This window comes from Roseomonas populi (assembly GCF_024594815.1).
Classification (GTDB): domain Bacteria; phylum Pseudomonadota; class Alphaproteobacteria; order Acetobacterales; family Acetobacteraceae; genus Roseomonas; species Roseomonas populi.
The window spans coordinates 443,647-498,111 of the sequence record NZ_JANJOU010000001.1; the positions used below are offsets into that span (position 1 = coordinate 443,647).

The 54,465-nt window shown below is 71.7% G+C and carries 54 protein-coding genes and 2 tRNA genes (2 of these 56 cut by a window edge); 26 read left to right on the forward strand and 30 right to left on the reverse strand.

The window, feature by feature from the left end; all coding sequences use genetic code 11:
- Positions 1–58 carry the final stretch of a ligase-associated DNA damage response exonuclease gene (locus NRP21_RS02215; RefSeq protein WP_257714522.1) on the forward strand. Its footprint begins 1,010 nt before the window's first position, so 58 of the gene's 1,068 nt are visible here — the last part of the coding sequence; the start codon falls outside the window, past its left edge; the stop codon is at positions 56–58.
- The gene (locus NRP21_RS02220; protein WP_257714523.1) at positions 55–1,665 is read left to right on the forward strand and encodes a cisplatin damage response ATP-dependent DNA ligase; all 1,611 of its coding nucleotides are present in this window, start codon (positions 55–57) and stop codon (positions 1,663–1,665) included. The genes NRP21_RS02215 and NRP21_RS02220 overlap by 4 nt, the downstream gene beginning before the upstream one ends.
- Before the next feature lie 3 nt (positions 1,666–1,668).
- Here the strand turns inward: NRP21_RS02220 and NRP21_RS02225 are convergent, their stop codons facing one another.
- From NRP21_RS02225 to NRP21_RS02240, 4 genes are all read right to left on the reverse strand, one after another.
- A complete protein-coding gene (locus tag NRP21_RS02225; RefSeq protein WP_257714524.1) occupies positions 1,669–2,292 on the reverse strand; it encodes a hypothetical protein in 624 nt (207 codons plus the stop codon).
- Positions 2,293–2,464: 172 nt separating this feature from the next.
- The gene (locus NRP21_RS02230; protein WP_257714525.1) at positions 2,465–2,860 is read right to left on the reverse strand and encodes a YciI family protein; all 396 of its coding nucleotides are present in this window, start codon (positions 2,858–2,860) and stop codon (positions 2,465–2,467) included.
- A gap of 4 nt (positions 2,861–2,864) precedes the next feature.
- Positions 2,865–3,341, reverse strand: a complete 477-nt coding sequence (locus tag NRP21_RS02235; protein ID WP_257714526.1) for a VOC family protein — start codon at positions 3,339–3,341, stop codon at positions 2,865–2,867.
- Positions 3,341–3,769: a VOC family protein gene (locus tag NRP21_RS02240; protein ID WP_257714527.1), complete on the reverse strand. Its 429-nt coding sequence runs from the start codon at positions 3,767–3,769 to the stop codon at positions 3,341–3,343. Before NRP21_RS02240 ends, NRP21_RS02235 begins: the two co-directional genes overlap by 1 nt.
- A 146-nt stretch (positions 3,770–3,915) precedes the next feature.
- Here NRP21_RS02240 and NRP21_RS02245 point away from each other — a divergent pair, with 146 nt between their 5' ends.
- A complete protein-coding gene (locus tag NRP21_RS02245; RefSeq protein ID WP_257714528.1) occupies positions 3,916–4,524 on the forward strand; it encodes a winged helix-turn-helix transcriptional regulator in 609 nt (202 codons plus the stop codon).
- Here the strand turns inward: NRP21_RS02245 and NRP21_RS02250 are convergent.
- Complete coding sequence (locus NRP21_RS02250) at positions 4,521–5,600, reverse strand: alpha-hydroxy acid oxidase (RefSeq protein ID WP_257714529.1); 1,080 nt, start codon at positions 5,598–5,600, stop codon at positions 4,521–4,523. The genes NRP21_RS02245 and NRP21_RS02250 overlap by 4 nt on opposite strands.
- 94 nt (positions 5,601–5,694) lie before the next feature.
- Between NRP21_RS02250 and NRP21_RS02255 the strand changes: the two genes are divergently transcribed.
- Complete coding sequence (locus tag NRP21_RS02255; protein WP_257714530.1) at positions 5,695–8,106, forward strand: heavy metal translocating P-type ATPase; 2,412 nt, start codon at positions 5,695–5,697, stop codon at positions 8,104–8,106.
- Entirely contained in the window at positions 8,103–8,498 is a 396-nt protein-coding gene (cueR, locus tag NRP21_RS02260) for a Cu(I)-responsive transcriptional regulator (protein ID WP_257714531.1), read from the forward strand. Before NRP21_RS02255 ends, cueR begins: the two co-directional genes overlap by 4 nt.
- Positions 8,499–8,519: 21 nt before the next feature.
- Here the strand turns inward: cueR and NRP21_RS02265 are convergent, their stop codons facing one another.
- Together NRP21_RS02265 and NRP21_RS02270 are read right to left on the reverse strand one after the other, a co-directional pair.
- The gene (locus NRP21_RS02265) at positions 8,520–10,187 is read right to left on the reverse strand and encodes an L-lactate permease (RefSeq protein WP_257714532.1); all 1,668 of its coding nucleotides are present in this window, start codon (positions 10,185–10,187) and stop codon (positions 8,520–8,522) included.
- Positions 10,188–10,377: 190 nt separating this feature from the next.
- The gene (locus NRP21_RS02270) at positions 10,378–11,283 is read right to left on the reverse strand and encodes a LysR family transcriptional regulator (protein ID WP_257714533.1); all 906 of its coding nucleotides are present in this window, start codon (positions 11,281–11,283) and stop codon (positions 10,378–10,380) included.
- A gap of 87 nt (positions 11,284–11,370) precedes the next feature.
- On the opposite strand from NRP21_RS02270, the gene NRP21_RS02275 reads away from it, so the two are divergent.
- Positions 11,371–12,531: a mandelate racemase/muconate lactonizing enzyme family protein gene (locus NRP21_RS02275; protein ID WP_257714534.1), complete on the forward strand. Its 1,161-nt coding sequence runs from the start codon at positions 11,371–11,373 to the stop codon at positions 12,529–12,531.
- Between the two features lie 42 nt (positions 12,532–12,573).
- On the opposite strand, the gene NRP21_RS02280 is transcribed toward NRP21_RS02275, so the two are convergent.
- Both NRP21_RS02280 and NRP21_RS02285 read right to left on the reverse strand, forming a co-directional pair.
- The gene (locus NRP21_RS02280) at positions 12,574–13,575 is read right to left on the reverse strand and encodes an EthD domain-containing protein (RefSeq protein WP_257714535.1); all 1,002 of its coding nucleotides are present in this window, start codon (positions 13,573–13,575) and stop codon (positions 12,574–12,576) included.
- Positions 13,576–13,591: 16 nt separating this feature from the next.
- Positions 13,592–14,665, reverse strand: coding sequence for an SDR family oxidoreductase (locus NRP21_RS02285; RefSeq protein ID WP_257714536.1), 1,074 nt, complete (start codon positions 14,663–14,665; stop codon positions 13,592–13,594).
- A gap of 101 nt (positions 14,666–14,766) precedes the next feature.
- On the opposite strand from NRP21_RS02285, the gene NRP21_RS02290 reads away from it, so the two are divergent.
- Positions 14,767–15,144, forward strand: a complete 378-nt coding sequence (locus NRP21_RS02290; RefSeq protein WP_257714537.1) for a winged helix-turn-helix transcriptional regulator — start codon at positions 14,767–14,769, stop codon at positions 15,142–15,144.
- 119 nt (positions 15,145–15,263) lie between these two features.
- Positions 15,264–16,502, forward strand: coding sequence for a CaiB/BaiF CoA transferase family protein (locus NRP21_RS02295; protein WP_257714538.1), 1,239 nt, complete (start codon positions 15,264–15,266; stop codon positions 16,500–16,502).
- A gap of 248 nt (positions 16,503–16,750) precedes the next feature.
- On the opposite strand, the gene NRP21_RS02300 is transcribed toward NRP21_RS02295, so the two are convergent.
- From NRP21_RS02300 to NRP21_RS02310, 3 genes are all read right to left on the reverse strand, one after another.
- Entirely contained in the window at positions 16,751–17,593 is an 843-nt protein-coding gene (locus tag NRP21_RS02300; RefSeq protein ID WP_257714539.1) for a CDP-alcohol phosphatidyltransferase family protein, read from the reverse strand.
- Positions 17,594–17,601: 8 nt separating this feature from the next.
- Positions 17,602–18,288 (reverse strand): phosphatidylserine decarboxylase, encoded by a 687-nt coding sequence (locus NRP21_RS02305; protein ID WP_257714540.1) that lies wholly within the window; start codon positions 18,286–18,288, stop codon positions 17,602–17,604.
- 72 nt (positions 18,289–18,360) lie between these two features.
- Positions 18,361–19,674 carry a LysM peptidoglycan-binding domain-containing protein gene (locus tag NRP21_RS02310; RefSeq protein WP_257714541.1) on the reverse strand — a complete coding sequence of 438 codons (1,314 nt, stop codon included), beginning with the start codon at positions 19,672–19,674 and terminating at the stop codon, positions 18,361–18,363.
- 210 nt (positions 19,675–19,884) lie between these two features.
- On the opposite strand from NRP21_RS02310, the gene NRP21_RS02315 reads away from it, so the two are divergent.
- Positions 19,885–19,961, forward strand: a tRNA-Pro gene (locus tag NRP21_RS02315).
- 218 nt (positions 19,962–20,179) lie between these two features.
- Positions 20,180–20,938 carry a TorF family putative porin gene (locus tag NRP21_RS02320; RefSeq protein WP_257714542.1) on the forward strand — a complete coding sequence of 253 codons (759 nt, stop codon included), beginning with the start codon at positions 20,180–20,182 and terminating at the stop codon, positions 20,936–20,938.
- Between the two features lie 28 nt (positions 20,939–20,966).
- Here NRP21_RS02320 and NRP21_RS02325 read toward each other — a convergent pair whose 3' ends face one another.
- A complete protein-coding gene (locus NRP21_RS02325; RefSeq protein WP_257714543.1) occupies positions 20,967–21,152 on the reverse strand; it encodes a DUF2842 domain-containing protein in 186 nt (61 codons plus the stop codon).
- Between the two features lie 120 nt (positions 21,153–21,272).
- On the opposite strand from NRP21_RS02325, the gene NRP21_RS02330 reads away from it, so the two are divergent.
- Together NRP21_RS02330 and NRP21_RS02335 are read left to right on the forward strand one after the other, a co-directional pair.
- The gene (locus NRP21_RS02330) at positions 21,273–21,830 is read left to right on the forward strand and encodes an adenine phosphoribosyltransferase (RefSeq protein WP_257714544.1); all 558 of its coding nucleotides are present in this window, start codon (positions 21,273–21,275) and stop codon (positions 21,828–21,830) included.
- A gap of 49 nt (positions 21,831–21,879) precedes the next feature.
- Positions 21,880–22,854, forward strand: coding sequence for a hypothetical protein (locus NRP21_RS02335; RefSeq protein WP_257714545.1), 975 nt, complete (start codon positions 21,880–21,882; stop codon positions 22,852–22,854).
- Between the two features lie 26 nt (positions 22,855–22,880).
- Here the strand turns inward: NRP21_RS02335 and NRP21_RS02340 are convergent, their stop codons facing one another.
- From NRP21_RS02340 to flgE, 7 genes are all read right to left on the reverse strand, one after another.
- Positions 22,881–23,675 (reverse strand): DUF1217 domain-containing protein, encoded by a 795-nt coding sequence (locus NRP21_RS02340; RefSeq protein WP_257714546.1) that lies wholly within the window; start codon positions 23,673–23,675, stop codon positions 22,881–22,883.
- 1 nt (position 23,676) lies between these two features.
- On the reverse strand, positions 23,677–24,042 hold the full coding sequence (locus NRP21_RS02345; protein ID WP_257714547.1) for a flagellar biosynthesis regulator FlaF: 366 nt from the start codon (positions 24,040–24,042) through the stop codon (positions 23,677–23,679).
- Complete coding sequence (locus tag NRP21_RS02350; RefSeq protein ID WP_257714548.1) at positions 24,039–24,476, reverse strand: flagellar biosynthesis repressor FlbT; 438 nt, start codon at positions 24,474–24,476, stop codon at positions 24,039–24,041. The genes NRP21_RS02345 and NRP21_RS02350 overlap by 4 nt, the downstream gene beginning before the upstream one ends.
- Before the next feature lie 143 nt (positions 24,477–24,619).
- Positions 24,620–25,450 carry a flagellin gene (locus NRP21_RS02355; protein ID WP_257714549.1) on the reverse strand — a complete coding sequence of 277 codons (831 nt, stop codon included), beginning with the start codon at positions 25,448–25,450 and terminating at the stop codon, positions 24,620–24,622.
- Between the two features lie 122 nt (positions 25,451–25,572).
- Positions 25,573–26,646: a flagellin gene (locus NRP21_RS02360; RefSeq protein WP_257714550.1), complete on the reverse strand. Its 1,074-nt coding sequence runs from the start codon at positions 26,644–26,646 to the stop codon at positions 25,573–25,575.
- On the reverse strand, positions 26,646–28,178 hold the full coding sequence (locus NRP21_RS02365) for a flagellar hook-associated protein FlgK (RefSeq protein WP_257714551.1): 1,533 nt from the start codon (positions 28,176–28,178) through the stop codon (positions 26,646–26,648). Before NRP21_RS02365 ends, NRP21_RS02360 begins: the two co-directional genes overlap by 1 nt.
- Before the next feature lie 91 nt (positions 28,179–28,269).
- The gene (gene flgE / locus NRP21_RS02370; RefSeq protein ID WP_257714552.1) at positions 28,270–29,568 is read right to left on the reverse strand and encodes a flagellar hook protein FlgE; all 1,299 of its coding nucleotides are present in this window, start codon (positions 29,566–29,568) and stop codon (positions 28,270–28,272) included.
- 237 nt (positions 29,569–29,805) lie between these two features.
- Here flgE and NRP21_RS02375 point away from each other — a divergent pair, with 237 nt between their 5' ends.
- The 10 genes from NRP21_RS02375 (at position 29,806) to NRP21_RS02420 (ending at position 40,802) form a co-directional block, all read left to right on the forward strand.
- Positions 29,806–31,293: a flagellar hook-length control protein FliK gene (locus NRP21_RS02375; protein ID WP_257714553.1), complete on the forward strand. Its 1,488-nt coding sequence runs from the start codon at positions 29,806–29,808 to the stop codon at positions 31,291–31,293.
- Between the two features lie 14 nt (positions 31,294–31,307).
- A complete protein-coding gene (locus tag NRP21_RS02380) occupies positions 31,308–31,973 on the forward strand; it encodes a flagellar hook assembly protein FlgD (RefSeq protein ID WP_257714554.1) in 666 nt (221 codons plus the stop codon).
- 133 nt (positions 31,974–32,106) lie between these two features.
- On the forward strand, positions 32,107–33,735 hold the full coding sequence (gene fliF, locus NRP21_RS02385) for a flagellar basal-body MS-ring/collar protein FliF (protein WP_257714555.1): 1,629 nt from the start codon (positions 32,107–32,109) through the stop codon (positions 33,733–33,735).
- Positions 33,732–34,724 (forward strand): flagellar motor switch protein FliG, encoded by a 993-nt coding sequence (gene fliG / locus NRP21_RS02390; protein WP_257714556.1) that lies wholly within the window; start codon positions 33,732–33,734, stop codon positions 34,722–34,724. The genes fliF and fliG overlap by 4 nt, the downstream gene beginning before the upstream one ends.
- Before the next feature lies 1 nt (position 34,725).
- Positions 34,726–35,352, forward strand: coding sequence for a FliH/SctL family protein (locus tag NRP21_RS02395; protein WP_257714557.1), 627 nt, complete (start codon positions 34,726–34,728; stop codon positions 35,350–35,352).
- Positions 35,349–35,663, forward strand: coding sequence for a flagellar motor switch protein FliN (fliN, locus tag NRP21_RS02400; RefSeq protein WP_257714558.1), 315 nt, complete (start codon positions 35,349–35,351; stop codon positions 35,661–35,663). Before NRP21_RS02395 ends, fliN begins: the two co-directional genes overlap by 4 nt.
- A complete protein-coding gene (locus tag NRP21_RS02405; RefSeq protein ID WP_257714559.1) occupies positions 35,660–37,042 on the forward strand; it encodes a sigma-54 interaction domain-containing protein in 1,383 nt (460 codons plus the stop codon). Before fliN ends, NRP21_RS02405 begins: the two co-directional genes overlap by 4 nt.
- Before the next feature lie 6 nt (positions 37,043–37,048).
- A complete protein-coding gene (gene flhA, locus NRP21_RS02410; protein ID WP_257714560.1) occupies positions 37,049–39,100 on the forward strand; it encodes a flagellar biosynthesis protein FlhA in 2,052 nt (683 codons plus the stop codon).
- 83 nt (positions 39,101–39,183) lie between these two features.
- Complete coding sequence (locus tag NRP21_RS02415) at positions 39,184–40,062, forward strand: flagellar biosynthesis protein FlhF (RefSeq protein WP_257714561.1); 879 nt, start codon at positions 39,184–39,186, stop codon at positions 40,060–40,062.
- Positions 40,059–40,802, forward strand: a complete 744-nt coding sequence (locus tag NRP21_RS02420; protein WP_257714562.1) for a nucleotide-binding protein — start codon at positions 40,059–40,061, stop codon at positions 40,800–40,802. Before NRP21_RS02415 ends, NRP21_RS02420 begins: the two co-directional genes overlap by 4 nt.
- 5 nt (positions 40,803–40,807) lie before the next feature.
- Here the strand turns inward: NRP21_RS02420 and NRP21_RS02425 are convergent, their stop codons facing one another.
- The gene (locus tag NRP21_RS02425) at positions 40,808–41,749 is read right to left on the reverse strand and encodes an alpha/beta hydrolase (protein ID WP_257714563.1); all 942 of its coding nucleotides are present in this window, start codon (positions 41,747–41,749) and stop codon (positions 40,808–40,810) included.
- 60 nt (positions 41,750–41,809) lie between these two features.
- Positions 41,810–42,991, reverse strand: coding sequence for a tetratricopeptide repeat protein (locus NRP21_RS02430; protein ID WP_257714564.1), 1,182 nt, complete (start codon positions 42,989–42,991; stop codon positions 41,810–41,812).
- 61 nt (positions 42,992–43,052) lie between these two features.
- On the opposite strand from NRP21_RS02430, the gene NRP21_RS02435 reads away from it, so the two are divergent.
- Together NRP21_RS02435 and NRP21_RS02440 are read left to right on the forward strand one after the other, a co-directional pair.
- Positions 43,053–44,213: an OpgC family protein gene (locus NRP21_RS02435; protein ID WP_257714565.1), complete on the forward strand. Its 1,161-nt coding sequence runs from the start codon at positions 43,053–43,055 to the stop codon at positions 44,211–44,213.
- A 5-nt stretch (positions 44,214–44,218) separates the two neighbouring features.
- Positions 44,219–44,959 carry a hypothetical protein gene (locus tag NRP21_RS02440; RefSeq protein ID WP_456300226.1) on the forward strand — a complete coding sequence of 247 codons (741 nt, stop codon included), beginning with the start codon at positions 44,219–44,221 and terminating at the stop codon, positions 44,957–44,959.
- Positions 44,960–44,968: 9 nt separating this feature from the next.
- Here the strand turns inward: NRP21_RS02440 and NRP21_RS02445 are convergent, their stop codons facing one another.
- From NRP21_RS02445 to rplU, 4 genes are all read right to left on the reverse strand, one after another.
- A complete protein-coding gene (locus tag NRP21_RS02445; RefSeq protein ID WP_257714567.1) occupies positions 44,969–45,430 on the reverse strand; it encodes a cupin domain-containing protein in 462 nt (153 codons plus the stop codon).
- Between the two features lie 25 nt (positions 45,431–45,455).
- On the reverse strand, positions 45,456–46,460 hold the full coding sequence (gene obgE / locus NRP21_RS02450; RefSeq protein WP_257714568.1) for a GTPase ObgE: 1,005 nt from the start codon (positions 46,458–46,460) through the stop codon (positions 45,456–45,458).
- A 71-nt stretch (positions 46,461–46,531) separates the two neighbouring features.
- The gene (rpmA, locus tag NRP21_RS02455) at positions 46,532–46,801 is read right to left on the reverse strand and encodes a 50S ribosomal protein L27 (protein WP_209375220.1); all 270 of its coding nucleotides are present in this window, start codon (positions 46,799–46,801) and stop codon (positions 46,532–46,534) included.
- Between the two features lie 29 nt (positions 46,802–46,830).
- The gene (gene rplU, locus NRP21_RS02460) at positions 46,831–47,145 is read right to left on the reverse strand and encodes a 50S ribosomal protein L21 (protein ID WP_257714691.1); all 315 of its coding nucleotides are present in this window, start codon (positions 47,143–47,145) and stop codon (positions 46,831–46,833) included.
- Between the two features lie 205 nt (positions 47,146–47,350).
- On the opposite strand from rplU, the gene NRP21_RS02465 reads away from it, so the two are divergent.
- Positions 47,351–47,440 (forward strand) — tRNA-Ser (locus NRP21_RS02465).
- Between the two features lie 32 nt (positions 47,441–47,472).
- Here the strand turns inward: NRP21_RS02465 and NRP21_RS02470 are convergent.
- Positions 47,473–49,026, reverse strand: coding sequence for an alkaline phosphatase D family protein (locus tag NRP21_RS02470; RefSeq protein WP_257714569.1), 1,554 nt, complete (start codon positions 49,024–49,026; stop codon positions 47,473–47,475).
- Between the two features lie 209 nt (positions 49,027–49,235).
- Between NRP21_RS02470 and NRP21_RS02475 the strand changes: the two genes are divergently transcribed.
- Positions 49,236–51,176 carry a sensor domain-containing diguanylate cyclase gene (locus NRP21_RS02475; protein WP_257714570.1) on the forward strand — a complete coding sequence of 647 codons (1,941 nt, stop codon included), beginning with the start codon at positions 49,236–49,238 and terminating at the stop codon, positions 51,174–51,176.
- Here NRP21_RS02475 and NRP21_RS02480 read toward each other — a convergent pair.
- The 3 genes in view from NRP21_RS02480 to NRP21_RS02490 are tightly spaced (at most 59 nt apart) and all read right to left on the reverse strand, a layout consistent with a single transcriptional unit that may run on beyond the window.
- Positions 51,136–52,059, reverse strand: coding sequence for a GNAT family N-acetyltransferase (locus tag NRP21_RS02480; RefSeq protein WP_257714571.1), 924 nt, complete (start codon positions 52,057–52,059; stop codon positions 51,136–51,138). The genes NRP21_RS02475 and NRP21_RS02480 overlap by 41 nt on opposite strands.
- A 6-nt stretch (positions 52,060–52,065) precedes the next feature.
- On the reverse strand, positions 52,066–53,235 hold the full coding sequence (locus NRP21_RS02485) for an aminotransferase class I/II-fold pyridoxal phosphate-dependent enzyme (protein WP_257714572.1): 1,170 nt from the start codon (positions 53,233–53,235) through the stop codon (positions 52,066–52,068).
- Positions 53,236–53,294: 59 nt separating this feature from the next.
- Positions 53,295–54,465 carry the 3' portion of a hypothetical protein gene (locus NRP21_RS02490; protein WP_257714573.1) on the reverse strand. Its footprint extends 14 nt past the window's final position, so only the last 1,171 of its 1,185 coding nucleotides appear in the window; its start codon lies off the right edge, out of view — the gene reads right to left on this strand; it ends in the stop codon at positions 53,295–53,297.

Sequence of the window (54,465 nt, forward strand, 5' to 3'; positions counted from 1 at the left end):
GGAGGCCCCGCCGACCGAGGAGGAAGCGGACGCGGCCCGGCGCGGGGCTCCCTCGTGAGCGTCCAGGCCTTCGCGGACCTGCTGGAACGGCTGGTCTTCACCCCCGGCCGCAACGCCAAGATCGCCCTGATCCGCCGCTGGTTCGCCGAGCAGCCGGACCCCGACCGCGGCGTCGGCCTGGCCGCGCTGACAGGAGAGCTGGCCTTCACCGCCGCCAAGCCGATGCTGGTGCGCAACCTCGTGGAGAGCCGGGTGGACCCGGTCCTGCTCGCCCTCTCCCATGATTATGTCGGCGATCTGGCGGAGACGGTGGCGCTGATCTGGCCGGAGCGGGAGGGGGTGAACGCACCGCCGCCCTCGCTGTCCGAGGTGGTGGAGGGGTTGGAACTCGCTTCCCGGGCCGAGGTGCCGGCCCTGCTCGAAGGCTGGCTGGACACGCTGGACGCCGGCGGGCGGCTGGCGCTGATCAAGCTCGTCACCGGCGGCCTTCGCGTCGGCGCCTCCGCGAGGCTGGCGAAGACGGCGCTGGCGGAGTGGGCCGGGCAGGAGGTGGGCGAGATCGAGGAGGTCTGGCACGGTGTCGCGCCGCCCTACATCCCGCTTTTCCGCTGGCTGGAGGGGAATGGTCCGCGTCCTGACGCCGCTGGCGCTCCCGTCTTCCGCCCGCTGATGCTCGCCCACCCGCTGGAGGCGCCGGCCGACATTGCCGCTGTCGAGGCGAACCCCGGCGACTGGCGGGCGGAGTGGAAGTGGGACGGAATCCGCGTGCAGCTCACCGCCGGGCCGGGTGGGCGGCGCATCTGGTCCCGTACGGGGGAGGACATCTCCAACGCCTTCCCCGAGATCGCGGAGGCGATGGAGTTCCACGCCGTGCTGGACGGGGAATTGCTGGTGATCCGGGACGGCGCGGTGGCGCCCTTCTCGGACCTTCAGCAGCGGCTGAACCGCAAGGTGATCGGGCCAAAGCTGATCCGTGACTACCCCGTGGCCGTGCGGCTCTACGATCTGCTGCTGGACGGGGAGGAGGACCTCAGGTCCCTGCCCTACGACGCGCGCCGCGCGCGGCTCGAGGCCTGGGTGGCGCGCCATGCGCCGGCGCGGATGGACCTGTCCGAGCAGATCCGCTTCGCGGGGCTGGATGAGCTCTCCGCCCTGCGCGACACGGCGCGGGAGGCCTCGATCGAGGGGCTGATGATCAAGCGCGCGGACAGCGCCTACGTCCCCGGCCGCGTGAAGGGGCTGTGGTGGAAGTGGAAGCGCGCGCCGCTGACGGTGGACGCCGTGCTGATGTACGCGCAGCGCGGCCACGGAAAGCGCAGCAGCTACTACAGCGACTACACCTTCGGCCTGTGGCGCACGAACGAGGATGGCACGCGGGAACTGGTGCCCGTGGGCAAGGCCTATTCCGGCTTCACCGATCAGGAACTGATCTTCCTGGACCGTTGGGTGCGCAATCACACCACCGGCCGCTTCGGGCCCGTGCGGGAGGTGGAGAAGAGCTTCGTGCTGGAGGTGATTTTCGACGCCGCCCAGCTCTCCACCCGGCATCGCTCCGGCGTGGCGATGCGGTTCCCCCGCATTGCCCGGCTGCGGCAGGACAAGCCGGCGGAGGAGGCGGACCGGCTGGAGACGTTGCTGGCGATGGTGGAGAACAAGTCAGCCTAACTATCAAAAGTTTTCCATTCTGACGTTCAGCAGGTCGTTCGCAAAAGACCTCACAATGAGAGCTTCAAGTTTCCCGATAAGCCCATCGGGCACTTGATACGCGCTCACGTAACTCGCGATGTCGTGAAGTGCTACCGCTTCGCGGACTATGCGCCTCCGCTTCTCCTCGGTACCTTGGAATTCGACACGATTGGATGGATGGTTGACGCGCTTTATATTCTGAACCTCACCACGGTCTCTATTGAAAGCGTTGTTCATTTCCGTCCAAAGTGAGAGACGTTGTGCCTTTCCGGCGTATATCGCTCGTCCCCGGCTATCGTGAAACACGTAGATCCCGTGTGAGCTGTCCAGCCGTTTCTTCAGCCCCGTATAATACGGATGCGGACGATCGTTCTCATCTTGACAAGAGAAGATTTGCCAACTTTTCCCCTTCCTTGTTTCTACTGCATCCAAGTAGAAGAATTCAACAATAGGTACAATCGTGTCCTCAATAAATCTTCTCTCCTTAGAGCGCGCATAGCTCTCCATCAGGTTGAAGATCTGCCTCGGCGTCAGTTGCCCTTTCCTGTAGTTGCCCAGGGCTGGTTGCGTCACACCAAGCTCTCTCGCCAAGGCTGCGTCCGTCATGGACGCCTGGCCCTTAGATATCGCGATGCGCTGCTTTATCTCCGCGAGAAGATGCTTTCCATGCATTTGCACCGCACTCCGATCCATAGCCAAGACAGGTCCAGTCAGCGTATTGCATCCTCATTCGGGGATACAGCGCGGAGACCTGTGCTCAGCGTTAGGATCGGGCAGGCTAGCTCGCCGGCTTCCCGGGTTCCGGCGTCATCGCCTCGCCGAAATCCGCCATCTCGTAGAGCGGGCGGATCTCGACCTCGCTGGGGCCGGGCATGGGGTTGGGACAGCGGCGCACCCAGTCCAACGCCTCCTCCATGCTCTTCACCTGCCAGAGCCAGAACCCGGCGACGAGTTCGCCCGTGGCGGCGAAGGGGCCGTCGATGACCGTGCGGCTCGCGCCGTCGAAGGCCACGCGCTTGCCCTGGGAGGAAGGCTTCAGCCCCTCCCCGGCCAGCAGGATACCGGCCGCGGCCAGCTCCTCGTTGTAGCGGCCCATCGCCTCCATCAGCTCGGTGGAGGGCATGGTGCCCGCCTCGCTGTCGGCCGTCGCCTTGACCAGGACCATCACGCGCATCGTCTCACTCCCCCGCAAAGGCCGCTTCCAGCGGCGCGATCTCGATCTTCACCATGTCCATCATCGCCTGCATCGCGCGGGCGGCAGCCTCGCGATCCGGGCTCATCAGCAGTTCCGGCAGCCGCTTCGGGAAGATCTGCCAGCAGACACCGAAGCGGTCCGTCAGCCAGCCGCAGGCCATGGGCGAGCCGCCCTCGCCCAGCGCGTCCCAGAAGGCGTCCACCTCGGCCTGGTTCTCGCAGGCGACGGATAGGGAGATGGCCGGAGTGAAGCGGTGCTCCGCGCCGCCGTTCAGGCCCTGCACCTCGTGCCCGTCCAGCCGGGCGGTGGCGAGGAGCACCCCGTCCGGCCCGGCGGGGCCGCCGCGCAGCACCGGGCCGGGCTCCGCCGGGCGCCCGGCGCGGCGGAAGGCGGCGACGTAGAAGGCGATTGCCTCCTCCGCCTGCCCGTCGAACCAGAGGCAGGTCGCGATGCCTGACATCAGGCGGCCGCCTTGCCGGTGGCGGCGAGGTAGCCCTGCATGTCCATGTACATCGGCTCCCAGATATGGCCGTCCGGGTCCTCGAAGCTGCGGCCGTACATGAAGCCGTAGTCCTGCTTCGCCGAAGGGTCGGCCACGCCGCCGGAGGCCGCGGCGGCGCCCACCATCTCGTCCACCGCCTCCCGGCTCTCGCAGGAGATGCAGAGGAGGACCTCGCTCGCGGCCCGGGCATCCGCGATGGGGCGTGGGGTGAAGCCGGCGAACTTCGGATGGGTCAGGAGCATCACGTAGATGGTCTCGGAGAAGACCATGCAGGCGGCGGTCTCGTCGGTGAAGTCCGGGTTCACCGTCGCGCCGATCGACTCGTAGAAGGCGATGGACCGCTTCAGGTCGGTCACGGGCAGGTTCACGAAGATCATGCGGGCCATGGACATCCCCCTTTTTTGGCGTTGCTTGAACAGGTTGCCGCGTTCAGTTATCTATTGCAACTATGGAGTCAGAAAAAATAACTTATCGGGCGGAACGGCGGCGCTGGTACGATGATGCCTGCGCGGCTGCCCACGCGCTGGACCTTGTGGGAGAGCGCTGGGCCCTGCTGGTGATGCGGGAGCTGATGTTCGGGCCCAGGCGCTTCTCCGAGTTGCGGGCGGACCTGCCGGGGATCAGCGCGAATGTCCTGACGCAAAGGCTGGAGGGGCTGGAGTCTGCGGGCGTCCTCACCCGCTTCCGGCTGCCGCCACCCGCCTCAGCCCAGGTCTATGAGTTGACGGAGTGGGGAAAGGAGGCCGAGCCGATCTTCCAGGCTCTCGGCCGCTGGGCGGCGCGGTCGCCGCTGCACGACCCCACCCTGCCCTTCAGCGCGGCATCCCTGCTGCTCTCGCTGCGGACGATGCTGGACCCGGCGCGGGCGGGGGACATGGCGGCGCGGATTGGCCTGCGGCTGGGGCGTGAGAGGTTCGGGGTCAAGCTTGCCGGCGGGCGGATTGAGATCGCTCACGGCCTGCCGGATGAGGCGGATGCGATGCTGGAAGGCACGCCACCGGTGCTGGCGGGGCTTATCTATGGCGGGCAGCCAATGGAGGCGTTGGAAGCGGCGGGCGCCCTGCGGGTGGAGGGTTCCCATGACGTGGTACGGCGCTTCGCCACCCTGTTCCCGCTGCCGCCCAAGGCGGGCGCGGGTTAGGGGCCGCGCCAGATCACCTCGGGACCGATGGCGTCGGGGGTGGCGCAGCCCGTCTGCACCATCGCCACCTCGAACTCGGCGCGCAGCAGCTTGATCACGTGCGCCACGCCCATGGCGCCCGCCACCGCCAACCCGTGCAGCGGCGCCCGGCCGACCAGCGCGGCCTTCGCGCCGAGGGCGAGGGCCTTCAGCACGTCCGTGCCGCGGCGGATGCCGCCATCCAGCAGCACGGGCACGCGCCCGGCCACCTGGCGGGCCACGGCAGGCAGGGCATCGATCGTGGCTGGCAACGTGTCCAGCACGCGGCCGCCGTGGTTCGAGACGATGATGCCCGCCGCCCCGGCCTCGATGGCGCGCTCCGCGTCGCCGGCGGTCAGGATGCCCTTCAGGAGGATTGGCAGGCGCGTGGCAGCGCGCAGGGCGGCGATGTCCTCCCAGGTGGCGGCGTGCTCGACGGCGGCGAAGATCTCGCTGGTGGATTGTGCGGGCGGCGGGGCAGCGGCGCCGCGCAGGTTCACGGCCTCCACGCCCGGGGGCAGGCGGAAGCCGGCGCGCTGCTCGCGGTTCCGCAGGCTGACCGGGGCGTCCACCGTCACCACCAGGGCGGCGTAGCCCGCCGCCTCGGCCCGCCGCACGAGGGCCAGGGTGAAGGCTCGGTCCGGCTGGATATAGAGCTGGAACCACGGCGCCGGTCGGGCGCCGGATGCGATGGTTTCCAGGGGCAGGCTGGCTTGGGCGCTGACCACCATCAGGCTGCCGGTGGCCGCGGCCGCCATGGCCGTCGCGGCCTCTCCGTCCCGGTGAAGCAGACGGTGAAAGGCGGTGGGGGCGATGAGGATGGGGTGCTCCAGCGCCTGGCCCAGCAGTTCCAGCCGGGTATGGGCACCGCGCATCGGGGCCAGGACCCGGGTGTTGAGGCGCAGCCGCGCGAAGGCGGCGCGGTTCTCCGCCAGCGTGGCTTCGTCCCCCGCCCCGCCGCCGACATAGGCCCAGGCATTCTCCCCCATGCGCTCCCGCGCGGGTGCCTCGTAGTCGGGCACGCAGACGATGCCGTCCGGGATGGGGTCGAAGGCCATGGGATGGGCTTAGGGCGGATGGCCGGGCGCGGGAACCACCCCTTGACCTTCCAATGATGGGAATCCCCATCTGGGCGGGGAAGGAGTTCCCTCCATGAGCCTTGCCGAGATCACCCGCATCACCCTGCCCATCGATGGCATGACCTGCGCGGGCTGCGCGGGCCGGGTGGAGCGCGCCCTGGCCGCAGTGCCGGGCGTGACGGCGGCGAGCGTGAACCTGGCCACCCGCCGCGCCGCGGTGGAGGGCGAGGCGATCGAGCCCGGGGCGCTGCGGGCGGCGGTGGAGGCGGCGGGATACCTCTCGCCGGAGGAGGCCACGGAGATCGCCGTCCAGGGCATGACCTGCGCCGGCTGCGCGCGGCGCGTCGAGCGGCACCTGGCCGCCCTGCCCGGGGTGAACGGGGCTTCCGTCAACTTCGCGACCCACAGGGCCACGGTGCGGCACGCGCCGGATGCGGTGGACCGCGCGGCGCTGGAATCCGCCATCCGCAAGGCGGGCTACGAGCCGGTGGCTGAGGCGGCGCCGGATACGCGCGAGGAGGCCGCGCCCGCCGAGGCGCGGGAGGAGGCGGGGCTGCGGCGGGACGCGATCCTGGCAATTGCCCTGGCCGCGCCGCTCTTTCTGGTGGAGATGGGCGGGCACCTCCTGCCGGCGGTGCACCATGCGATCGGCGGCAGGGCCTGGAACCTCCTGCAACTCGCACTGGCCAGCGCGGTCCTGTTCGGTCCGGGGCTGCGCTTCCACCGGATCGGCTGGCCCGCGCTGTTCCGCGGCGCGCCGGAGATGAACAGCCTCGTCGCCCTCGGCACGCTGGCCGCCTGGGCCTATTCGGCCGTGGTGGTGGTCGTGCCCGGGCTGGTGCCGGCGGACAGCCGGCACGTCTACTTCGAGGCATCGGCCGTGATCGTCGCTCTGGTGCTGCTCGGGCGGTGGCTGGAGGCGCGGTCGCGCGGGCGAGCCTCGGCGGCGATCCGCAGGCTGCTGGACCTTCAGCCGCCGGTGGCGCGGGTGGAGCGCGGCGGAGCGGAGGAGGAGGTGCCCGCGGCCGAACTGCGCGCCGGCGACGTGATGCGCGTGCGCCCCGGCGAGCGCGTGCCGACCGACGCGGTGGTGCTGGAGGGCGAATCCCACATCGACGAATCCATGGTCACGGGCGAATCCGCGCCGGTCCGGAGAAGCGTGGGCGACGCGGTGGTCGGCGGCACGGTGAACGGCGCGGGCGCGCTGCGCCTGCGGGCCACGGCCGTGGGTTCGGGCACCGTGCTGGCCCGGATCACGCGGCTGGTGGAGGAGGCGCAGGGCGGCAAGCTGCCCGTCCAGGCGCTGGCGGACCGGGTGACGCTGTGGTTCGTGCCCGCCGTCATCGGCGTGGCGGCGCTGACCTTCCTGGGCTGGCTCCTGCTGGGCGGGGGCGTGGCGCAGGCGCTGGTGGCCGCTGTCGCGGTGCTGATTATCGCCTGCCCTTGCGCCATGGGGCTGGCCACGCCCGTCGCAGTGATGGTGGGCACGGGACGTGGGGCGGAGCTGGGCGTGCTGTTCCGGCGGGGCGCGGCGCTGCAGGCGCTGCAGGGCGTCTCCGTGGTGGCGATGGACAAGACGGGCACGCTGACGGAGGGCCGCCCGGCCTTGACGGATCTCATCCCGGCGCCGGGCTTCGATGAGGCGATGCTGCTGCCGCTGATCGCCGCCGCGGAGTCCGGCAGCGAGCATCCCGTGGCGGCCGCCATTCGCGCGGCAGCGGCGGAGCGCGGCGTCTCCGTCCCCAGGGCCAGCGACATGCGGGCGGTCCCCGGCATGGGGCTGCGCGCGCAGGTCGGGGACCAGAGGGTGGAGGTGGGCGCGGACCGGTACATGGTCTCGCTCGGGCTGGATGTGTCGCCCTTCGCGGCCGAGGCGGCGCGGTTGGGCGAGGCGGGGCGCAGCCCGGTCTATGCGGCGGTTAACGGACGCCTGGCGGCGATCCTGGCTGTGGCCGATCCGCTGCGCCCCGGCGCCCCGGCCGCCATGGAGGCGCTGCGCGGCCTCGGCCTGCGGCTGACGATGGTGAGCGGCGACAACCGCCGCACGGCCGAGGCGATCGCCCGCCCGCTGGGCATCGAGGAGGTGGAGGCGGAGGTGATGCCGGAAGACAAGGTGGAAGCGGTACGGCGCCTGAAGAGCGATCGCGCGCTGGCCTTCGTCGGCGACGGCATCAACGACGCGCCCGCCCTGGCGGCGGCCGATGTGGGCATCGCCATCGGCACGGGCACGGATGTGGCGATCGAGAGCGCCGACGTGGTGCTGATGTCCGGCGACCCGCGCGGCATCGCCACCGCCATCGCGCTGAGCCGCGCCACGCTGCGCAACATCCGGCAGAACCTGTTCTGGGCCTTCGCCTACAACGTGGTGCTGATCCCCGTGGCGGTGGCCGGGCTGCTCTCCCCCGTGCTCGCGGCGGCGGCGATGGGGCTGTCCAGCGTCTTCGTCGTCGGCAACGCGCTGCTGCTGAGGGGGTTCCGGGCATGAGGATCGGGGAAGCGGCCAAGGCCTCCGGCGTCTCGGCGAAGATGATCCGGCACTACGAGGCGGTGGGGCTGCTGCCGGCGGCCGCGCGGCGGGATTCCGGCTACCGCGACTACGGGGATTCGGACGTCCACGCGCTGCGCTTCATTCGCCGCGCGCGCGACCTCGGCTTCTCCCTGGCCGAAATTGCGGGGCTGCTGGCGCTGTGGCGGGACAAGGCGCGGGCAAGCGCGGAGGTGAAGCGCTTGGCGCTGGCGCATGTGGAAGCGCTGGAGAGGAAGGCGCGGGACCTTTCCGCCATGGCCTCCACCCTGCGGCATCTGGCCGCGCACTGCCACGGCGATGCGCGGCCGGACTGCCCGATCCTGGAGGGGCTGGCGGGCGGGGGCGGCTGACCGCGCCCGCCCGCCGGACCTCTACTGGGTCAGCACCATCTCCGTGAAGGGATGCACATAGGCCTGGAGCATCACGAAGCCACCGACGAGGCAGGCCAACGCGATCGAGTGCCAAAAGACGAAGCGGAGGATCGAGCCCTCGTGCCCGAACCAGTTCGTGGCGGTTGAGGCGACGACGATGGACTGGGCGTCGATCATCTTGCCCATGACGCCGCCCGAGGAGTTCGCGGCCGCCATCAGCACGGGGTTCAGCCCGAGCTGTTCCGAAGTGATCTTCTGCAGGTTCCCGAACAGTACGTTGGAGGCGGTGTCCGATCCCGTCAGTGCCACGCCGAGCCAGCCGAGCAGCGTGCCGAAAAAGGGATAGAGCACGCCGGTTCCCGCGAAGGCGAGGCCCAGCGTCGCGTCCAGGCCGGAGAGCCGGGTGAGCGTACCGATCGCGAGCATCGCCGAGATGGTGATGAGCGAGAAGGCGCAGACCCGGATGGTGCGCCCGTACTCCGCGATCATCCGGCCCGGGGAGAAGCCCATGACGACGGCCGAGATGATCGCCGCGATCAAGATGCCCGTGCCGGTGAAGGACAGCCAGGTGAAGGAGAAGACGGCGCCTTCCGGCGTCGGCCGCGGCGCGACGGGCGGCACCTTGGCGATCATGTTGTGTAGGTCGGGCACCGGGTAGTTCCAGGTGGCCCAGGGATTGACCGAGGCCTTGAACCAGCCCGTGCCCCAGATCAGCAGGATAACGCAGACGATGATCCAGGGCGTGACCGCGGCCCAGATCTCGTCCCTGCTCGGGCGCTCATCGCTCGCGGGCGGGCGGGGCGGCATGGTCGCGGCGGAATCGTCCCTCATGCGCAGCGCGGGCGAGAGCCAGAGCTCCTTCGGGCGCCAGACCCTCATGAAGCCGATCAGGCAGGCCATGCAGATCAGGGAGGCGCCAATATCGACGATCCAGGGATTGATGTAGTTGGAGATCAGGAACTGCGGCACGGCGAAGGAGACACCGCAGACCAGGATGGCCGGCCATATCTGCACCATTCCCCGAAAGCCGGCGAAGGCCCAGATGAGCCAGAACGGCACGATGAGGGAGAAGACGGGCAATTGCCGCCCGACCATCGCCCCGAGGATGTAGGGGTCCATTCCGGTGACGCTGGCGAGCCCGGCAATCGGGGTGCCGAGCGCACCATAGGCCACCGGTGCGGTGTTCGCGATCAGCGAGAGGCCAGAGGCAGCCAGGGGCGAGAAGCCCAGCCCGATCAGGACCGCGCCGGTGACGGCGACGGGCGTGCCGAAGCCGGAAGCCCCTTCGAAGAAGGCGCCGAAGGCGAAGGCGATCAGCAGCAATTGCAGCCGCCGGTCCGGCGTGACACCGCCGATGGCGCGCTGCAGCGTCTCGAACCGCCCGGCCGCGACGGTGAGCCGGTACATGAAGATGACGTTCAGGACGATCCAGCCGATCGGGAAGAAGCCGCTGACCGCGCCCAGCACCGTGGCCCGGATCGACATGCCCGCCGGCATGGTGAAGACGAGGATGGCGACAAGGTTCGCCGCGATCAGCGCGATGACGGCCGCGATATGCGCCTTCACCTTGTTGGTGGCGATCAGGATGAGCAGCATGACCACTGGGATCGCCGCCGCGAAGGTCGAGAGGGCCGCGTTCCCGAACGGGTTATAGACCTGGTTCCACATGGATCTCCTCCCGGGGACCGGCGGGTTGCGGGGCGTCGCGCGTGGCGGCCGCCGGTCCCGTTTGCGGGGAAGCTTATCGGAAACCCCATGTTTTGGAAGCAGAACGGGATGGGTGCTTGCGCCTGCCAGAACCTGCGCCGCTACCACGCTTCCGCAGCAGGAAACCCGGGGGCGCCGAGGGTAACAACGCCTAGGCCATGGGGGAGCGCGGCCTCAGGGGACGGGTCACCAGGGACCAGAAGGTCTCGGCAGCGGCGCCGAGCGCCAGCGGACGGATCACGCGGATGTCCAGCGGCACGTCCAGCGCAACCGGCCCGGCGCGGCGGAGAGTGCCGGCCGCGAGGTCCTCGGCCACCAGGCTCTCCGGCAACCAGGCGAGGCCGCGGCCAGCCCGTGCCATCGTCCGCAGCGTTGCGGCGTGGTGGGCGGTGAAGGCCGCGTTCAGTCTTGCCTCCATCGCCTTCGGCACCGCTGCCGCCAAGATGCGGCCGAGACCGGATTCAGGGCTATAGGCGAGGAAGGGGAGCGCCCCCCTTCCCTCCTCCAGCGCGGGCCCGCCGGGTGCCGCGACCGGCACCAGCCTGTCCGCGCCGACGCTGTGCCACGGGAAACGCGAGGGATCGAGGCGGGAGGGCGCTGCCTCGTGGTGGTGGCAGAGCAGGAACTGCACCCCGCCGCCCAGCATCAGCTCCTCGCAGGCCTGAAGGCTGTCCGAGACGAGGGACACGGCGCCGGGCGGCGCCCCGCTTTCCAGCGCGCGCAGCCAGGTCGGGAAGAAGGTGAAGGAGAGGACGTGGGTGGCGGCGAAGCGCAGCGTCGCGCGGCTCCGCTCCGCCGCGGCGCGGGCCGCGTCCCGTCCTTCCGTCAGGCAGCGCAGCGCCTCGGCCAGCAGCGGGCGCAGCGCCTCCCCCGCCGGGGTGAGCACGATCGGGTGCGCCTCCCGGTCGAAGAGCGGGGTGCCCGCCCAGTCCTCCAGGGCGCGGATGCGGCGGCTGAAGGCGGGCTGGGTCACGTGGCGCAGGGCCGCGGCGCGGGAGAAGTTCCCGGTTTCGGCGAGCACCCGGAAGTCCTCGATCTGGGAGAGGTCCAGCGTCATGCCGAACCCTTATCACGCAAGGCGCGATCGGCATTGGCCCCGCCGCCCCGCCGGGGGCATGGTCTGCCCCGCAGGAAGGGAAATGCCATGCGGATCGTGGATCTGAGGGAAGTGACGGCGCCGATCGCCTCCTCCATCGCCAATGCCTATATCGACTTCAGCAAGATGACGCTCTCCCTCGTCGCCGTGGTCACTGATGTGATCCGGGACGGGCGCCCGGTGGTGGGCTACGGCTTCAACTCCAACGGCCGCTACGGCCAGGGCGGGCTGATCCGGGAGCGCTTCGCGCCGCGCTTGCTGGAAGCCGATCCGAAGACCCTGCTGAACGACGCGGGCGACAACCTGGACCCGGACCGTATCTGGGCCACGCTGATGAAGAACGAGAAGCCGGGCGGGCACGGGGAGCGCTCCGTCGCCGTCGGCACCATCGACATGGCGGTGTGGGACGCGGTGGCGAAGATCGCCGGCAAGCCGCTGTTCCGGCTGCTGGCGGAGCGGCACGGCCTCACGGCGAATCCGCGCGTCTTCGTCTATGCCGCCGGGGGCTACTACTACCCGGGCAAGGGGATCGAGCAGCTTCGGGCGGAAATGCGCAGCTATCTCGACCGCGGCTATTCCGTCGTGAAGATGAAGATCGGCAACGGCATCGAGGAGGACCGCCCGCGTATCGAGGGCGTGCTGAAGGAGCTGGACGGGAAGGCGCAGCTGGCGGTCGATGCCAATGGCCGCCTGAACCTCGAGGACGCGATCGCCTACGCCAAGATGCTCCGGGACTACCCGCTCTTCTGGTACGAGGAGGCTGGCGATCCGCTGGACTACAATCTCCAGGCGCAGCTCGCCGAGTTCTACCCGGCGCCCATGGCGACCGGCGAGAACCTGTTCAGCCACCAGGACGCCCGCAACCTCATCCGCTACGGCGGGATGCGGCCGGACCGGGACTGGCTGCAGTTCGACTGCGCCCTCTCCTACGGCCTCTGCGAGTACCAGCGCACGCTGGAGGTGCTGAAGACCGCGGGCTGGTCGCCCAGCCGCTGCATCCCGCATGGCGGGCACCAGATGTCGCTGAACATCGCGGCCGGGCTCGGCCTGGGCGGAAACGAGAGCTACCCCGACCTGTTCCAGCCCTATGGCGGCTTCCCCGACGGGGTGCGGGTGGAGGACGGGCACATCACCATGCCCGACCTTCCCGGCATCGGGTTCGAGGGCAAGTCGGACCTGATCAAGGTCATGCGGGATCTGGCGGCCTGATGTCCCGCGGAGCGGGGGAGCCGTGCGGCGCCCCCGCCCCCTTTACGGCCGGTCCGTCGCGAGCTCCGGCATCAGCCGGTTGATGACGCTGTAGTTCACGGCGGTCCAGAACTCGGATCCCTCTCCGCAGAGGCCCGCCTCGGAGGCGTCGATCACCGCGTGGTCCGCGCTGACGAGATAGTCTTCCACGTCATTCAGCGAGGCGAAGGCGAGGATCGACACGGCGTCGATCCGGCTGCCTTCCGGGTCCTCCTGCGTGGAGCCGATGTTGTGCAGCTGCGCGTAGCGCCGCACGTACTCGTGCGTCGCCGGCTGGGCGAGCACGAGGGTCGCGTGCTCACCCAGCAACCGTTGCTGGAAGGCCTCCCGGCTCAGCCCGGGCCGGCGGACATGAATGCGGACAAGGCTGATCGGGTCCCGGTGCCGCGCGCTGGGGATGAGGATGTGCTCGCGCGCAATCTCGCGGGTGACCATGCGGAACGCCACCTGCTCGTCCGCGATGATGCGCTTCGCGAACTTCTCCTGTCCGAGCGTGCGCTGGATGTCCGCTTCCTCGGCGTAGACGATGTAGGCCAGCCCGTCCCAGCGCGGGCGCCCGAAGGCCGGCACGCGCGCCTCGGGATCGGAGACGAGCCGTCCACCCTCCTCGGTCATCGCCCGGTAGGGCGGGCGGAAGAAGGAAGACGGGCCGGAGGCGATACGGTGCAGCTGGTCGTAGCGGAGCACCAGCTCCGAGGAGCTGCCCGGCTCGTCATAGGCGAATTTCGGCCCGTGGACCTTCCGCCAGTACTCGTCCCAGTGCTCGAAGGCGAGGTTCGGGTCGGGCTCGATCGCGAGCGCCTCCGGGTGCCGGTCGGGATGCGCCACCTCCTTCCCGTCCCGCCCCTTGCTGGAGCCCTCGTCGCGCGGTCGCCCGCCCGGGGGCGTGTCGTCCACGCGGCTGACGAAGGTGGGCGTGACGATCAGCGGCTTCGTGGTCGCCTCGAACCGGCGGCGGAGCGGCGGCCGGTGGAGGTTGTCGCTGCGCGAGAAGTCGGTGGGCACGATCGGTCTCCCGGCTTCAGGGAATGAGGCGGTCGGCGCGGAGCTGCGCGAACAGGTCGAAGAACGCGTCGTCCGTCGGCTGATAGGCCGTGAAGCCGAGCCGCCGGCTCTTGCTCATATCCGTCACCACCTCGATCGGCCGGCCCAGGTCGGCATCGGTGTGCCAGGGCGAGGCAAGGCGGCCCAGATCGGGCTCGGCCAGCCCCTCGCGCTCCGCGATATGGCGCCAGGTCGGGGCATCACCCGCCATCTGCTCCTCCAGCGGCCGCACCGTGCCGTCGAAGGGCGCGGGCTCCAGCCCGAACCAGTTGGCGATGCGGCCCCACATCCAGCTCCAGCGGAAAACGTCGCCGTTCACCACGTTGAAGGCCTCGTTCCGCGCCGCCGGCGTCGTCGCGGCCCAGAGCAGCTGGCGGGCGAGCAGGCGGGCATCGGTCATGTCCGTCAGCCCGTTCCACTGGGCAGCGGAGCCGGGGAAGCGGAAGGGCCGCCCCGTCTCGCGGCAGAGCGTGGCGTACACAGCCAGGGTGGTGCCCATGTTCATCGCATTGCCCACGGCCTTGCCGATCACCGTGTGCGGCCGGTGGACGCTCCAGGTGAAGCCGTCGCGCGCGGCGGCGGCGAAGACTTCGTCCTCCTGGGCGTAGTAGAAGTTCTCCACGTCCAGCCGGCCCTGCTCCTCACGGAAAGGGGTCTGGGGCAGCTTGCCCTTCCCGTAGGCCTCGAACGGACCGAGGTAGTGCTTGAGGCCCGTGACGAGGGCGACGTGGCCGGCGCCCCCGGCGGGGCGCAGGCCGTCCAGCAGGTTGCGTACCATGGCGGCGTTGACCCGGATGTTCTCCGCCTCGCTGTCCTGGCGCAGCCAGGTGGTGATGAAAACCGCGTCCGGGCGCAGCCCCGCCAGCGCGGCCGCGGTGGCCGCCGCGTCCTGAAGGTCGGCCGCGACGGGCAGGATGCCGGAGGACCCGCCGGCCTGCCGGCCCGGGCGCCGCGCCAGGCCGTGCACCGTCCACCCTTCTTCAAGGAGGAGCTCCGCCGTCGCGCTGCCGACGATCCCGCTTGCCCCTACCACCAGTGCCGTGCCCTTCATCTGCGCTCTCCATCTCGGTTCAGGGGCGGGAGTTGGGCCGTGCTTGGCGAGGCTTCCAGACGGCACCAAATCGGGACATAGGCACCCGAAGGTAACCACCCATGCGCCCTGGCAGCCCGGAAGAGGAATGGCGGGAGGACTGCGCGCCCCGGCGCGTGCTGGCGCTGTTCACGACGAAGTGGACCAGCATGATCCTGCACACGCTTCACGCCCGCCTCGGCGGCGCGGCGCGGACGGGCGTGCTCCAGCGCAGCCTGCCCGGGATTTCCAAGAAGATGCTGACCCAGACCCTGCGGGAGATGGAGGGCAGCGGCCTCCTCACGCGGCATGTCCAGGGCACGGTCCCGCCCGCCGTCGAGTACCGGCTGACGGCGCTGGGCCAGCGCTTCGTGGTGCCTGTGGAACTGCTCTACGCCTGGGGGCGCGACAACCCGGACGCGCTGGACCAGCTCGGGGATCGGCCGACCGCCAAGCGTTGAGGGGCTGGATCCGCGAGGCCTGCCCCGTACGGTACGGAGGACCGCCCGCGGTGTACGGCCCGGCCCGGCTTGAGCCGGGAGGCCCGTGGAGGCAGAACGGGGTCACGGAGGACCATGCCATGACCGATGCCCTGCCCCTGCCCGAGAACGGCCCCGCCCCTGCGGGAGTCAGCGCCGGGGCGCTGGCGGGCATCCGGGTGATCGACCTCACCCGCGTCCTCGGCGGCCCCTACTGCACCATGATCCTCTCCGACCACGGGGCGGAGGTGATCAAGATCGAGCCGCCCCAGGGTGACGAGGTGCGCGCCTGGGGCCCGCCCTTCCAGGACGGCATCGCCAGCTACTTTCTCGGCGTGAACCGCAACAAGCGGAGCATCGCCCTCGACCTCTCCAAGCCGGAGGGCCGCGAGGTGCTGCTGCGCCTGCTGGATGGCGCGGACGTGCTGGTGGAGAACTACAAGCCCGGCAGCATGGAGAAGTGGGGGATCGGCTACGACGTTCTGTCCCAGCGCTTCCCGCGCCTGGTGCATTGCCGCGTCTCCGGTTTCGGCGCGGAGGGCCCGTTGGGCGGGCTGCCGGGCTACGACGCCATCGTGCAGGCCATGGTCGGGCTGATGTCCATCAACGGCGAGCCGGGCAGCGGGCCGCTGCGGATGGGCACGCCGGTGGTGGACCTCGCCACCGGCCTCTACTCCACCATCGGTATCCTGATGGCCCTGCAGGAGCGGGAGCGCTCCGGCCGCGGGCAGTACGTGGACATGACGCTGCACGACTGCGGCATGGCGCTGCTGCACCCGCAGGCCGCGAACCACTTCCTGAACGGCAAGCGCCCTGCCGCCACCGGCAACCCGCACCCGAACATCTCGCCCTATTCCAAGTTCCGCACTGCCACCTGCGAGATCTTCGTGGCCTGCGGCAATGATCCGGCCTGGCGCAAGTTCTGCGCCTTCCTCGGCCTGGACGAGCTGGCGAAGGACCCGCGCTTCGCCACCAACGGGGACCGCGTGGTGAACCGCGGCGACCTGGACACCATCCTGGAGGCGCGGCTGGCGACCGAAGACGGGCACGCCCTCTGCGACCGCATGCTGAAGGCCGGCCTGCCCGCCGGCCCCGTGCTCTACGTGGACGAGGCGGTGGCGGCGCCGCACACGAAGGCGCGCAACATGGTGGCGGAGATCGGCGAGTTCCGCGCGCTGAACACGCCGGTGAAGCTCTCCCGCACGCCGGGCGGCGCGCGCACCGTGCCGCCGCGCTTCAACGAGCACGGGGACTCCGTGCTGTCGGCCGCCGGTTATTCGGCGGAGGAGATCGCGGCGCTGAAGGAGAAGGGCATCCTGGTGGAAACGCCGCGCAGCTAGGAGGGCCCTCGTTCCGGGCTGCCGGTGTGCCCCGGGGAGAGGAAGAAGGAACTCTTCCTCTCGCCGCCCCCCTCACCATCATCATTTTCTGGCGGTGGGGGTCACCCGGCTGACGGTGCGCCTCGGCTCGATGAGCCGAGGTGATGGCCAGGGCAGAACCGGGCCTCGTCGTCGGCACGACGCTGCAGGTTTTTCCCCGATGCAGGTCCGGGGAGGCACTGCCTCCCAGGGGCAGCCCGCGCCACGGATCAGGTGGCGGGCGCCTCGACCTCTGCCAGCCGCCGCGCCGCCTCTGCCCGCAGGCGGCGGTAGGAGCGCAGCGAGAGCGGGATCATGATGCCGTAGAGGATGCCCGCCGCGGCCAGCGCGGCCCAGGGCTCCGCCACCAGCAGCGCGGCATAGGAGGCGGCGCCGAGCAGCAGCGGCAGCACCACCTGGCTCGGCACCTTGAAGTTCTTGAACGACCAGGTGGGCAGGGTGCTGACCAGCAGCCCCGCCACCGCCACCAGCACCACCGCGGAGAACACGGGGTGGCGAAGGGCGTGCGCCGTCCCGTCCAGCCCCCAGCCCTCGAAGGCGAGGGAGGCAAAGATGGGGAAGAGGGCCAGCCCGGCGCCGGCCGGCGCGGGAACGCCGGTGAAGAAGCCGGCGGGGCGCGGGACGGATCCGGGCGCCACGGGCGCGTCGATGGCTGCGTTGAAGCGGGCCAGGCGCAGCGCCATGCAGGCGGCGAAGAGGAGGCAGGGGATGAAGCCGAAGCCCCGCGCCTCATGGAGCGTCCAGAGATAGAGGATGAAGGCGGGCGCGACGCCGAAGCAGAGGAAGTCCGAAAGGCTGTCGAACTCCGCCCCGAAGCGGGAGGTGGCCTGGAGGAGGCGGGCGAGGCGGCCGTCCAGGCCGTCGATGAAGGTGGCGACGACGATCAGCGTCACCGCCGGCTCCCACCGGTCGTCCATGGCGAAGCGGATCGCCGTCATCCCCGCGCAGAGGCCGAGCATCGTGAGGATGTTCGGCAACAGCCGGTTGAAGGACAGCCCGGGCAGGCGCGGGCGGCGCTGGCGCGCCAGGCGGAAGCGGCGGATCTCGGCCATGCCTGGTCTCAGCCGCCCGTGGGGCGGGCAAGGTCGGCCAGGACCGTCTCGCCGCCGATGGTGGTCTGGCCCACTTCGACGAGAGGGCGCACGCCCTCCGGCAGGTAGAGGTCCGTGCGGCTGCCGAAGCGGATGATGCCGAAGCGGTCGCCGGCGCGCACGCGGCTGCCCTCCCGCACGTCGCAGAGGATGCGGCGGGCGATGAGGCCGGCGATCTGCACGACCGCGATGTCGCGCCCATCCTCCATGCGGATGGCGAGGGCATTGCGCTCGTTGTCCGTGCTCGCCTTGTCGAGCGAGGCGTTCACGAAGGCGCCGTGGCGGTAGGCCACGCGCGTCACCGTGCCGTCGATCGGCACGCGGTTCACGTGCACGTCCAGGACCGAGAGGAAGATCGCCACCCGCCAGCGCGGGGCGGGGCCGAGGCCCAGCTCCTCCGGCGGAACGGCGGGTTCGACCGAGACGATGTGGCCGTCCGCCGGCGCGATGAAGAGGCCGGGGCGTGCGGGCGTCACGCGCTCCGGATCCCGGAAGAAGTAGAGGCAGAAAGCGGTGAAGGCCGCCCCCAGCCAGAAGAGCCAGCTTCCCAGAATGGCCCCGCCCAGCACCGCTACCGCGGCGCCACCGATCAGGAACGGCCGGCCCGCCGGATGCGGGGGGGAGAGGACGAGGCGCAGGCTGTGCCCGAGAGACATGGCAATCCAGAGGAATATGAAGGACCGGTTATGGTTGCTCGCCCCCCGCCGGACAACCCGTTCCCCTTCGCGTCAGCGCGCCTCCGGCACGGCGAAGACCTGGCCGGGGTAGATGCGGGCTGGGTGGCGGATCTGTGCCTGATTGGCGCGGTAGATCACGGTGTAGCGGACGCCGCGGCCATAGGCGTCTCGCGCGATGCGCCAGAGGTTGTGCCCGGGCTGCACCACCACCTTCCCGTCCCGCACCAGGCCCGGAGGCAGGGATTCGCGCTGGAAGGCCACCTCGATGCGGCCCGCCACGGGGGCGGCGCCCTCGGCCGCCGTGGTGCCGAGCTGGTCCACCCGCAGGGTGTGGCGGCCAATCTGGGGCGTCTCGGCGGGTGTCAGGCTCCAGCGGCCTTCGGGGTCGGCGCTGGTATCGCCGAGATGCCGGTTGTCCGCGTAGACACGCAGCCGGGCGCCCGGCGGGGCGGTGCCGGCGAAGCGCATGGTGTTGCTGTCGTCGTAATCGACCACGTCCAGCCCCAGCGGGGTGTTGGGCGCTGCCCTGGCGGGCCCGGCAAGTTGGCGCGGGGCCGCCTCCGCGGTGGGGGGAAGCAGAAGGACCAGGGTCTGTTCGGCCTTGGCGGGCGCCACGTCGGCAGACGTGGTCCCGGTGGGTTGGGTCTTGGGAGGTTCAGGCCGGTCCTCGGCCGTGCCGGTCGCGGCCCTACCCTGCGGGGCGCCGGCGGAGCGCTGCGGCGCGGCTTCGGCCACGCGGGTTTCCTCGCGCGGCCTGGTGGCCTCGGGCTGCCGCCCGGCGGGTCGCGGCGCCAATCTCTCCTCGCCTGGCTCGGCCGCGGCAACCTGCGGCTCCGCGGGCGCGGGCCCGACGACCACGACCGAGTCCGGTCCTGCCACCTCGTCGCCCCCGGGCAGGCGTGCCCGCAGGGAAAGCTCCCGCGCTCCGGCGCCCAGCGGCTCGGAAGGCAGGATCACCCACTCGCCGCGCGCATCGGCCCGGGCCCGGCCGATCTCGCGGCCGCCTTCGAGGAGCAGCACTTCCGCGCCCGGGGCGGCGCGGCCGGCCACCACGACCATCCCGCGGGCACCCATCCGCACCACGTCGAAGCGCGGCGGCTCCGCGCTGCGTGCGGGTCGGGCTTCCGGCGCCGGAGAGGACGGGGTGGCGGCCCCGGCCTGAGACACCGCCTGCCGCGTCTCCACGGGCCGGTCCTGCGCAGAGGCATCGCGCCGCGGCGCCTCCGCAGCCCGCGGGGCCGAGGCAACCGGACGGGTCGTGGGAGCCGCCGCACGGTCCCTTGTCCCGTAGAAGGCCCCGGCCGCCAGGGCGCCGGCCAGGACCGTGGCGCCGCCGACGACTCGCAGCCGAGATGCGTCTGTCATGGAGACGTAACTACGTCCGCCGCCCATCCGATCACAAGGCGCGGGTTGTGCGCTGGATGCGATTTTTCAAGGCCTGCCGACCAGTTTCCCGTGCGCCTGCCGCAGCCCGCAAGCTGCGCCCGCGAAAAGTCCCCGCGAAAAGACCGGGCGAGGTGCCCTTGCCGTCCTCCTGGTGGGGCGCTATACGCCGCCGCCCGGACGCTGTCGTGACGGAGCGTAGCTCAGCCTGGTAGAGCACTGTGTTCGGGACGCAGGGGCCGGAGGTTCGAATCCTCTCGCTCCGACCAACGACGGCTCCGAAGCCCCGCATGGCCCTGCCATGCGGGGCTTTTCCGTTCCGGGCCGCGGACCCGGCCCGGAGATCCGGCCCATCGTGGCGGATCGGCAACAGCGGCATGACCGCCTCATGAACAGCCGCCGATTTTACGCGATCTCACATATCGGCTGGCACGCCCCTCGCAATACAGCGCGGCGCCACGCCATCGCGTGAGGGGGATAAGAGACCATGACGACCAGGATCGCAGCCGCGGCGACACTCGCGCTGGGCCTGTCCTTCACCGCCGGCACCGCCGGCGCCTTCGAGATCGAGAGCGCCGGGCTGACCGTCGGCATCACGCCCACCGTCTCGTCCGACTACCTGTTCCGCGGCGTCAGCCAGACCCGGAACCGCCCCGCCGTTCAGGGCACGATCGACATCCAGCACACGACTGGCCTCTACGTCGGTGCCTTCGCGTCCAATGTCGCCTTCCTCGGCACCAATGCCCGGCAGGAGATCGACGCGCTGGCCGGCTGGCGGACGACCTTCGCGGGCGTGAGCCTCGACCTCGGCGCCATCGCCTACAACTACCCGGGCTACCAGCACACCGCGCCGGGCACCTTCGACCTGCAGTACTACGAGCTGGCGGTGAAGGCCGCCTACGAGATCCCGAGCCTGCCCGTGCCGGTTAAGATTCTCGGCGCCTTCAACTGGTCCCCGAACTACCAGCTGGAGAGCGGAAACGGGTACTACGTCGAGGGCGGCGTGGAGATCGGCCTGCCCTACGACTTCACCCTGGCCGCCCGCGGCGGCTATCAGTGGATTCAGAACAACACCCGCTGGGGCTCGCCCGACTTCGGCAACTGGAACGTGACGTTGTCCTACAAGTTCTCGGACTTCGTCCTCACGGCCGGCTACTTCGACACGAGCCTGAGCCGGAGCGAGTGCTTCGGCAGCCAGAAGATCTGTGACGCGCGCGGCATGGTCTATCTCAGCCGCACCTTCTGACGGGCCGGGAACAGGGGCGGCGCGGTGCCTATTTCCGCGCCGCCCAGAGCATGAGCCGGCTGGCCGGCCAGGCCCAGAGGACCCCGGCCACCGTGAAGTAGAGCAGCTGCGCCGCCCAGTGGCGCGGCACGAGGTCGGCCAGGACCACCGCCGCCCCGATATAGAGCAGGAAGCCCAGGATTCCGGCGATGACGGCCACGGGGACGCGCGACATGCGGGTTCCCTGCCGCAAACCGGCCCGCGCGCCAAGTCCCGCAGGCGAACCGGGCCGGTTTGATCCGCCGCCCCGCCCCATCCTATGACGCAGGCCCATCCCGAGACGGAGCCCTGCGTGATGACCGACAACCTCGCCGATGCGGCGCCCCTCGCCGGGGTTGACCTGAAGCAGCACATCCGCGGCATTCCGGATTTCCCGAAGCCCGGCATCCTTTTCTACGACATCTCCACCCTGCTGCGGCACGGCCCCGCCTGGAAGGAGGCGATGCGCCGCCTGGCCGAGACCGTGCGCCCGCACCGCCCCACCCTGCTCGCGGGAATCGAGAGCCGCGGCTTCCTGGTGGCGGCTCCGCTGGCGCTTGAACTGGGCCTCGGCTTCGTGATGCTGCGCAAGCGCGGCAAGCTGCCGGGCGCCATCATCGGGCTGAACTACGCGCTGGAGTACGGCACCGACCGAATCGAGATGCAGGCCGACGCGGTGAAGCCCGGGGACCGCGTGGTGATCCTGGACGACCTGCTGGCCACGGGCGGCACCCTGGCCGCCAGCATCGCGCTACTCCGCCAGGCAGGCGCCGAGGTGCCGGCGGCGGCCGCGTTGATCGAGCTGACCTCCCTCAATGGTCGCGCCCGGCTGGGCGACACCGCTTTCGAGGCCCTGATCTCCTACGAGGGCTGACCCGAAGGTGCCACAATCCCGCCCCAGGAGCCGTCCAGCCTTCGCCACCATGAGCGCCTTGCCCGCCCATCCCCGCCCCTTCCCGCTCGGCCGGCGCGAGGCCGGGCTGGCGCTGCTCGGGCTGGCGGGGCTGCCGGGCGCTGCGCGGGCCCAGGTGGCGGAGAGCACGACCATCCTGGTGCCCGGGCCGGAGGATGGCGGCTGCGCCCGCTGGGCCGCCCGCGCCGCGGCGGCACTGGCGCGCGGGCTGCACCGGCCGGGGCCCCTGCGCCTCTCCTTCGTGGGTGGGCCGGACGGCGTGACGGCAGCGAACCGCTTCGCCACGCTGGATGGGGCGGAGGGGCCGCGGCTCCTCGTCCTGCCCGGCTGGACCTGCCACGCGCGGCTGACCGGCACCACCCGGGCGCGCTTCGAGCCGGGTGCCTGGCTGCCGCTGATGGCGAGCTGGCAAGGCGCGGTGCTGGCCGGGCGCGGGCCCCGGCCCGGCCGGGGCGGCACGCCGCTGCGCGTGGCGATCCCCGCCCCCGAGGCGCCGGAGGCGGCCGCCCTGGCCGCGTTGGACCTGCTGGGCGTCCCCGCGGCGCCGGTGACGGGCGCGGCCGAGGCCGCCTTCGCCGCGGGCGATGCCGATGCGCTGATCGTCATCGGCGCTGATCCCGTGGCCCGGGCGGCATCGCTGGGGGCCGTTCCCTGGTACCTCCTCTCCACCGGAGAGGGCGAAGCGACGGAGATTCCGCCCCTCCCCGGCCGAAGCCCGGAGACGCGCGCGGTGCTCGCGGCCGCGGCCGGTCTGCAGATGCGCGCGGCGCTTGTCATGCCGCCCCTGACGCCGGCCGATGCCGTGGCGGCCTGGCGCCGCGCCGCAGTCCGATGGCAGGAGGAGGAGCGCGCCCAGCCCACCGAGGGACAGCCGCTTACGGGCACGGCCGCGGGCGCCGCCTTCGCCCTGCTGGCGCCCGCCGCCGATGCGACCTTGGCCTATCGGAGTTGGCTGGAGCGGCGCCTGGGCTGGCGCGCGGGCTGAGAGCCGAACCCAGAGGGCTGGGCCATTCAGGCGAACAGGGCCAGGAGACTTGATGTGCTGCCGCTGGCCATGCCGGAATTGGCTGACATCACGTAGCGTTCGGCCAGCTTCGTGGCCTGCTTCGGATCGGTGAGCTTCGAGAGATCGAGCCGCGACGTGATGGCCCGGGCCTGGGTCTCCACCTCCTGGATCGCGATAGTCTGCGGCAGGCCCAGCGCGCCAGTGACGACGCGGCGCAGCACCGCATCGCCCAACACCTCGTAGGCGCTCAGCTCCTTCCCCGTCGAAACCCGCTGCTGGAAATAGAGGGCATCCGAGACGCCGCTTGCCTGATCGTCCTGGGAAAGGCGCCACTGGTAGGAGGTGTAGGCCTCCGTCAGGCTCTTCTGGACCGAGGCGTCGCGCAACCCGCCCAGGCCCTTGGTGGCGAGGTTCAGCGTGGCGGCCGCGGTCTTCCAGCGCGCATCCGTGGAGGCGAGCTTCGACGCCACCGAGTTGGAGTCGCTCGGGTCCGACATCAGCGCGCGCAGGGCGAGGCCCGTGCTGTCCACCGCGTCCGGCAGGCCGAGCGCCGGCAGCAGCACCGTCGTGACGCGCGGATCCCGCAGCGCGGCCTCCACCGTCTTTGCCTTAGCGATGCCTTCCGTGAAGCGGCTGATCGCCAGCTTCACCTCGGCCTCCTTCGCCACCTGCGTCACGCCCTTCGCCTCTGCCCCCTTCATGCTGGCACGGCGCAGGGCAAGCAGTGCCGAGGCGGGATCGGCCGTGCTGGTGCCCGCGGTGCTGCCGCCAAGGATGGCGAGGGCAAGGGCGCCGGACATGCTAGTTGTTCATGGCCAGGCCGGCGGCCATGTTCTCGTTCACCTCGATGAGGAAGGCGAGGTCGGGCTCGTCCTTCTCCATCTCCCGCAGCACCGTGCGGCCGACCGAGACGATGGAGGCGCGCAGGGGCGCGGGCAGCGCGTTGGTCGGGTCGATCAGCACCCCCTCCACCGCGAGCCAGAGGCGGCGATTGTCCGCCAGGGCGCGGATGGCGCGGAGCCCCACCTCCCCTCCCCCGCGGCCTTCGCCCTGGGCGGCGCGCAGGGCGCCGTTGACGCGGCGGAACACGTCCGCCTCCTGCGCGCGGATCGGCATCGCGGCCCGGGTGGCGCGATAGGCCAGGGCGGGATTGGGATGCTGCATCATGCCGTCATCTCCTCCGGCGCGGGGCGGGCGTTCGAGGGTGGGGCAATGCCGAGCACCGCCTCCTCATGCCGCATGACGCGGCGGGCGAGCTTCAGCGCGGTGTAGCAGTCGTCCTCCTCCGCCGCCGTCAGCGCGCGGTCGAGCATGGCGGAGGCGAGGTTGGAGGTGGTGGCCGCCTGGAACTCGCCGATGAGCTGGCGCGCGGCCTCCAGCCCGCGCTCCCTCTCCTCCTCGTTGCCGATATAGGCGGTCTGCAGGGCGAAATAGATGCGGCGGGCCGGGGTGTCGGCAGCCTCCGGCGGCAGGATCTGCTTGCCGAAGAGGAAGCGGGCCTTCGCGGTGAGTTCGATGCGTGCGCGGTTGCGGAAGCGGATAGGGGCGCCGTTGACGACCATCAGGTCGCCCTGGCGAAGTTCGAGAACCAGCGTGGACACGGTCTTCGCGTTCCTTCGTGGCATGCGATGCGCGGCGCGGGCCTTGCGCGGCCGCCGCATCGCCGCCGGGTGGCAGCTTGCCGCCCGGCACGATGAATGGGGACGGAACGGGGCGCCGCGGGTCTTTCACGGCGCCGCGCCCTTCAGCGGAACAGGCTCATCAGGCTCTGCGGCGCCTGGTTGGCGATGCTGAGCGACTGCGTGCCGAGCTGCTGCTTGATCTGGAGCGCCTGGAGGGTCGCGCTCTCCTTTGCCAGATCGGCATCGACCAGCGCCCCCAGCCCGGTCTGCAGGGAGTCCATCTTCTGCTTGTTGTAGTCGACCTGCTCGGTCAGGTAGTTGCTGTTGTTGCCGAAGGTGTTCAGCGCGCTGTTGACCGCGGTCATCTTCGTCGTGAAGTCGCCGCTGGCGCCGAGCATGGAGGCCGCCGCCGCGGCATCGGTAGGTGCGGCGTTGATGGTGAGGGTCGCGCCGTCCACCGCCGCGAGCGTGTAGGTCGTCCCCTTCTCGTTCCGCACGGTGGCAATGTTGCCGCCGCCCGCGCCGGTGGAGGTGCTGAGCAGGGTGCGCCCGTTGTAGGTGGCGTCCGCGACGTAGTTCTGCACCTGGGTGCGGAGCGAGTCGTACTGCGACTGGTACTGGGACCGCTGGCTGTCGGACAGGGTGCCGTCCGCTAGCTTCACCAGCACTGTCTTGATGTCGCCCATCGTGTCGGAAACCTTGTTCAGGCCCGACAGGGTGGTGTCCAGCACGCCCTGCACGCCACCGATCTGCTCGTTGGCGGAGGTGATGCCGGCGATGTCTGCCCGCACGCTCTGGGCCACGGCGAAGGCCGCGCCGTCGTCCTTCGCGTCCGAGACGCGGTAGCCGGTGGAAATGCGCTTCTGCGTCGCGTTCAGCGCGTCGTTCGTCTTGTTCAGCGTCTGCAGCGCGACGGATGCGCCGATGTTCGTGTTGACCGAGTTCAGGGCCATGTCTTGCCCCTTTCCTGTCCGGCGGGGGCCGTCTCTCCGGCCGCCACCCGTTGCGTTCCGCCTCTTGCGGTATGGGCCCATCCTGGGCCGGGCCGGTTAACGGCCGTTGAATCCCGCCCTCATCACAGGAACTTGGTGAGGGAGAGGCCGGAAAGCATTGAAAGTGCCTGCCATGAGGCCTGGAGACGGGTCTGGGTGTCCTGCAGCGCCGTCAGCGTGGTGGCCAGGTCCACCTCCTCCACGTCGGAGAGCTGGGATTTCAGGGCTAGGCCCATGTCCTCGTGGCGCGTCCTGGCCGCCTCCAGCCGGGACTCGGAGAGGCCGAGCGCGCCCGCCTCCTCGCCCAGTCCGGTCATGGCCGACTCCAGGCTCGCCTTCACCCCGGTCATCACCGCATCGAAGTCGGCCCCGGCGGCTGCCTGCCCGGCGGTGAGGCTGGCGAGCGTCATCAGGCCGCGCAGCAGGTCCCGGGACCAGCTGCCCGTCTCGCTGCCCGTGGTGGGGCCGGTGGCGTTGCGGCTGGCGAAGAGGCCGGTGCCCACCGCTTCGCCATCCCCCGTCAGCGTGGTGGGGCGGGGCTCGGCGCCACCCTTCAGCGGGTCGAGCGCGTAGTCCGAGAAGGGGGTCTCGCCGGGATTCGTGCTGGCCGCCGCGGCGAGCGTGCCGGAGAGCACCGCGGCGCCGTTCCCGGGCGCGAGGGAGGACACGGCAGCGGCGATGCCCGTCGCCATCGTCGTGCTCATGATGCCGGCGGGATCGGGGATCGGCGGGTTGGCCGTGTCGGCGCCGCCGAACAGGTAACCTCCGGCCTGCCTCTCGTTCAGCAGCGCCGCCACCTGCTGGATCGCGTCGTGCGCACCACTCGCCAGCGCGGTGATGCGGGTGCTGTCCGCCGTGGTGACCTTGCCGGCCTCCGCCAGGAAGCTCTCGGCAATGGAGGAGAGCTGCGCCAGGGCGTCCTGCGCGGCGGCGGTGGTGCCGAGCGCGCGGTCTATCGCGGTGGTGTGGGTCTCGCGCCGGGTGATCTCGCCGCGCAGGCTGATGGCGCGCGCGGCCTCGCCGGAGAAATCGCCGTACCAGGTGCCGCGCTTCCCATCCGCCGACTGCGCCGCCAGCGTGGTGAGCTGCGCCTTGATGACGGAGGATTGCTGCACCAGCCGCGCCAGCGCGCCGGATCCGATTCCCGTGACCGCCATCACCGCACCGCCTGGAAGAGGGTGTCGTACATCGTTTGCACGGTCGAGATGAGCCGGGCATTCGCCGAGTAGGCCGTCTGCAGGGCGATCATCGCCGACAGCTCCTTGTCCATGTCCACCCCTGATCGATCCGAGAAGCGGCTCTCCAGCGAGGCGAGGAGGTCGCCCGAGGCCTTCGCGTCGCCCTCCGCCCCGGCACGCGCCGAGGTCTGGGTGGCGACGAGGGAAGCGGCGTGGTCGCTGAGGCTGCGGTTCGAGCGGAGCGAGGATGTGAGGTTGCCGCCCGGGCCGAGGCCGGTGCTGGCGAAGGCGGGCTGCGCGATCCCGGCCGAGACCTGCGTGCCCAGGCTGTTGTTCAGCACCCGGTCGATGAGGGTCGTGAAGTCCGCCGGACCGGAGTTGGGGTTCGGCGTGAATGCCGTGGCGCCTCCCGCGCCTGCGGCCACGGCGCGGGTGCCGTCCCGCACCAGGCCGGGATCGGCGGTCACGGCGGGGTTGACCCGGAGCGCGCCGGCGAAGCCGATCCAGCCGCCGGTTGCATAGGCACCGGAGGGATCGGGAACACTCCCGGCATTGCCGGTGAAAAGCGTGAGCCCCTGCGCGTCGAAGCGCGCGGCGAGGTTGGCGGCGGAGACGTCCAGTTCCGCCTGTGCGAGGGGCAGCTCCGTGTCGCGCAGGGACGCGTAGGCCGCTAGCGTGCCGTTGCCGAGCCGGGACGTGACATCGGTGGTGCCGAGCATGACCCCCGGCAGGCTGCCGCCGCTGCCGTAATAGGCCTCCGGGCCGAGCGTGGCATTGGCGACGGTGAAGGGGCCATTTTCCGAATAGAGGGGCAGGTTCAAGCCGCCTGCCGTGATCAGCGCCACCCCCCCATTCGCCTGGGCCACGGCCTTGACCTGCATGACGGAGGAGAGGGTGGCGATGGCCGCGTCCCTCTGATCCTCCAGTTCCGCCGTGCTCTGGCCTTGCGCGCGCAGGGGAATGATCTGCTTCGTTAGATCGGAAACCTTTCGCAGCGCCTCGTTCAGCGTGTCCACATCCCGCACCATCGCGTCCTGCGCGCCCTGGCGCGCCTCCTGGATGGCGGAGGAGACGGTGCCGTAGCGCTCCGCCAAGTCCTCGGCGGCGCTCACGACCTGTGACTGGAGCAGCGTGTCCGAGGGATCCCCCCGCAGCGCCGTGAAGGCGTCTCCGATCGCAGCGGTGAGGTCGGCCACGGATTCGCCCGTGGCGCCATGCGCCACCTCCACCCCCTTCAGAAGTGTTGCACGGGCGGTGGCGGCATCGGTGGTGGCGCGTGCCGCGTTCATCTGCGCGACGAGCGCCGCGTCCACCGCCCGCGTCGCCTCCGCGCTGCGGACGCCGGATGAGAGGGCGCCGGACACCACCGCCTCGCCCTGCACCTCCTTGCGGGTGTAGCCGGGCGTGGCGGCGTTGGCGACGTTGGCGACGTTGGAGGCCGATTGCGCGAGCTGCCGGTTGACGTGCGACAGGCCGCTGCGCGCGATGGACAGGGCGAGATCGAGGCTCATCCGCTCCATTCCTCCGTTGCGGGATCAGGCACCGCGGGCGGGCGGCGTGTGCTGGCTGCCGCGGGTGGGCGGCGCATGTTGGCCGCCGCGGTTAGCGGCGCATGTTAATGGTGTCCTGCAGCAACTCGTCGGAGGCGGTGACGATCTTCGTGTTCGCCGCATAGGCACGCTGCGCGAGGATGAGCTTCGAGAACTCGGACGCGATGTCCACGTTGGAGCTCTCCAGCGAGGAGGTGACGATCTTGCCGCCGCCGTTGGACGCGGCATCGTTCACCCGCGCCTCCCCGCTCTCGGTCGTGCGGAGATAGGCCTGGCCGTCCACCTTCTGCAGCTTGTCCGGGTCGGCGAAGGTCACGATGGGCACGCGGCCGATCGTGCGGCTCTGGCCGTTGTCGTAGTTCACGGTCAGGTCGCCATTGTCGCTGAGCGAGACGGAGGAGAAGCTGCCCTGCGGCACGCCGTCCTGAGAGATGTCGCGCAGCGTGTACTCCGTGCCGGCGTACTGCGTGACTCCGGAGGGCTGGCCGAAACTGCCGAGGTTGAGCTGGATGCTCTGCGCGCCCTGGCCGAAATCGGCGGAGAAGGTGACGGTCGCCGGATCGCCCGCCGTGGCGGTGCTGCCCGTCAGCCCCGCGCCCGCGCCGAAGGAGCCGATGGTGCCGGCGGCCGTGGTGGGGCTGGCGGCGGTGCCGAAGTTCACGTCGATGGTGCGCGTGGTCACGCCCGATCCATCGTCCGGGATGCTCATGGAGAGCTGCCAGGTGTTGGTGCCCGTGTTCGTCCAGGTCATGTCCACCGCGTGCAGGCGGCCCAGACTGTCGTAGATCTGGATGCTGGCATTGGCCGGGGTGGTGGTGGAATCGGCCGGCAGGTTGGCGGAGAGGTTCACGTTGCTCGTCGCCACCGGATTGTACACGGACTGGTCCACCCGCAGTGGCCCGACGCTCGACCGATCCGGCACGCCGTTGGACCCCGCCGTCCAGCCCTGCAGGTAGTAGCCCTGTCCGTTGACCAGGTAGCCGTCCGTGTTCATGCCGAAGTCGCCGGCCCGGGTGTAGAAGGTACGGGAGTCGAAGGTGGTGGCACCGTTTTCTGTGCCCGTCGCGCTGGCCACGGCGAACATGCCTTGCCCTGCGATCGCCATGGCCAGCGGGTTGTCCGAGGATTGCACCGTGCCCTGCACGGAGACGGTGTAGTCCGGCCGCGCGGTGACGGAGCCGGGCTGGTTCACCTGCGCGGTGGAGCGCGTGACGTAGGACACGAAATTCGTGTCCGTGCGCTTGAAGCCGGTGGTCTGGCTATTCGCCACATTGTCCGCGACGTTGCCGAGCGCGCGCGACTGCGCGGTCAGCCCGCTGATGGCCGTGTTCATCGAGGCGTAGAGCGACATGCCGGGCTCCGTGGGGGATGTCGGGCGCCGGTTGCTTCCCGCTGCCCGCCGGCCATGGCGCAACGCCCGTGCCAGCCCCGGGCCGGCGTTCCGGCGGCGGTGCGTGCCGGGGGTGGGCAAGCCCTGCCGCCCTCCGGGCCGGGCTTGCCGTGCCGGGGGCGGCACGGGCTGGCAGGCGGCTTGCGGTCACCGCGCCCGGGGCTTGCCCGATCCGCGGCGGCCAGGGGAGCGGAAGCGATGATGGACGTGCTGGACAGCCCGCCGGCGAGCGCCCCGCCGCGCGGCACCGCGCCCGGCAGCGCCGCGGCCGCGCCGGAAGGCGGCGGCTTCGCGCAGGCGCTACTCGGTGCGACAGGCGCGGCGGCGGCACCAGCGGCGCCGGCCGCAGCCCGCCCCGCGACGAGCCTGCCCGGCGCGCCCGTTCTGGCCGCGCCGATGATGGCCGGATCTCCAGCCGCCCTGCCGCCCGGTGCCGCGCCGGAGACCGGAGCCAGCCTGCCCGACGCCTCTCTCCAGCAAGCGCCCCGGGTGATGCCGGCGGCCGTGCCACAGGGTGCGGAAGCATTGCCTTTGCCCGGCGCGGCCGCGGGGGCATCGGCCCCGAAGCCCGCCCCCCGGCCAGCCGAAGGTCCGGATGCGGTTGCACGGGAGGACGATGAGGGCCCGGCGCCAACGGAGCCGGCCATGGCTGCCACTCCGGCGCAGGACGCCGCCCCACTCCCATCTCCCATCCTCACCCCGCCGGCCCCGGCCATCCCCGTGCCGACCGCGCCTGCCCAGCATCCCGGCCCCACCCCGGTGGCGGACCGCGCGCCCGTCGAGGCCGGCGTGACGAGGCCAACCAGGCCGGGCAACGCGGTATCTCCCGCGGTTCAGCCAGCCGCCCGTTCCGCAGCCCCGCTCCCGGGGGAGGCCACGGATGATCCGGAGACCCATGCGACGAGCGGCGCCGGGGACGTTGCGGTGCCGGGTTGCCCCAAGCCCGCGGGGCCGCAGGCCGCCGCAAGGCCTGATGCACGGCCGGCGGATGCACCGAAGGAGGTCGCGGCGCCGACGGAGGCGGCGAAAGCCCCGCCAGCCCTCGCCGCGCCCACCTCCCCCGCCGCACCAGGCATGACCGTCGGGATGGCCGCGGAGACAAGGTCTGGAACGCAGGCCGATGCGGCGGCACCCGCCGTCGTGGCGCAGCCCGCCGGGCAGGTCTCCTTCGTCATGCCCGGGCTGCTCCCCGCGCCACCGCTGGCCGTACCGTCGCCGGCCGAGGCCCCGCGCCTCGTGCCGCGCACCGCCCCGGCCGAGCAGGTGGCGCCCGTTGCCATCGCCATTGCCCTGGGTGGCACCGACGGGCGCATTGCCCTCAGCCTCGACCCCGTCGAGCTGGGCCGCGTGGAGGTGGTGGTGGAGCGCGTGGGCGAGGCCGCGCATGTGCAGGTGGCCGCGGAGCGGCCGGAAACCCTCGCCCTGCTGGCCCGCGATGGCGCTGCGCTGGACCGTGCCCTGGGCGGCGCCGGGATCGGCGCGGAGGGTGGGCGCAGCCTCAGCTTCTCCCTCCTCTCCGATTCCGGTGCGGGCACCGGCGGCTTCCCTGGCGGCGGGAGCGCCGGCGGTGGAACGGGTGGGGGCGGCCGGCGCCCTGGCGGGGGCTGGGCCGCCGAACGCACCGCGGCGGAGGAGGCGGGCCCGCAGCGCCGCGCCATCCTCGGTCTGCTTGACATCGCGATCTGAGGGGAGATCTGGGCATGACCACCACCACCGCGACGACGTCCACCACCGCCGCCGCCGGCGCCTCCGGTACAGCGCGCACGCAGCTGGCGGGCAGCTTCGACAATTTCCTCTCGTTGCTGACGACGCAGCTGAAGAACCAGTCTCCCACCGACCCGCTCGACACGAACGAGATGACCGCGCAGCTCGTGCAGTTCGCCTCGGTGGAGCAGCAGATCGCGATGAACCAGAACCTGGAATCCATGGTTTCGCTGCAGCAAGCCGCGCAGCTCACCGCTGCTTCTCCCATGCTCGGCCAGAGGGTGGAGGTGGAGGGCGACTTGCTGCCCCTGCAGGACGGCAGCGCCACGGTGCGCCTGCCCGCCGCCGGGGCCGCGCGCACGGCCCGCGTGGCGATCCTGGACAGCAACGGAAAGACGCTGCGGGAGGCGCAGCTGACCCTGGGCACGGAGAGCAAGGACTGGGTCTGGGACGGCCGGGATTCCAGCGGCAAGAAACTGCCCGACGGCGCCTACAAGGTGGCGGTGACGGGGGCGGACGCGAATGGCGGCGTCGCCACCACCTCCTTCACCGTGCTCGGCACCGCGACGGCAGCGGAACGGGTGGACGGCACGCTGAAGCTGCGGATGGGCTCGGCCACCTACGGCTTCGACAAGGTTCGCTCCATCACTGGCGGCGGCTGACGCGTAACCGCCGGTTAACCCCCACCCGGCAAGGATTGCCGGGCCGGCAAGAGGCCGGCGCGAGGGGGTTGGCTCCATGCAGAAGCGGCCTGGGCATGCGGAACGGCTGTCGGCCATGCGGGACGGGCGCTGAATGGCCGCCTTCGTCGCCCAGCTCCGCGCCTTCGGCCCCGCCCGCCTGGGCGCCATGGCGGCCACGGCGCTCGCCGTGCTCGGGCTGCTGGCCTGGTTCGGGATGCGCGCCGGGCAGCCCGGCATGGCCCTTCTCTACGCGGAACTGGATCCGCGTGACGCCGGCGCGGTGGTGGCCTCGCTGGAGCGGCAGAAGGTCGCGTTCCGGCTGGGCGCGGGCGGCAGCTCCATCCTCGTGCCGGAGGAGATGGTGCCGCGCCTGCGCCTTTCCCTCGCGCGCGAGGGCCTGCCCACGGGCGGCAGCGTGGGGTGGGAGATCTTCGACCGCGGCGAGAGCCTGACCACCACCCCCTTCCAGCAGGACGTGAACCGGCTCCGCGCGATGGAGGGCGAGCTCTCCCGCACCATTCGCGGCCTTGCGGGGGTGCGGGCCGCGCGGGTCCATCTGGTGCTGCCGCGGCGGGAGGCCTTCTCCCGCCAGACGACCGAGGCGCAGGCGAGCGTGGTTCTGACCATGCAGGGCGTGCAGCGCCTGGACCGGGACGGCGTGCAGGCGGTGCTGCACCTCGTCGCCACCGCCGTGCCGGGGCTGCTACCGCGAAACGTCTCCATCGTGGACAGCCGGGGCGAGCTGCTGGCGCGCGGCGGCCAGGCGCTCTCCGGCCCCGCCGCGGCCGCCACGCAGGAGGAGACGCGGCGCGCCGAGGGGCTGCGGATCGCGCGAGGCCTGGAGGAGATGTTGGAGCGCAGCCTGGGCGTCGGCCGCGTGCGGGCGGAGGCGACGGTCGAGATGGATTTCGACCGTGTGCAGACCACCGAGGAGCGCTTCGATCCCGAGAACCAGGTGCCGCGCAGCGTGCAGAGCAGCCAGGAGCAGTCGCGGGGCGCGGAGGGCGGCAACGTCTCCGTCGCCAACCAGCTGCCGGGGGCCGATGCGGGTGGCGGGGGCGGGAGCCAGGACAGCAAGAGCGAGGAGACGACGAACTACGAGATCGGCAAGACCGTGCGGAGCACCGTGCGGGAGCACCCGGTCACGCGCCGCCTCTCCGTCGCCGTGCTGGTGGATGGGGTGTGGGAGGGCACGCCCCCCGCCTTCCGGGAGCGCGGTGCAGAGGAGCTGGCGCGGATCGGGACGCTGGTCCGCAGCGCCATTGGCTTCGACGAGCGGCGCGGCGACCGGGTGGAGGTGGTCTCCATGCGCTTCGCGGCGCCGGAGGGCGGCGACAGCCCGGCCGATCCCGGCGTACTCGGCCTTGGCCTAGGCCCTGCCACGGCGGCGCGGCTGGCGGAGTCCGGCCTCTACGCACTGGTGGCGCTGGTGGCGATCCTGCTGGTGGTGCGGCCGATGACGCGCCGGCTGACCGCGACCCTGGTTCCCCAGCCAGCCCTGGCCGGCACGGGGACGGAGGGCGTGGCCCTGCCGGGCAACGGGATCGCGGCGGCGCTGGCGGGCTCGGCGGCTGCCGCCGCCCTGCCCGGGCCGGAGGGCGACGAGATGGTGAGCCTGGAGAACGTGCACGGCCAGCTTCGCGCCTCGTCTGTCGCCCAGGTGAACGCTCTGATGGAGGCCCATCCCGACGAGGGCTTGGCGGTCGTGCGCAGCTGGCTGGCGCCGGAGGAGACGCAATGATGAGGCTGACCGGCCCGCAGAAGGCGGCAGTTCTTCTGCTCACGCTCGGAGAAGAGCAGGCGCGGCGCCTCTTCGGCCGCCTGCACGAGGACGAGATCCGCGACGTCTCCGCTGCCATGGCGACGCTGGGCGCGATCGACGCGGCGGTGGTGGAGGAGCTGTGCAAGGAGTTCAGCGACAGTCTCGGCGCGACCGGCAAGCTCATCGGCTCCTTCGAGACGACGGAGCGGATGCTGCTGAAGACCCTGCCGCCCGACCGCGTGGCGCAGATCATGGAGGAGATCCGCGGCCCGGCCGGGCGGACCATGTGGGACAAGCTCGGCAACGTCTCCGAGGCCGTCCTCGCGAACTATCTGAAGAACGAGTACCCGCAGACCGTCGCCGTGGTGCTCTCCAAGGTGCGCCCGGACCATGCAGCGCGCGTGCTGGCCCTCCTGCCCGAAGGCTTCGCGATGGAGGTGGTGATGCGGATGCTGCGCATGGAGACCGTGCAGAAGGAGGCGCTGGAGGGCGTCGAGCGCACGCTGAAGATGGAGTTCATGAGCAACCTGGCCCGCGCCAGCCGCCAGGACAGCCACGAGGTGATGGCTGAGATCTTCAACAACCTGGACCGCGCGGCCGAGGGACGTATCATGGCCGCGTTGGAGGAGCGCAACCACGAGAGCGCGGAGCGCATCCGCGCGCTGATGTTCACCTTCGACGACCTGAGCCGCCTGGATGGCCAGGGCGTGCAGCTGCTGCTGCGGAGCGTGGACAAGGACAAGCTGGCGCTGGCCCTGAAGGGCGCGAGCGAGACGCTGAAGGACCTGTTCTTCGGAAACCTGTCGGAGCGTGCCGCGAAGATGCTGAAGGACGACATCGCGGCGCTGGGCGCCGTGCGTCTGCGCGACGTAGACGAGGCGCAGGCGATGATGGTGGCCATGGCGAAGGACCTTGCCGCCTCCGGCCAGATCCAGCTGGAGGACGGGCAGGAGCAGATGATCGCCTGACATGTCCCCCCTTCTCACCGGCCTTCGCGGCCTCGCCCTCCCCGACCTCGACGCGCTGGACAGGCCGCCGCCCGATGTCCCCGAACCCGCCGGCCCCTCTATCGACGAGATGCTGGATGCCGCGCGCCGCGAGGGCCACGCCGCCGGGCTGCGCGAGGGCGAGGCACGAGGCCGCGCTGCCGAGGGTGCCTCGCGCGAGGCCATGGCGGAGGAGGCGGTCCGCATCGCGCTGCTGCAGCTTGATGAGGCGCGGGAGGCCGCCCGCGCGGCAGCGGACGAGAACGCCACCGCCCTGGCGGGGATGCTGCTGGCGGTGGTGGACGCCGCCCTGCCCGGCGCCGCGGCGCGCGAGGCGGCGGCGCTGCTGGAACCGCTGATGCGCGCCCTGGGCCCGGTGGAGGATGCGCCGCCGGGCGCGACCCTGCGCGTGCCGCCCGCCCTGCTGGAGCACGCCCGCGCCCGCTTCGACGGCGTGGGCCTGCCGATCGAGCCTGATCCGGCCCTGCCCGAGGGCGATGCGCGCATCGTCTGGCGCCATGGCGGGCTCGACCTCGACCTTTCCCGCCGCCGCGCCGCGATCCGCGAGGCGCTGGCCGCCCTGGACCTTCCGATGGAGGACGACGCATGAGCAACGGCTTCGAGCCCGTGAGCGCCGACGAGGCCACCGAATCCCGCCCCGCCCCAGGCATCCAAGGGCTGGACGCCGTGTACGACATCCCCGTGCAGGTCAGCGCCGTGCTGGGCCGCGCGACGCTGCAGGTAAGCCAGCTGTTGAAGCTCGGGCGCGGTGCGGTGGTCGAGCTGGACCGCAAGCTGGGCGAGGCAGTGGACATCTACGTCAACAATCGCCTCGTCGCACGCGGCGAGGTGGTGATGGTGGAGGACAACCGCCTGGGCGTGACGATGACCGAGATCGTGAAGGCGGACCGCGCGGGATGACGCGCCTCCTCATCATCGGCAGCCTGGAGGCGGAGCTGGGCCAGGCGGCGCGCATCGCGGTATCGCGCGGGGCGCGGCTGCGGCAGGCGGATGGCGTGACCTCCGGGATCGCCATGGCGCGGGGCGAGGGCTTCGACCTCATCCTCTGCGACGTGCTGCACGACGTGGCCTGGCTTGTCTCCTGCCTGGAGGCGGAGCGGATCGCCTGCCCGGTGGTGGCCTGCGGCCGCAACGCCGATGCCGCGGCCGCCGTGCGCGCCATCCAGGCCGGCGCGAAGGAGTTCCTGCCGCTTCCACCGGATGCGGAGCTGATCGCCGCCATGCTCCAGGCCGCCGCCGGCGAGGCGGACGCGCCCGTGCACCGGGATCCCGCCATGGCGGCCGTTCTGAAGCGGGCGGAGGGCGTGGCGCGGGCCGAGGCGAGCGTGCTGATCACCGGGGAGAGCGGCACGGGCAAGGAGGTTCTGGCGCGCCACATCCACCGCCACTCTCGCCGCGCCGATGGTCCCTTCGTCGCTTTGAATTGCGCGGCGTTGCCGGAGGCCCTGTTGGAGAGCGAGTTGTTCGGCCACGAGAAGGGCGCCTTCTCCGGTGCCGTCGCCGCGCGCCGAGGCAAGTTCGAGCAGGCGGATGGCGGCACGCTGCTGCTTGACGAGATCGGCGAGATGGACCCGCGCCTGCAGGCCAAGATCCTGCGCGCCTTGCAGGAGCGGGAGATCGACCGGCTGGGCGGCGCAGGCCCTGTGAAGGTGGACGTGCGAATCCTGGCCGCCACCAATCGCGATCTTGCGGCCGAGGTCGCCGCCGGGCGGTTCCGCGAGGACCTGTTCTTCCGCCTGAACGTCGTCGCGCTTCGCATTCCCGCCTTGCGCGACCGCCCGGATGACATCCTGCCCATCGCCGAGCACTTCGCGCGCCGCTACGCCGAGGCGAATGGCATGCCGCCGCGCCGCTTTGCCCCCGCAGCCCGCGCCGCGCTTCTCGGCCATGCCTGGCCGGGCAATGTGCGGGAGTTGGAGAACACCGTGCATCGCGCCGTTCTGCTGGCCGAGGGCGACGAGATCGGCGCGGAGGCGGTGGAACTGCACGTGCCCGCGCTGCGCCTCTCGTCTGCCGCGGTACCGGCCGAGGCGCATCCCGCGCGCGCCGTGGGCGTCGCGGCCCTGGTCGGGCGACGCATGGAGGACGTGGAGCGCGACCTGATCCTGGAGACGCTGACGCACTGCCTGGGCAACCGCACCCGGGCGGCGGAGATCCTCGGCATTTCCATCCGCACGCTGCGGAACAAGCTGCACGAGTACCGCGCGGCCGGCGCGCCCGTGCCCCTGGCGCCCGGGCAGATGCCGGTCGCACCCTTCCCCTACGCGCAGCTGGGCTGACGCGGCGTGACGCTCCCCCCCTGGCTGCGGAATCTCGGCGGCTCCACCGACGTGGCGCTGGCGATGGGCGTCGCCATGCTCATCGTCGTGCTGGTGGTTCCCTTGCCGGTGGTGCTGCTGGACGGGGGGCTGGCGCTCTCGGTCACGCTCTCCGTGCTCGTGCTGATGACGGCGTTGTTCCTGCAGCGGCCGCTGGACTTCACCTCCTTTCCCACCATCCTGCTGTTGACCACTCTGCTGCGCCTGGCACTGAACGTCGCCACCACGCGCACCATCCTGACGCATGGGCACGAGGGGCCGAGCGCGGCCGGCCATGTCGTCTCAGCCTTCGGTGGGTTCCTGATGGGCGGCGACGTGCTGGTGGGCATGATCGTCTTCGCCATTCTCCTTGTCGTGAACTTCATGGTCGTGACGAAGGGCTCCGGCCGCATCGCGGAGGTGGCGGCGCGCTTCAGCCTGGACGCCATGCCTGGCAAGCAGATGGCGATCGACGCCGATCTCTCCGCCGGCCTGATCGATGACAAGACCGCCCGCCAGCGCCGGGCCGACCTGGAGGCAGAGAGCGGCTTCTACGGCGCCATGGACGGCGCGGCAAAGTTCGTGCGCGGCGATGCGATCGCGGGCCTCATCATCACCGGGATCAACCTGATGGGCGGCATCGCCATCGGCGCGGGGCGGCACGGGCTGCCCTTCATGGACGCGATCACCACCTTTTCCTCTCTCACGGTCGGCGACGGGCTCGTTTCGCAGATCCCGGCGCTGCTCACCTCGGTCGCCGCGGGCATCGTGGTGACGAAGGGCGGCACGGAGGGCACGGCGGACAAGGCGCTGGTGAAGCAGCTCGGCCTTGAGAAGCCGCTGTGGATCGCGGCCGGCGCGGCGGGGATGATGGGGTTCCTGCCGGGCATGCCGTTGATCCCGTTCCTGCTGCTTTCGGGCGGCTTCGCGGCCGGGGCCTGGAACCGCCGCAAGGCCGATGTCAAGGCCGGGGAAGTGGCCGCCGCGTCGCCCGGGCCTGCGCCCGAGGTACCGATCGCGGAGACGCTGCGGATCGACATGCTGCGGATCGAACTGGGCTACGGGCTGCTCTCGCTCGCCGCCGGTGAGGGGCCGCGGCTGACGGAGCAGATCCGCAACCTCCGCAAGACGGTGGCGCAGGAGATGGGCTTCGTGCTGCCCAGCGTGCGGCTGCAGGACAACCTGCACCTGCAGCCGCACGAGTACGTAGTGCGCGTGAAGGAGATCGAGGCCGGGCGCGGCGAGCTGCGCATCCCCATGCACCTGGCGATCGACCCTTCCGGCGGCCGCCCCGCCATGCCCGGCGAGCCCTGCGAGGAGCCCACCTTCGGCCTGCCCGCCCTCTGGATCGACGAGCACCGCAAGGACGAGGCCCTGGCGCGCGGCTGCACGGTGGTGGACGGCGCCGGCGTGATGGCGACGCACCTGACGGAGATCGTGCGCGACAACATGCCGGAGTTGCTGAGCCACGCGGAGGCGCAGAAGCTGATCGACGAGCTGCCGCCGGAGAACGGCAAGCTCGTCGCCGACCTCATTCCCCAGCAGATCACCACCGGCGGCGTGCAGCGCGTGCTGCAGGCGCTGCTGGCGGAGCGCGTCTCCATCCGCGACCTGCCGACCATCCTGGAAGGCATCCAGGAAGCGATGGCGGCAGGCGCCCGCGGCGTGCCGGCGCTGGTGGCGGTGGTGCGCGCGCGGCTGGCGCGGCAGCTCTCCGACGCCGCGCGCGGCCCGGCGGGCTACGTGCCGCTGATCACGCTCTCTGCCGAGTGGGAACAGGCCTTTGCGGAGGCGCTGGTGGGCCCGGGAGACGAGCGGCAGCTGGCCATGGCGCCTTCCCGCCTGCACGACTTCATGGCGCGGCTGCGGGAATCCTTCGATCGTGCGACGTCGCAGGGCGAGTCCCCGGTCCTTGTCTGCAGCCCGGGCATTCGGGCGCATGTGCGGGCCATCGTGGAGCGCTTCCGCCCCGCCACCCCCGTGCTCGCGCAGACGGAGATCCACCCGCGCGCCCGCATCCGCACGGTGGGGGCGATCTGATCTTCACCATTCAGCAACCCCGGGCGCGCGAGCCTTAGCCCATGCGGCTCCGAGTCTTCCGCGCAACCAGGATGGCCGATGCCATGGCGGAATGCCGCCTGGCGCTGGGCCCCGACGCGCTGATCCTCTCCACCCGGCGCACCGCCGCGGGGGTGGAGGTGACGGCCGCGCTGGAGCCGGCGGAAGAGGAGCCCCCTCCCCCACCGCCGCCACCGGTCCCGGTTGCCGGCGCACCGGATCCTCTGGCACGCCACAACATGCCGTCGGCGCTGCGCGGGCGGGTCGGCCCCGGCGATGCCGCCTCCCTGGCCGCGGCGCTGCGCTTCTCGGCACTGCCGGACGCCGCGGCGCGCCCCTTGGCCCTGGTGGGTCCGCCCGGGGCGGGAAAGACGCTGACGCTCGCGAAGCTCGCCACGCGGATGGTGATGCGCGGGGCCCGCCCACTGGTCGTCACCGCCGACTCCCAGCGCGCGGGGGCGGCGGAGCAGATCGCGGCCTTCACGCGGGTGCTGGGCATCCCGCTCGCCACCGCCGGCACGGGCACGCAGCTGGCGGCAGCGCTGGGCGCGCGGCATCCCGGGCAGCACCTCCTGCTGGACACGGCGGGGTGCGACCCCTTCGATCCCGGCCAGGCGGAGCAGCTCCTCGCCCTGTTGCGCGTCACGGATGCGGCGCCGCTCCTAGTCCTGCCCGCCGGTCTGGACGCGGAGGAGGCGATGGAGACGGCGCGCGCCTTCGCGGCGCTCGGCGCCCGCCACCTGCTGCCGACTCGGCTGGACGGCGCCCGCCGCCTGGGCGGCGTGCTGGCGGCCGCCTTCGCCGGGCCGCTCGCGCTGACCGAGGCCGGCACGGGCCCGGGCGCGGCGGACGGCCTCACTCCCCTCACCCCGGCCTGGCTGGCGGAGCGGCTGCAAGGCCCGGCCCGCCCAAGGATCACCGGGCCCGAACAGGAGGCCGCATGAGCCGCTTGATTGGTATCGCTTCCGGCAAGGGCGGCGTCGGGAAAACGGTGCTGGCGATCGGCCTCGCCCAGGCCCTGGCCCGTGCGGGGCGCCGCGTGCTCCTGGCCGATGGCGATCTTGGCCTGGCGAACGTGGACGTGCAGCTGGGGCTGGAGGCGCGGCACGACCTGATGGCCGTGCTCGCCGGAGACGTGACCCTGGGCGGGGCGGCGATCCGGGTGGAGGCGGGGTTCGAGGTGCTGCCCGGCCGATCCGGCTCCGGCGCGCTGGCGGCGCTGGACCCGGGCTGGATCGACCGCTTTCTCGGCCTGCTGCGGGGCGCCCCGCAGGACGACGTCGTGCTGGACATCGGCGCGGGGTTGGACCCCGTGCCGCGCCGCCTCTCCGCGGGCTGCGACACCCTGCTGGTGGTCGCCACCGACGAGCCGACGAGCCTGACGGACGCTTATGCCGTGCTGAAGCTGCTGCGCCGGGACGCTCCGGCGACGGAGGCGCGGGTGGCCGTCAACATGGCGGCCGACGCTGCCGCGGGCACGCGCACCCACGCCGCGCTGGACCGCGCCTGCCGCGGCTTTCTCGGGCGCGGCGTGCCGCTGGCGGGGGTAGTGCGGCGCGACCCGAAGGTGCGCGACGCCATCCGCCATCAGGCGCCGCTCCTGACCCGCCACCCTGCCTGCAACGCCGCACGCGACATCGAGGCGCTGGCGGCGGGCCTGATGGCAGCGCGCGCCGCGGCCTGAGGTGTTTACTGCTGGAACATCTTGCCCAGGAACAGCAGCGCGCCCTCCGAGCCGGAGCGCCAGTAGTCCCAGTTGTGCAGGCCCGGGCGGATCATGAAGCTGTGCGCCACGCCCATGTCCCGCAGCTTCTGGTGCAGGATGGCATTGCCGTCGAAGAACCGGTCCTCCGCCCCGCAGTCGATGTAGAAGGGGGTGCCCTTGACGTTCTCCGGCGGCAGCCGGTCCACCATGTCGAGCACGCTGTAGTCCCGGTAGAGGTTGTTCAGCCGCGCCTCACCCTGCAGGCCAAGCCCCCAGGCCTTGCCGTAGCGCCGGTCATAGCCGGGCTGGTCCATGGTGACGATCTGCTGATCCGTGCGGAACGCCGCGCTCAGCGCCGCGGCGCCGATGAAGGTGCGGGGGTGGCGCATGGAATAGGCCAGGGCGCCGTAGCCGCCCATGGAGAGGCCCGCGATCGCCCGCCCCTCCCGCCCGCCGATCACGCGGTAGCGCTCCTCGATCTGGGGCATGAAGTCGGCGAAGAACATGTCCTCCCAGCGAAAGGCGCCGTCGGCGTCGTTCATGTAGTAGGTGTTGTTCCGGTTGGCCTCGTCGCGCTGGCCGTTCGGGCTCACCACGATCGCGGCCGGGAAGCGGCCGCTGCCGATCAGCCGGTCCAGCAGCACGTTCAGCCGGCCGAAGCGGAACCAGTCCGTGTCCGTCCCGCTCTCCCCGCCGTGCAGCATGTAGATCAGGGGATAGGCGCGCTTCGAGCTGTCGTAATCGGGTGGCAGGTACACGCTGTAGCGCACGTCCTTGCCCAGCACGGCGCTGCGCGCGAACTGGCGCTCCTCGACACGCCCCGCTGCCGTGGCGCGGGCGCCGCCCGCGGCCAGGGCCAAGGGCGCGCCCGCCGCCAGGGAGACGAGGCGCCGGCGCGCCAGACCCTTCTCCGTCATCGGGTGCATCGGGCGTCCTCCGTTTTTTGTTCTCACCTTCCCTACCGCAGGCCGGGCCGGCGCGCAGCCCTAGTCCCGCCGTAGCACCATCAGCGTGCCCGCTACCGGCTCCCCGCGCTCCTCGCGCAGGGTCACGTCCTCCAGCTCCACCAGGCTCAGCCGGGTGGCCTCGGCCAGGGCGATGAGATGGGCAGGATCGTGGCGGTAGCGCATCCCCGGCCCCAGGGCGTAGGGCGTGCCGAGGCCCGTCTCCACGCTGAAGGCGGCGTGGCCGCCCGGGCGCAGCGCGGCCGCCATGGCGTTCAGCGCCGGGGCGAGGTCGCCGAGATAGTTCAGCACGTCCGCCGCCGCCACCAGATCGTAGGCGCCGCGGTGGCGGGCCAGGAACTCCACCAGATCCGCCTCTTCCAGCGCGTCGTAGACGCCGCGCGCGAGCGCTGCCTCCAGCATGCGGGGGGAGAGGTCCACGCCCGTCATCCGCCCCGCCCAGGGGCGCAGCGCCTGGCCGGAAAGGCCGGTGCCGCAGCCAGCGTCCAGCACGTCCAGCCCGCCCTTCGGTTCCAGCCCGGCCCCGCGCAGCAGCGCGGCCAGGGCTTCCGGCGTGCGGTATCCCAGGGTGCCCGTCAGTTCCGCATCAAAGCGCGGCGCATAGTTGTCGAAGAGGTTGCGCACATAGGCGGCGGAGGGCCTGGCCGGCGCCTTCCCCTCGCCCAGGGAGGCGAGGAGGAAGCGCGCCTGGGCCGCCACTTCCCCCCCGGCGGAGAGGGCGCGGCGGGCCGCCTCGGCCGCGCCCGGCGCGCCGGCCTCGCGCAGTCCATGGGCCAGGGCGAGCTGCGCCTCCGGGTCGTTCGGCGCCAGGGCCACAGCCTCCCGCAGATGGGGCAGCGCCTCCTTCACCCGGCCGAGGGCGGAGAGCGCCTGGCCGAGGTTGCGGCGGGAGATGGCGTCGGCCGGGCGTTTCGCGACGGCGCGGCCGAGGACCTCCACAGCCTCCTCCAGCATTCCCGCCGCCGCCAGGGTGGCCCCACGGGCCGCGAGGAAGACCGGGCTCTCAGGCATCCGGGCCAGGGCACGGCGGGAGAGGGTAAGGGCCAATTCCATGTCGCCGTTCTGCCGGGCGATGAGGCCCATCAGGTGCGTCGCGTTCGGCTCGTCCGGGTCGATCTCGAAGGCGCGGCGGAACAGGGCGATGGCGCCCTGGATGTCCCCGATCGCCTGGCGCGCCGCCGCCTCCCGTACGATGGCTTCCAAGGTCTGACGGCTGTCCTGGGGCGTGCTAGGCTGGGGCATGAAGGGCTCCGGAAAGGCCGGCATGGGGGGACTGATCCGCACGCCTCTGATTCGGGGCGGCCGCGATCTGCGCGTGGATCTCGCGCGGGGGATCGCGCTGTGGTTTATCTTCGTGGACCACGTGCCCGGCAATGTGCTGGGGCAGCTGACGATCCGCAACGTGCTGCTGTGCGACGCGACGGAAGTCTTCGTGCTGCTGGCCGGCTACGCCGCCGGCGTCGCCTATGGCCGCCAGATGGAGCGGGAGGGCTGGCTGCGCGCCGGCACCCGGGTGGCCGGGCGGTGCTTCACGCTCTACGTGGCCCACATCTTCCTCTTCGTCGTCTTCACGGCCCAGGTCGGGTACTCGGCAGCGACGCTGGACGCCAGCGCCTATCTGGACGAGATGCACCTCGACCCCTTCGGGGACGCGCCCTACCTGGCGCTGCTGAAGGCGCTGCTGCTCTCCTACCAGCCGGCCTTCCTCAACATCCTGCCCCTCTACGTCGTGGTGCTCGGCCTCTTCGCCCTGGCGCTGCCGCTGCTGCGGCGGCCGGGCCTGATGCTCGGGGCCTCGCTGCTGCTCTACGGCGTGGCGCGGCTGGGGGAGGTGAACCTGCCCTCCTGGACGGGGGGTGGATGGTTCTTCAACCCCTTCGCCTGGCAACTCCTTTTCGCCATCGGGGCGGTGCTGGGGGGCGGCGGCCCCAATGTGGAGCGCGGCGGGGTGCGCTGGCGGCCCTGGCTCGGCGCGGCCTGCGGGGCGGTGCTGCTCCTGTCCTTCGCGGCCACGCTCGTCATCTATCTCCGCCGGGACCTGATCGGGCTGTTGCCCCTGCCGGTGGCCACGGTGGTGGACGCGGTGGACAAGTCGGCGCTGCACCCCTTCCGTCTGCTCTCCATCCTCGCCCTGGCCTACCTCGTCGCCCACGGTGTGCCGCGCGGGGCGGCCTGGCTTGGCGGGGCGCTGGCGCGGCCCTTCGTTCTGATCGGGCAGCAGGGGCTGCCGGTGTTCTGCGCGGGCATCTTTCTCTCCTTTCTCGGCCGGCTGGCGCTGGAGTGGCGAGAGGGCTGGGAGATGCAGATCGGGGTGAACGTCGCCGGGCTGGGGGCGCTGGTGGCGATCGCGGCGGTGGTGGCCTGGGCGGATGCGCGACCGCCGAAGCCCGCCTTGCCGCCCGCGCCCGCGCTCGATACGGCTTGAGGACGATGCGCCGCCGGGCCGCCCGATTCGCGCCTGCCCTCCTCCTGCTGCTCCTGCTGGCGGCCGGCGCGCGTGCCGCGCCCTGCGGCGCACCGGACGAGCTGATCGAGCCGGTCCCCCTGCCCGCCGCCGCCGCTGCCATCTCGGCCGGGACCCTGCCCGTGCTGGTGGTGGGTTCGGCCAGCGTGTCCGGCCCCGGTGGCAGCGGGGCGGAGAGCGCCTACCCCGCCCGGCTGGAAACCCTTCTCTCCGCCGCATTCCCCAGAGCACGGGTGGAAGTGGTGGTGCGCGGCGCGCGTAGCATGGTGGCGGCCGACCACTTGGCCCTGATCCGCGAGGCTCTGGCCGGGGGACGCCGCGCCCTGGTGCTATGGCAGGCCGGGACGGTGGAGACGGTGCGCGGCACCGATGTGGCGGAACTGACCGACGCCATTCAGGCAGGCGCGGAGCGGATCGAGGAATCCGGCGGTGACCTGATCCTGCTGGACCCGCAGTGGTCACGCTTCCTGCGCGCCAATGCCGACGTGGAGTCCTACCGCGATGCCATGCGTGCCGCCGCAGCCGCCACGGGCGCGGGACTGTTCAGCCGCTACGCCCTGATGAACGCCTGGGCCGAGGCCGGCACCGTGGACGTGGAGCGCGCGCCGCAGGGGCTGAAGGTGGTGGAGGTGGATAAGCTGAACCGCTGCCTGGCGGAGGGGCTGGCGGAGATGATCGAGCGCGGCGTGGCCGAGGCGCGGCGGTAGGCCCCTGCCCTACTCGCCGGGATAGGGCGTTCCGTCCTTGTGCAGGAACCGCCCATCGGCGTTGGCACTCATCAAATCCACGTCCGAGCAGGTGGTCACGTCGGCATAAGCGCGGGAACCGACCTCGAGATAGACGGCCATCGAATCCGACCGGTTGATCATGTGGTGGCCGTTGCCCGTGCCCTTCGGAAAGGCCGCGGCGTCGCCGGCGCGCAGCAGCGTCTCGCCCTCGTCCTCCACCAGAACAAGCTCGCCCTGGAGGACGAGGACGAACTCGTCCTCGTGCGAGTGCCAGTGGCGCTGGCTGGACAGTTCCCCCGGCGGGAGGCGCATGAGGTTGACGCCGAAATCGGTCAGGCCGCCAGCATCGCCCAGCCGCTGCCGGATGCGGTTGGCGCTCGCGGCGTTGAACTCCGGCGGATAGCCCGTGCCCTTCAGCTCGGGCACGGCGCCTCTGTCGATCTTCGGCATCGCGGGCTCCCGTCCGCGGTGCCTCTTACTCCGCCTTCCGCGCCGCCGCGACCGTGTCCGCCAGGATCCGCAACACCCCCGGCACCCCCTCCCCGGTCGCGCCGGAGATGAGCAGCGGCTCCTTCCCCACGGCGCGGGCCAGGGCCTTGATGCGGCTGGTCTTCGCCTGCGGGGTCATGGCGTCCATCTTGTTCAGCGCCACGACCTCCGGCTTCTCGGAGAGGCCGCCGCCGTAACCCTCCAGCTCGGCCCGCACGGTGCGGTAGGCCTCGGCCGGGTCGGCCTGGGTGCCGTCGATCAGGTGCAGCAGCACCGCGCAGCGCTCGATATGGCCCAGGAACCGGTCGCCCAGCCCCGCGCCCTCATGCGCCCCCTCGATCAGGCCGGGGATGTCGGCGAGGACGAACTCCTCGGTCGCGCTCGGCCGCACCACGCCGAGCTGCGGGTGAAGCGTGGTGAAGGGATAGTCCGCGATCTTCGGGCGGGCGGCGGAGCTGGCGGCCAGGAAGGTGGACTTGCCGGCATTCGGCAACCCGACCAGCCCGGCATCGGCGATGAGCTTCAGCCGCAGCCAGACCCAGCGCTCCTCGCCCGGGTAGCCCTTATCGGCGCGGCGGGGGGCGCGGTTGGTGCTGGTCTTGAAGTGGGCGTTGCCGTGGCCGCCATCGCCGCCGCGGCAGAGGATCGCGGTCTGGCCGGGCTTCGTCAGGTCCGCCAGGACCGTTTCCTTGTCGTCCGCCAGGATCACCGTGCCCACGGGGACCTTCAGCGTCACGTCGTCCGAGGCGGCGCCGGTGCGGTCCGATCCCGCGCCGTTGCCGCCCTTGCGGGCCTTGAAGTGTTGCGCGTAGCGGTAGTCGATGAGGGTGTTCAGCCCCTCCACCGCCTCGGCGAGCACGTTGCCGCCACGGCCGCCATTGCCGCCGTCCGGGCCGCCGAACTCGATGTACTTCTCGCGCCGGAAGGCGACCACGCCGTCCCCGCCGTCACCGGCCTTCAGGTAGACCTTCGCTTCGTCGAGGAACTTCATGGTGATGGAACATCCAAACAGAAACGGGGGCCACGAAGGGCCCCCGTGATCCGCAGCGCTGGGCTGGGAGCTTACTCGGCCGCGACGGCCAGCGGCTCCACCGAGACCGCCACGCGGTTGTCGGCCTTGCGCTCGAACTTCACGTGCCCGTCCACGAGGGCGTGGAGGGAGTGGGTGCGGCCCACCAGCACGTTGCGGCCCGGCATCATCTTCGTGCCGCGCTGGGTCACGATGATGTTGCCGGCGCGCACGGCCTGGCCACCGAAAAGCTTGACGCCGAGGCGCTTACCAGCGGAGTCGCGCCCGTTGCGGGAGGAGCCGCCGGCCTTCTTATGAGCCATCTCTCAGATCTCCTGGTCTTGCTGCCGGCTCAGGCCGCGAAGTCGCCGATCCGCAGCACGGTGAGGTGCTGGCGGTGGCCGTTCTTGCGGCGGCTGTTCTGCCGGCGGCGCTTCTTGAAGATGATCACCTTGTCGCCGCGCTTCTGCTCCAGCACGGTCGCGGTCACGGAGGCACCGGGAACGGTCGGGGCACCGATCTGCAGGCCACCCTCGCCGCCCAGGGCGAGCACGTCGTGCAGGGTGACGGTGGCGCCAACCTCGGCCTCGAGCTTCTCGACGGTGAGGACGGCGTTCGGGGTCACGCGGTACTGCTTCCCGCCGGTGCGGATCACTGCGTAGGTCATGGGGATGCGGTCCGCCTCGTCTCGGCCTGGTTCAGATGCGCTCATGCAGATACCGGCGCGGCCCACGCCCAGGACGGGGGGCCCCACCGGAAGAGGGGCGGCGTATAGCGGGGATGTCACGCGGGAGTCAACCATTCCCCTGAATCATCCATCGCGGCGCGTTGCGCCCGGCCGCGCCGCCCATTATACGGCGGTCACGCGCCCCGGAGAGGTGCCAGAGTGGCCGATTGGGCCGGTCTCGAAAACCGGAGTAGGGGCAACCCTACCGTGGGTTCGAATCCCACCCTCTCCGCCATTTTCCCTGATTATTAGGGGCTTGCAGGCCTTTCAGCCTGCCGTCAGCGCGCTCCGCCCCGCCTCCACCACGTAGCGCCGCGGCGTCGTGATGCCCGTTTCGCGGTCGCGCACATTCGTCAGCGCCCGCAACTCTGCGGTCGCCGTCTCCGGCGTCAGCGTCATCATCACGTAGCCGCGGGACCGGCCATCGGCATAGGCCACGTGCGGGTCGTCCGGGTAGGTCCCGCCATAGCGAGGTCCGGGGCTGGAGATGGAGGTGCCGGTAAACTCCACTGCCACCGGCGCCGCCTCCGGCCGGTCAAAGTCCGGCCGGAGCGTGGAGACGACGTGGGCGTGCACGTCGCCGCCGATCACGATGGGATTTGGCGCGCCGCTGGCCACCAGATCCTCCAGCAGGCGGCGGCGCGCGGCGGGATAGCCGTCCCAGTTATCGGTCTGGTAGCGGTGCGGCGCCTCGGGCGTGCCGAAGCGGGCCATGCGGGTCTGCTGCGCCAGGATCGTCCAGCGCGCCCCTCCTTCGGCCAGCCCCTCCCGCAGCCAGGCCTCCTGTGCCGCGCCGAGCATCGTGCGGCCGGGATCGTCCAGCGCCGGGCAGCTCTCCCGCGGGACGAGGTTGCCGCCGCCCATGCCGGGCTTCGGGCAGGGCTGGTGGCCGCGGTACTGGCGGTCGTCCAGGATGTGGAAGCGCGCCAGCCCGCCGAACCCGGCCCGCCGGTAGATCCGGGTGGCGGCGCCCCGCGGGCGCGCCGATTCCGGCAGCGGCATGTGCTCCCAGAACGCCTTGTAGGCGGCGGCGCGCTTCCTCAGCACCGCCTCGCCCTCCTCCCGCCCGTCGCGGTCGTCGGCGTAGTCGTTGCTCACCTCGTGGTCATCCCAGGTGACGAGCCAGGGGCAGGCCCGGTGCATCGCCCGCAGGTCCGGGTCGGTCTTGTAGAGGGCGTAGCGGTCCCGATAGCCCGCCAGGTCCCGCGCGGTCGGCGCCTCGTGGCTGCGGACGGGATTCCGCGCCGTGGAAGCCTCGTAGATGTAGTCGCCGAGGAAGACGACGAGGTCCGGATCCTCCGCCAGCATATGGCGGTAGGCGCCGTAGAACCCAGCCTCGTAGTTCTGGCAGGAGGCGAAGGCGAAGCGCAGCCGCGCGGGGGCAGCGCCGGGGGGTGGGGTGGTGCGGGCGCGGCCGGTCTCGCTGGCGGCGCCGAGCGCCGTGAAGCGGTACCAGTAGGGCCGGTCCGGCTCCAGCCCGCTCAGCTCCACATGGACGGAGTGCACGTCCTCCGGCAAGGCGACCGCCTGCCCGCGCCGCACCACGTCTCGCAATCCCTCGTCCCGGGCCACCACCCAGTCCACGGGCACGGCCTGCGCGGGCATGCCGCCGCCGCGCCACTCCGTTGCCAGCCGGGTCCAGAGGACGAAGCCGCCCGGTGCCGGTTCCCCGGAGGCGACACCGAGGAGGAAGGGGTCGCCCTCCGCCGCCCGGGCACGGAAATGGCCGAACAGCGCGAGGCCGGGCAGCGCCAGGGCGGCCCGGCGGGGGACCAGGAGGGGCGAGGCGCCTGCCGGCCGTCGCGGGTGGGGTTCGGACATCCTCGCGCCTCTGCGATTCGCGGACGCCGTTCGAATACACCAACCCAGCGCGGGCAGATTGTGACATCGCCGCGTCGCGGGCTGGCCCGATGACACAACTGAAAGTAGAAAATCTTTTACCTCGATCGCGTTAATGGCCCCGAGCAGTGCTTGGCGCGGGCGGCCCTAGGGCCGCCCGCGGCCGGGCCGGACCGCTGGAAGGATCTGCCTTGCCCGCCCCTGCCGCGCCCAGCCCAGCTGCCGCCCCGGGCAGTCCCTCCCTCACAGCCCGGCTGGCCTATGTCCTCCTCTTCGCCTGCAGCGTGCTGCTGGTCCCCCTGGAGGTCTGGCACGAGTGGTCGGGCCGACAGACCCGGATCGAGGAGGTACGGACGGCGGCGTCCAACCTCGCCCATTCCCTCGTCCGCGACGCCGAGGGGAATGTCGCCATGGCCGACATCGCCTTGGTGAGCCTCGTGGAGCAGATGGAGGCTGAGGGAGCCGGTTCCGCCAGCCTCGCCCAGTCGTCCCGCCTGATGCGCCGGCAGCTCGACAATCAGCCGGGGCTGCGGAACTTCTCGGTGTACGGGGCGGATGGCGGGCTTCTGCTCAGCTCCTACAACCAAGTGACGGCCGGGATCAGCATCGCCGACCGGGACTACTTCGCCCGGCACCGGGAGAATTCCTCCCCCGACCTGCTGGTCGGGACGGCCGTCCGCAGCAAGCTGGACGGGCAGTGGGTCGTTACCCTCTCCCGCCGCTTCCGGGACCGGGAGGGGCGGTTCGGCGGCGTGGCCGTGGCCGCCATGGAGATCGGCGCGCTGATGCGCGGCTTCGTGGGCTACGACCTAGGGGCGCACGGCTCCATCACCCTCGTCCGCTCCGATGGCCGCCTGCTCGCGCGCATGCCCCTAGACGAGGCGGTGCTCGGCGCGCCCATCCTCAACCGGACGCCGGTGCGGGACTCCGTGGCGCGCGGCGAATCCGGGCGGTTCCAGTTCGTCTCCCCCATCGATGGGGTGGACCGGATCGGCGCCTACGCGAGCGGCGAGCGCTACCGGCTGGCAGTGCTGGTCGGCCAGGGGACGCAGGACGCGCTCGGCGCCTGGACCTGGCTCGCCCTCCTGCGCATCGCCTTCGTTGCCCTCGTCGCCGGCCTCATGGGCTTCCTGGGGGAGCGGCTGATCCGCCACGCGGAGCGGCGCCGGGCAGCGGAGCGAACCCTGGCCGAGAGCGAGGCGCAGTTCCGCCTGCTTGCGGAGCACGCGAGCGACATGGTCTCCCGCATCGGGGTGGATGGGCGGATCCGCTACGCCTCGCCTGCCGCCGTGCATCTCCTGGGGCTGCCAGCCCGGGCGCTGCTGGGCCGGCACTTGGCGGACCTGGCCGAGGCGGATGACCGCCCGGCGCTGCAGGCGGCCCTCGACGAGGCGGCCGGATCACGCGCCCCGGCGGACGCGACGAGCCGCATCACCAAGCCGGACGGAACCCGGGGCTGGATGGAGACGACCATCCAGCAGGTCCGCGCGGGCAATACGGCCGAGCGCGAGGGCTTCGTCGCCGTCTCCCGCGACGTGACGGAGCGCCGGCTGATAGAGGAGCGCATGGCCGAGCTCGCCGCGACGGACGGGCTGACCGGCCTGGCCAACCGGCGCCGCTTCGACGAGGTGCTGGCGACGGAATGGCTGCGCGCCGCGCGCGACGGCACCTGGCTCGCGGTGCTGCTGCTGGATGTGGACCGCTTCAAGATGTTCAACGACCGCTACGGGCATCTGGCGGGGGACGACGCGCTGCGCGGCGTGGCGCGCGCGGTGGACGCCGCGATCCGCCGCCCCGGCGACCTCGCGGCCCGCTACGGCGGGGAGGAGTTCGCGGTGATCCTGCCGGCCACCGACGCCGCCGGCGCCCGCGACGTGGCCGAGCGAATCCGCGCCATCATCCTGCAGACGGACATCCCGCATGAGGCGAACGAGTCCGGCCTAGTGACGGCGAGCATCGGCGTGGCGGCAGTGCAGCCCGTCTCCGCCGCGCAGCCGGAACCCTCCATGCTGGTGGCAGCCGCCGACGCCGCTCTCTACGAGGCCAAGCGCACCGGGCGTGACCGGGTGGTCCAGGCGCCTTCCATCACGGTCATGCAGGCCCGGCGCAACGCCCAGGGAGGTGTGCGCTAAGGCGGGGACCGCGATAGGCGGGAAAGTAGCCCCCCGCGGCGTGCCCGGCCGAGAGCCGGGCATAGGCCGCCTCATCCAGCACCCGGCCGCAGAGATGCGCGACGCGGGATGTGTTGGCGAAGCCGCGCTTGAAGGCCGAGAGCCCGTCCGCAGCATCGTCCGCCAGCCCCGCGCCGCCGCCGAGATCGATTGCGTCCCGCCCAGCGAAGTGCTCGATGGCCGCGGCGTAGAGGGCGTAGGGCGCGCGGGCGCGGTAGCCCGCCTCGCTCGCCGCGACCAGATGGCTGTAGGCGACATGGCCGTCATCGATCCAGAGCTGCATCCCGATCACCTCACCCTCCCCGCTCTCCGCCAGGAAGCCGCGCAGGCCCTCCACCTCCGCCAGGACGGCGAACGCGGCGCGGGGGTAGTCGTGCAGCCCGGAGATGCCATGCCGACGGGTCAGCCCGGCGTAGAGCCGGCACCAATCGTCCAGGTGGTCCCGCAGCGCCGCGGCCCGCACCCGGCAACGGCGGTTCGCGAAGCGGATGTATCTTCTGTGGTAGGCACCGGGCGCGAAAGGCCCCGCGCTGCGCTCCACCGCCCAGTGCGTCTTGAAGGGGGAGACAAGGCTGAAGGCCGTCCGCAATCGCTCCGGCGCGGGGCCCTGAAACGGGTCGGCGACCATCACCGCGCTGACGGCGCCCGCCGCCCGCAGCACCGCCATCCCGGCCTCCAGCTCGGCCCCTTCGCCCGGCATGCCGTAGGGATGCGGGCCGGCCGCGTCCACCGCCCCGCCGGGCGCATCGCGCAGCAGCATCGTGGCATTCCATGGCTCGACCCAGACAGGGCGCCCCACATGCGCCAGCGTCGCGGCGTAACCCGGGCTGGCGTAGGGGTGCACGGCCTTTTACCCCCCCCTCGCCGCCCGCAGCGCCTCGCCGCAGATGTAGTCCACCTGCGTTGCCGTCATGTCGCGCCAGAAGGGCAGACCGATCGCGCACCGGGCGATTCGCTCCGTCACCGGGAGCGGATCGCGGGGAGATCCGGCATAGGCGGGGTTGCTGTGGCAACCATCCCCCCACCAGCGCAGCGCGCCGATCCCCACCCTCGCCAGGGCCGCCACGCCTTCCGAAGCGTCGTCCGGCCAGAGCACCGAGAGAGTTGCGCTGACCCAGTCCTCGCCGAAGCCGGGCGAAGAGGGTAACGGCGCGCCTGCCAGCGCCGCGGCGTAGTGGCGGGTGACGGCGAGCCAGCCCTCCCGCGTCCCGGGCCAGGCGTCCAGCGCCGCCAGCCCGATGGCCGCCGCGTACTCCGACATCTTCGCGTTGGTTCCCGCCAGCACCGCCTGCCTCGATCCGAGGAAGCCGAAGTTGCACAGGCGCCGCAGCCGCTCCATCCACGCCGAATCGCGCGAGAGCACTGCCCCGCCCTCCCCGATGCCGAAGGACTTCGTAGCGTGCAGGCTGACGATCACCGGCGCCCGCCCGACGGCCATCGGGCCGCCGGCGCGCAGCGCGTCGAAGGCAGCGGCGGCGTCAACGATCACGGGGATGCCGGTGCGGGCCGAGACCACGTCCCAGCGCACCAGATCCAGTGGACGCCCGAAGGGTGCAACCACGAGGATAGCTCCGATCTCGTCCAGGTCCGTTCGCGCCTCCACCGCCTCTGGGTCCAGCGCCCAGCTCGCCGGATCCACGTCGGCGAAGTGCGGCACCAGCCCCGCCTCCCGCGCCGCGCCGGCGGTGGCGACGAAGGTCCAGGCCGGCATCAGGCACTTCCGCCCGGGCGCCGCGCCCGAGGCCCGCAGCGCGAGGGCCAGGGCCAGGGTGGCGTTGGCCGTCAGCGCCACCTCCTCCGCCGCCAACCCCCAATGCGCCGCCAGGCGCGACTGCAGGCGCAGCCAGAGCAGGCCGTGATTGGCATACCAACGGTTGGCGTCGATCTCCTGCAGGTAGGGCAGGATCGCCTCGGCCGCGGGCAGGCGGGGGCGGGCCACCGGGATGCCCGGCGCCAGGAAGCCGCTGGCGGGGGTGCAGGCGGCGACCGGGGTGGAGAAGCGCGTCGTGTCCAACGGCATGGTGACGCTCCTGATCCTCTTGATCGGGCGCCGCCCGGCTACCGGACGGCAGAGGAAGCCTAGGCAGGGAATCTTTCCAGCCGGTTTCCGGCGCGCACGAGATCCGCCAGCTCCACCAGAGCCTGCAGGAAGATGCCTGGCGCGAAGTCGCGCTCGGCCACGGCGAGGCCGGCAGCAGCGTCCGCATCGCGGTCAGCGGAGTTGTGAAAGATGGCGGCAATCCGCTCGCTGAGGTCGGGCGCCGTCCAGTCCAGCCCGTGGAAGGCGCCCAGATTCGGGAAGCGGGCCCGCATGTACTCGTTGCTGTCGGAGACCACGCAGGCGCGCGCGGCGAATCCGCCGACCACGCGCTCGTGCACGCCGCCGCCGAAATTCGGCGTGGTGCTGACGAGGTACTGCGTGTCCGCGTAGAGCCCGGGCAGCTCGGCAGCGTGGATCGCGGGGCGCAGCGTCGCGCGGGCGCCCGCCGCGTCCAGGTGATCCCATCCGCGGCCGATGACCAGCGCGCCCAGCGGCAGCAGCGCGCGGGCGAAGGCGTTGGAACGCAGCGCGCGCGTGTGCTGGTCCACCTCGTAGGTCAGGGCGAAGAGGATCTCCAACCGCTCCTCCAGGTGCAGCCCGTTCGCACGCGTTGCCTCGATCACTAGGTCGGTGATGTCGCCCGTCGGGCGCCGCGCCGCCTCCTCCGACGCGTCGTGCAGTGCGCGGCGCAGCCCGGCGGGCCAGCCCTCCCAACCCGCACGGCGCCGCGCGGGGTCCTCGCCCGTCTTAACGAAGACCATCCGGTGCGGGCGGCGCGCCCAGGGTGTCCTCTCCCTGAACGGGTTGGGGAGAACGGCGAAGGGCAGCAGCGCCGAGATCTGCGGCGATCGGATCAGCCGCCGCTGCACCCCCAGCCAATCCTCCATCAGGTAGCCATTCGCCACCCAGCGCGAGGCGACGCGGTGGTTCACCGGCAACTGGCAGGGCGTGTCGGCGAGGACGGAGACGAAGGGAACCTGCAGCATGTCCCAGAGATTGCCGTCCCCGGCCGAGAGCGTGGCGCCGATCCCGGCGGAGCCCCAGGCGAGGCGGATCCCCTCCCGCGCCAGGGGCAGAAGCCGGTCGGCCCAGTTGGGCTCGTGCAGGTCGATGACGTGGCCGCGCAGGCCCATCGGCTCCAGCTGCCGCATGTAGCCGCCGTTCAGCTCGGCCAGGATGCCGTTCTCGTTCTCGCCGATGAAGGTGACG

Coding starts and splice junctions, on each gene's coding strand:
- NRP21_RS02225 (WP_257714524.1), bottom strand. CDS start 2,292: ATGACGGACGCAGCCTTGGCGAGAGAGCTTGGTGTGACGCAACCAGCC.
- NRP21_RS02230 (WP_257714525.1), bottom strand. CDS start 2,860: ATGCGCGTGATGGTCCTGGTCAAGGCGACGGCCGACAGCGAGGCGGGC.
- NRP21_RS02235 (WP_257714526.1), bottom strand. CDS start 3,341: ATGTCAGGCATCGCGACCTGCCTCTGGTTCGACGGGCAGGCGGAGGAG.
- NRP21_RS02240 (WP_257714527.1), bottom strand. CDS start 3,769: ATGGCCCGCATGATCTTCGTGAACCTGCCCGTGACCGACCTGAAGCGG.
- NRP21_RS02250 (WP_257714529.1), bottom strand. CDS start 5,600: ATGGCCTTCGACCCCATCCCGGACGGCATCGTCTGCGTGCCCGACTAC.
- NRP21_RS02255 (WP_257714530.1), top strand. CDS start 5,695: ATGAGCCTTGCCGAGATCACCCGCATCACCCTGCCCATCGATGGCATG.
- cueR (WP_257714531.1), top strand. CDS start 8,103: ATGAGGATCGGGGAAGCGGCCAAGGCCTCCGGCGTCTCGGCGAAGATG.
- NRP21_RS02265 (WP_257714532.1), bottom strand. CDS start 10,187: ATGTGGAACCAGGTCTATAACCCGTTCGGGAACGCGGCCCTCTCGACC.
- NRP21_RS02270 (WP_257714533.1), bottom strand. CDS start 11,283: ATGACGCTGGACCTCTCCCAGATCGAGGACTTCCGGGTGCTCGCCGAA.
- NRP21_RS02275 (WP_257714534.1), top strand. CDS start 11,371: ATGCGGATCGTGGATCTGAGGGAAGTGACGGCGCCGATCGCCTCCTCC.
- NRP21_RS02285 (WP_257714536.1), bottom strand. CDS start 14,665: ATGAAGGGCACGGCACTGGTGGTAGGGGCAAGCGGGATCGTCGGCAGC.
- NRP21_RS02290 (WP_257714537.1), top strand. CDS start 14,767: ATGCGCCCTGGCAGCCCGGAAGAGGAATGGCGGGAGGACTGCGCGCCC.
- NRP21_RS02295 (WP_257714538.1), top strand. CDS start 15,264: ATGACCGATGCCCTGCCCCTGCCCGAGAACGGCCCCGCCCCTGCGGGA.
- NRP21_RS02300 (WP_257714539.1), bottom strand. CDS start 17,593: ATGGCCGAGATCCGCCGCTTCCGCCTGGCGCGCCAGCGCCGCCCGCGC.
- NRP21_RS02305 (WP_257714540.1), bottom strand. CDS start 18,288: ATGTCTCTCGGGCACAGCCTGCGCCTCGTCCTCTCCCCCCCGCATCCG.
- NRP21_RS02310 (WP_257714541.1), bottom strand. CDS start 19,674: ATGACAGACGCATCTCGGCTGCGAGTCGTCGGCGGCGCCACGGTCCTG.
- NRP21_RS02320 (WP_257714542.1), top strand. CDS start 20,180: ATGACGACCAGGATCGCAGCCGCGGCGACACTCGCGCTGGGCCTGTCC.
- NRP21_RS02325 (WP_257714543.1), bottom strand. CDS start 21,152: ATGTCGCGCGTCCCCGTGGCCGTCATCGCCGGAATCCTGGGCTTCCTG.
- NRP21_RS02330 (WP_257714544.1), top strand. CDS start 21,273: ATGACCGACAACCTCGCCGATGCGGCGCCCCTCGCCGGGGTTGACCTG.
- NRP21_RS02335 (WP_257714545.1), top strand. CDS start 21,880: ATGAGCGCCTTGCCCGCCCATCCCCGCCCCTTCCCGCTCGGCCGGCGC.
- NRP21_RS02340 (WP_257714546.1), bottom strand. CDS start 23,675: ATGTCCGGCGCCCTTGCCCTCGCCATCCTTGGCGGCAGCACCGCGGGC.
- NRP21_RS02345 (WP_257714547.1), bottom strand. CDS start 24,042: ATGATGCAGCATCCCAATCCCGCCCTGGCCTATCGCGCCACCCGGGCC.
- NRP21_RS02355 (WP_257714549.1), bottom strand. CDS start 25,450: ATGGCCCTGAACTCGGTCAACACGAACATCGGCGCATCCGTCGCGCTG.
- NRP21_RS02360 (WP_257714550.1), bottom strand. CDS start 26,646: ATGGCGGTCACGGGAATCGGATCCGGCGCGCTGGCGCGGCTGGTGCAG.
- NRP21_RS02365 (WP_257714551.1), bottom strand. CDS start 28,178: ATGAGCCTCGATCTCGCCCTGTCCATCGCGCGCAGCGGCCTGTCGCAC.
- flgE (WP_257714552.1), bottom strand. CDS start 29,568: ATGTCGCTCTACGCCTCGATGAACACGGCCATCAGCGGGCTGACCGCG.
- NRP21_RS02375 (WP_257714553.1), top strand. CDS start 29,806: ATGATGGACGTGCTGGACAGCCCGCCGGCGAGCGCCCCGCCGCGCGGC.
- NRP21_RS02380 (WP_257714554.1), top strand. CDS start 31,308: ATGACCACCACCACCGCGACGACGTCCACCACCGCCGCCGCCGGCGCC.
- fliF (WP_257714555.1), top strand. CDS start 32,107: ATGGCCGCCTTCGTCGCCCAGCTCCGCGCCTTCGGCCCCGCCCGCCTG.
- fliG (WP_257714556.1), top strand. CDS start 33,732: ATGATGAGGCTGACCGGCCCGCAGAAGGCGGCAGTTCTTCTGCTCACG.
- NRP21_RS02395 (WP_257714557.1), top strand. CDS start 34,726: ATGTCCCCCCTTCTCACCGGCCTTCGCGGCCTCGCCCTCCCCGACCTC.
- fliN (WP_257714558.1), top strand. CDS start 35,349: ATGAGCAACGGCTTCGAGCCCGTGAGCGCCGACGAGGCCACCGAATCC.
- NRP21_RS02405 (WP_257714559.1), top strand. CDS start 35,660: ATGACGCGCCTCCTCATCATCGGCAGCCTGGAGGCGGAGCTGGGCCAG.
- NRP21_RS02415 (WP_257714561.1), top strand. CDS start 39,184: ATGGCGGAATGCCGCCTGGCGCTGGGCCCCGACGCGCTGATCCTCTCC.
- NRP21_RS02420 (WP_257714562.1), top strand. CDS start 40,059: ATGAGCCGCTTGATTGGTATCGCTTCCGGCAAGGGCGGCGTCGGGAAA.
- NRP21_RS02425 (WP_257714563.1), bottom strand. CDS start 41,749: ATGCACCCGATGACGGAGAAGGGTCTGGCGCGCCGGCGCCTCGTCTCC.
- NRP21_RS02435 (WP_257714565.1), top strand. CDS start 43,053: ATGGGGGGACTGATCCGCACGCCTCTGATTCGGGGCGGCCGCGATCTG.
- NRP21_RS02440 (WP_456300226.1), top strand. CDS start 44,219: ATGCGCCGCCGGGCCGCCCGATTCGCGCCTGCCCTCCTCCTGCTGCTC.
- NRP21_RS02445 (WP_257714567.1), bottom strand. CDS start 45,430: ATGCCGAAGATCGACAGAGGCGCCGTGCCCGAGCTGAAGGGCACGGGC.
- obgE (WP_257714568.1), bottom strand. CDS start 46,460: ATGAAGTTCCTCGACGAAGCGAAGGTCTACCTGAAGGCCGGTGACGGC.
- rpmA (WP_209375220.1), bottom strand. CDS start 46,801: ATGGCTCATAAGAAGGCCGGCGGCTCCTCCCGCAACGGGCGCGACTCC.
- rplU (WP_257714691.1), bottom strand. CDS start 47,145: ATGACCTACGCAGTGATCCGCACCGGCGGGAAGCAGTACCGCGTGACC.
- NRP21_RS02470 (WP_257714569.1), bottom strand. CDS start 49,026: ATGTCCGAACCCCACCCGCGACGGCCGGCAGGCGCCTCGCCCCTCCTG.
- NRP21_RS02485 (WP_257714572.1), bottom strand. CDS start 53,235: ATGCCGTTGGACACGACGCGCTTCTCCACCCCGGTCGCCGCCTGCACC.